Source organism: Campylobacter sp. CFSAN093227, assembly GCF_012897855.1.
Classification (GTDB): Bacteria; Campylobacterota; Campylobacteria; order Campylobacterales; family Campylobacteraceae; genus Campylobacter_D; species Campylobacter_D jejuni.
The window spans coordinates 459,977-513,449 of sequence record NZ_CP040610.1; the positions used below are offsets into that span (position 1 = coordinate 459,977).

Here is a 53,473-nt window from a genome sequence, read left to right on the forward strand (position 1 = left end):
GTAGTAGGACATGAATTATCAAGCAATGAAAATATAGGTATGGTAAGTCTTACTGGAAGTGTTGAAGCAGGGATTAGAGTAATGGAAGCTGCGGCTAAAAATATCATTAAAGTTTCTTTGGAGCTTGGTGGAAAAGCACCGGCTATAGTGTGCAAAGATGCGGATATTGATTTGGCAGTAGAGGCGATTAAGGCAAGTAGAATTTGCAATAACGGACAAGTTTGCAATTGTGCTGAAAGAGCTTATGTGCATACAAGTGTTTATGATGAATTTGTAGATAAATTTGTAAAAGCCATGAGTAAGGTAAGCGTTGGAAATACTTTAAAGGGTGATTTTGATATGGGACCGCTTGTCAATCAAACAGGGGTTGATAATGCTTTAGCAATGCTTCAAAGAGCCACGGATAAAGGAGCAGTTGTAGAATGTGGTGGAAAAATCACCGATACAAGTGGATATTATTTTCCTGCAAGCGTTCTTACTAATGTTAAACACGAAGATGAGATCATGCAAAAAGAAATTTTTGCTCCGATTTTACCTATTGCTAAATTTGATACACTTGATGAAGCTATTGATATGGCAAATGATTGTGAATATGGTCTTACAAGTTCTATTTATACACAAAATTTAGATATAGCAATGAGAGCTAGCAGAGAAATTAAATTTGGTGAAACTTATATTAATCGTGAAAATTTTGAGGCTATGCAAGGTTTTCATGCAGGCTTTAGAAAAAGTGGCATAGGCGGAGCTGATGGAAAACATGGTCTTGAAGAATATTTAGCTACCCATGTGGTATATTTGCAGTATAATACTAATAAACAATGATTTTTATCCTATCTAAATTTTTAGATAGGAGTTATTATAATCTTGGAATCAAGCATGATGCTTTATAACTATGGATTAAACACTTTTTTAGTAATTTCTTAAAATCAATTTTGGAATTTTTCATTTTATCTAAAATGAGTAAGATTATTTTTATAAGTAAAACAATAATTAAAAATTAGTTTATGTTTTATAAATATTAATGTAAATTATGTAGGTTTATTTTATAAAAATTTTTAAAAGCATTTAAATTATTTCTAGTTTATATTTTTGTAAGTAAATTTTAGATATCATCCAAAGTTTATTACATTTTTAAAGAAAGGAATTATTGTGCCTACCATAAATCAATTGGTTAGAAAAGAGCGCAAAAAAGTTTTAGAAAAATCTAAATCTCCAGCGCTTAAAAATTGTCCACAAAGAAGGGGAGTTTGCACTAGGGTTTATACTACAACACCTAAAAAACCAAACTCAGCGTTAAGAAAAGTTGCCAAAGTAAGACTTACTAGTGGCTTTGAAGTGATCAGCTATATCGGCGGTGAAGGTCATAACTTGCAAGAACACAGCATTGTTTTAGTGCGTGGTGGTAGGGTAAAAGACTTACCAGGGGTTAAATATCACATCGTTCGTGGTGCTCTTGATACAGCAGGTGTTGCAAAAAGAACAGTTTCTCGTTCTAAATATGGTGCTAAACGTCCTAAAGCAGGCGCTGCAAAATAATCATTCATACAGACAAATCCGTTAGATTTGATTTTGTTTGAGTAAAATTTAAAATTTGAAGGAAAAATAATGAGAAGAAGAAAAGCTCCGGTAAGAGAAGTCTTGCCTGATCCGATTTATGGTAATAAAGTAATCACAAAATTTATTAATTCTTTAATGTATGATGGTAAAAAAAGCACAGCTACAACAATTATGTATGGTGCTTTGGAAGCTATCGATAAAAAAGGTGGCGAGAAAAAAGGTATTGATATTTTTAATGATGCGATTGAAAATATTAAGCCTTTATTAGAAGTAAAATCTCGTCGTGTAGGTGGTGCAACTTATCAAGTTCCAGTTGAAGTTCGTCCTGCTAGACAACAAGCTTTGGCGATTCGTTGGATTATTTCTTTTGCAAGAAAAAGAAGCGAAAGAACTATGATTGATAAACTTGCAGCTGAGCTTTTAGATGCAGCAAATAGCAAAGGTGCTTCATTTAAGAAGAAAGAAGATACTTATAAAATGGCTGAAGCAAATAAAGCATTTGCTCACTATCGTTGGTAAGAAGGAGTGTGTATGTCAAGAAGTACTCCTTTAAAAAAAGTTAGAAATATCGGTATTGCTGCTCACATTGATGCGGGTAAAACGACTACATCTGAAAGAATTCTTTTCTTTACAGGTATGAGTCATAAAATCGGTGAAGTTCATGATGGTGCTGCAACTATGGACTGGATGGAACAAGAGAAAGAGCGCGGGATTACTATCACTTCTGCGGCTACAACTTGTTTTTGGAAAGATCATCAAATCAATCTTATTGACACTCCAGGCCACGTGGATTTTACAATTGAAGTTGAAAGATCTATGCGTGTTCTTGATGGTGCTGTTGCGGTATTTTGTTCAGTGGGTGGGGTGCAGCCTCAAAGTGAAACAGTTTGGAGACAAGCAAATAAATATGGTGTTCCAAGAATAGTATTTGTAAACAAAATGGATAGAATCGGTGCAAATTTCTACAATGTAGAAGATCAAATTCGCAACCGTTTAAAAGCTAATCCAGTTCCACTTCAAATTCCAATCGGTGCTGAGGATAATTTTAAAGGTGTAATCGATCTTGTAACTATGAAAGCTTTAGTTTGGGAAGATGATACTAAGCCAACGGATTATGTAGAAAAAGAAATTCCAGCTGAACTTAAAGAAAAGGCAGAAGAATATCGCACAAAAATGATAGAAGCAGTTTCTGAAACTTCAGATGAGTTGATGGAAAAATATTTAGGCGGAGAAGAATTAAGCCTTGAAGAGATTAAAACAGGGATTAAAGCAGGATGTTTAAGTCTTTCTATCGTTCCTATGCTTTGCGGTACAGCGTTTAAAAATAAAGGGGTTCAACCTTTACTTGATGCTGTTGTGGCTTATTTACCAGCTCCTGATGAAGTGGCAAATATCAAGGGTGAATATGAAGATGGCACAGAAGTTTCTGTAAAATCAACTGATGATGGCGAGTTTGCAGGACTTGCATTTAAAATTATGACAGATCCATTTGTAGGACAACTTACTTTCGTGCGTGTTTATCGCGGTTGTTTAGAAAGTGGTTCTTATGCTTATAACTCAACTAAAGATAAAAAAGAAAGAATTGGTCGTTTGTTAAAAATGCACTCTAATAAAAGAGAAGAGATTAAAGTGCTTTACGCAGGCGAAATTGGTGCTGTTGTAGGACTTAAAGATACTTTAACAGGGGATACTCTTGCAAGTGAAAAAGATAAGGTAATCCTTGAAAGAATGGATTTTCCAGATCCCGTTATTTCTGTTGCAGTTGAGCCAAAAACTAAAGCTGATCAAGAAAAAATGTCTATTGCTTTAAATAAATTAGCACAAGAAGATCCAAGTTTTAGAGTTTCAACTGATGAAGAAAGTGGCCAAACTATCATTTCAGGTATGGGTGAGTTACACCTTGAAATTATCGTTGATAGAATGCTTCGTGAATTTAAAGTTGAAGCTGAAGTAGGTCAACCACAAGTTGCTTATCGCGAAACTATTAGAAAAACTGTTGAACAAGAATACAAATACGCTAAACAATCAGGTGGTCGTGGTCAGTATGGACATGTATTCTTACGCCTTGAACCACTTGAGCCAGGTAGTGGATATGAATTTGTTAATGATATCAAAGGTGGAGTAATTCCAAAAGAATACATTCCTGCAGTTGATAAAGGTGTTCAAGAAGCATTACAAAATGGTGTTTTAGCAGGTTATCCTGTGGAAGATGTTAAAGTAACTGTTTATGATGGAAGTTATCACGAGGTGGATTCATCTGAGATGGCGTTTAAACTTGCTGCTTCTATGGGCTTTAAAGAAGGTGCTAGAAAAGCAGGTGCTGTGATCTTAGAGCCTATGATGAAAGTTGAAGTAGAAACTCCTGAAGATTACATGGGTGATGTTATTGGAGATCTTAACAAACGCCGTGGTCAAGTAAATAGCATGGATGAGCGTGGTGGAAATAAAATCATCACAGCATTTTGTCCTTTGGCTGAAATGTTTGGTTATTCTACTGATCTTAGAAGTCAAACTCAAGGTCGTGCGACTTATTCTATGGAATTTGATCACTATGATGAAGTTCCTAAAAATGTTGCGGATGAAATCATCAAAAAAAGAAACGGTTAAATTTTTAGCGGGATTTTTCCCGCTTTCTGTCCTCGTAGCTCAGCAGGATAGAGCGCAAAATTCCTAATTTTGAGGCCGTGAGTTCGAATCTCGCCGTGGACACCAAGTAGTAATTCATTAAGTAATATTAAGATACAAAATACACTATTTTAACAACTTTTCTACATTAAAATTTTTCATTATGATTGAAATTTTTTCTATTTTTTCTTATAATTCTGTAGCCATTTATGTAGCCAAAGTAAAAAAGCTAATTCTGGCTACAAAAATACTAAAAAAGGTTTTTTTAATGCTAACTCAAAAAGATATAGACAATTTAGAAATAAAAGATAAAAGGTATATGATTAGCGTAGGAGAACCAAAAGAATTATATGTCCGAGTTAATCCAACAGGTAAAAAAGTTTTTTATTTAAGAGCTTCAAAATTTAAAAATTTTATAACAATAGGGGAATGCCAAAAAGGTGTTTTAAATGTTACAAATGCAAGAGAAAAAGCAAAAGATCTTTTAAATCAATGTATGATGGAAAATTTATCGGCAAAAATGATAAGGTTATGACACTTGAAAAAGCAAATTTTCTTTATGTTGATATAAAATCTAAAAAATTAAATTCAGCTACAATCAAAAAAGAACAGTCAATTTTTAAAAAATATATTATTCCAACTTTGAGACAAAAAGATATAAATGAATTGAAAAAAGATGATTTTCTACCTATTTATGATTTAATGCAGAAAAAAGGAATATACGAAACAATAAATAAAAATATATCTTTGCTATGTAGGATATTTGAGATTAGTAGACAAAGAGGTGACTTAAAAACAGATATAATACTTCAATTGAAAGATTTAAAGAAATTTTACAATGAAGCAAATCACAATAAAGTTAAACATTTTAAAGCTATAGTAGAAGAACAAGAAATAAAAAATATGTTAGAATGTATGAAAGAATATAAAAATCATCCACGGACAAATACAACTATAATTAATGCAATTTATTTTACGCTTTTAACAGCACAAAGAAGTAAAAATATTCGATTTGCTAAATGGAGTGATATTGACTTTGAAAACAATTTTTGGATTATAAAAGCAGATGAAATGAAAGTAAGAACTAATGGTGATAATATTATCCCTTTAAATAAATATGCTTTAAAGATACTAGATATACAAAGAATTTTAAATGGAGATAAAAAGTATATTTTCGCTAATAATAATGGAACTATTAGCGAGAATTTTGCTGTAAGATTTTTTAAATTTTATAATTTAGAGCACACTATACATGGATATCGTTCTACTTTTAGAAGTGTTTATACTAATAAAAGCAATGAGTTAATTCAGCAAGGTATTAGTAAAGATATAGCAGAAATGATATTGCATCATATAAACGGCAATGAAATAGAAAGGGCTTACAACAGAGCCAAGGCAATTGATTTAAGAGTAAAACTTATGCAATGGTATGGAAATTACTTAAACTCTCTTTGTGAGTTTTGCTTTTAATGTCTCTTAGCTTTAAGCCATTTTTCTATTTCTTTTATTTCATATCTTATGGATTTTCCTATGCGAATGTAAGGTATTTTACCATCTTGTCTTAACTTAAATAATGATGTTATACTAACTCCTAAATATTCGCTCAATTCTTTTTCTCTAAAATATTTTTTAATCATTTTCAACTCCTAATCTTTTATCTATAATTTCAAAAATAGCATCCTTGTAATAATTCCAAAGCCATTTCTGTTCTTCATCTTCTAAATCATCAACGCTTAAATTACGCCATTCTTTTATTGTTTTAGTATCACAACCTAAATTCATCATAGTTTTTGTAAAAGTCATAACATAGGTATCCAAGACAACGCTAAAGATATTTTTCATATCTCCTATACAATCCCTAAGATCTACATTTTCAAATATACAATTTTCAAATTCTGTTCTTAGAAAATTACAAAAATGGAAACTTGCTCCACTAAAATCACAATCTATAAAAGATGTATTTTTGCTTGAAATATCATTTAAATTAGAATTTTTAAAACTAGCTCCATTTATAAATGCATTATTAAAATCTAATCCACTTAAATTTAGATTTTCTAAGTTTGCATCATTTAAAGAAATACCTTCTAAAATACAATACTCAACTAATTCTTTTTCACTTTTCCTATCATCTTCGATAATGATAGTTTCATCAAGTCTTTTTAAAATTCCCATTTTAACTCCTTAATTTTTTTCTCCATTTTTCTTCAAATTCATCATAATTTTTCCAATAATTAAGCTCTTTTTCAAGCTTATTTAAAACAGTTTCAAACACTAAATTTTTACCTATTTTTTCTGCAACTAAACTCATTTCCCACTCTTTTATGCAAAGCATATCATAATCCTTGGCTAAGATTTTTCTAAGTTCTAGTAATTCTTCCTTGCTAAGTTTTCTTTTAAAGCTTAGCTCCTTTTTATGTTCTAAGTCGTATTGAAGAGCTTTGATTTTATTTTCATAATGTTCCTTTTGTTGTTTAAGTTGTGATTTATAACCTAAGCTCTGTCTAAAAGCTAGTTTTTGCATTTTCTCTTGTTCAAGGTTTTTTAAGCGTTTTTCACATTCTATAAAATAACGCCTTGCCTGTCTGCCTTTTTCGTTGTTTTCAACCATACAAAGCTCTTTTGCCATATCTAAGGTTATATAGTATTCTTTTCGTGGGCGACCTTTTGTATAAACAAGTTCTATAATGTAGTCTTGATTTTCAATAAAATTGTAGTGGCTGATACGATTTTTAATCCAGTTCGCATATTCTTGCTCTGAATTTAAAAATTGGAATATTTCTCTTGCGTTAGCCGAATTTATTTCAGCACCTATTGTTTTATCATTGTAGATTTGAATTTGCATTTGATATACTCCTACTGTGTAAATGATTAGTAAAAATATATCTATAATTAACTTATAATATACTTAAAAATAATGTATTAATATATTAAAAGTAACCTGATGATATTTAAATTTAACTTTTTGACAAAATTATCAAAAAGTTAAATTTAAGGTTTGTTGTTTTCTATTTTGTTTGCTATCAAAACATAAATGTATGTAGTTAGTGGCAAACCTACTTCATCGGCTAATTTTTGCAACTCTTCTCGCATTTTATCGCTAATTCTTAATTGTATAAGATTGCTCCCCTTACTTTCTTTCTCTTCTGCCATTTTATTCCTTTCTTTAAAACTTATTCCACGTTTAATATAACAATTTCTTTGATTTTATTGTATTCTTTTACAATTCTTAGTTTTAATTTTACTTCTTGTTCTTGTATACTAGATTTAGCAAGTTTCATTCTAGCATTAACATCTATTATATCTGCATTAGCCCAATGAGTTTTACCACCTAAAATTATTTTAAATTTTTTTCTGTCATTTGTTTTTTCAAAACCTAAAATTTTAAAATCTCCTTCAGTATCTTCTGTTTGCGTGGTATCTTCTATTTCTTTAAAATTATAATCTTCTTTATTTTGATTAGTAATAACATCATTTCCTAAACTAAAGCTAGCTTTTTCATCATCTTTTAGTATTTTAACTAATGTTGTCTTGGGAGCATTGCAAGCATTTTGTAATTCTTTATTTTTGGCGATTTCGGCTATAATTTTTGCGTTTTCATTTTGAGATTTTATTTTTTCTATATTTTCATTATGAATTAAAAAATTTCCAAATGACCAACAACCTCCAATAATTAATGCTATTGCTATAAAAAGAATGAGCTTATCTCTACTTTCCATATCTTTAATCACTCCTAATAAATTTGTTAAAAGCTCGTCTGTTTTGATTTCTAAACTACCTTCTCCTAAATAAAAACGAATTAATTTATTTTTATCAATACCATCAATTCCAAAATCCTTTTTTAATATATCGGCAACTCTATAAAAACTATCTTGATAAGAATCAATAACTCTTGCGATTTCAGCGTCTATATATCCTATATTATAGTTCTCAAATCTCCCACCCTGCAACTTAATAGTATGTTGTATTGTGCCAACTTCTGTTACTTTAATATTTTCCCCATTTGAAAGTTTTTCAAAAATTACAAGCAAGTCATCAACTGAATTTATTGATAGGCTCATTTTCTCTCCATAATTTAAGTTTTTTAATTTTACCAAAACTTTTTTTATCTAAATATGAAATTCGGCTGATCTGAGTTTTAAGTTCCGAAGAAATCAGCGGTTGGAGATTTTTTGCATCCATAAAAGCGGGTATTTGATCTAGCCTTGCATTTCCTCTTGGTTCTCTTCCTAAGGCTCTAAATACTCCGCTATGGGTAATAATTCTTACTCCATTTTCTAAAACTGCCACATCAATAGAGCTTTCATTTATTTTTAAAACACCATCTGCCAAAGATTTTAGTAGTTTCTCTTCTGTCATATTACTCCTTTCTTTTAATTTCTTAATTTTATCAAAAAGTTTATAAACACCTTCTAAAGTCCATTTGATTACTCTTTGTCTTCCGCCTTTTGTTTGCGCATAATCGTAGAAATAGTGTATATTTTCTATGAGTTCATCAGAGTGTAAATTTTTGTGAGACATTATTGTAGTGTTATCTACTGCGTAGTTATATGCAACTTCTGTATTTAAAAAACTTCTAGTGATTTGACAAATTTCACATTGTAATAAATTCATCTTAAACCTTTCATTTTTGAAAATATTTAAGAAAAATATATATTATTTATGAAAGTTTGTCAATATATTTCATTCATTTTTGATAAATTGTTCTAAAATATTTGCCAAAAATGAAAATAAAGGGTGTGGAAAATTTCCATATCCTTATAATTCTGATATTATTTTATGAGCTTTTTTGATTGTTTCTAGCTTTCGCTTTAATTCTATATTTTCAAGCATTGTTTTTAAAAAAAGTTCTGTAAGTCGTGGCAAATCTCCGCTTTTCCAACGTGCTATAGTACTTTCTGGGATTTCTAACATTTCGCTTAGCTGTCGTTGAGTAATGTTTAACTCTTTGCAAACCTTTTTAACAATGTTTTCTTCTGCATTTATCGCAAAATGCCATTCTATACAATAAAGATTTTCATCTGTTTTTGGATTTTTAAAAATTATATGATTTCCTCCTTCGTGACAAAAGGGTTGGAAACCTAATATATTTGTTATTTGTGGTAAAATTTCATTAATAATTTTTTTTTCATTACCTCTTTTTATTTCAGTGCTTAGCAAAATTTTATCTTTAAGTGTTCCATTTATGACTATTCTTTCGTTTGTTGTGCTATCTAATTTATAAACATCTAGTTTCATTAATTTTCCTTTATCTCATTAATTTCTTTTTTTATAGACCCAATAAACATACCGCTGTCAAGATAATAATTTGGATAAGCTTTTTTAAGGAGATTAAACTCATCTAAAGAAACTAAAACCACATCAGTATCTCCTTTTTCTTTGGATATTTGTTCTAATAAATCATAATCCCATTGTGCTTTTTGAAAGCTATTCTTTTTATATCCACGAATCATTAAAGTGCTTTCTGTAATATTGAGTTCCACAATAAAATAATAATTTTTCCTATCTGTTTGTTTTTCTATATTTTTGCCTAAAATTGCCAAACCTGATAAAGTTTGTAAAATATTAAACTCGCTATCAAGTTTTTGTATTTTTTTACATATTTCAGGCTTTGTAAATTTGCTATACTCTTCCAAGATATTAGTTTTTTCTATTATTGAAAATAAAGCGCTGCATAGTTTAAAAAATTCTTTATAATGTTCTTCACCTTCTCCTTGCTTTATTTTTGATTTTGTTTTCATTCCTAAAACTTCTACTGCTGTTGCCCAATTATGTTGCAACTGTGTTCTTATTTGTAGTTCTAAACATTTTTTTGAACCATCTTTGTATTCAAAAATTTGATGAATTGAACGATAACCATCTGATTTTGGTTGTTCAATATAATTACTTGTTTTTTCAAGCTTAAATTTCCTACTACCTTTTAAATAGGTATCATCCATTATTGTTTTAAACTCATTGACTTGCTCCATAGTTTTGAAAACAATTCTAACACCTGCTATATCTTGCATTCTATCTAAATTCATACTGCTAAAACGCTTTAACTTTAATTTCTATAGAATTAAGTCTTTTAAGTCTTCTTGCTACAATTAAAGCTTTTAATTTATGTTTTTTTAGTTTTTTGTTAATAGAATTAACCATACTAGTCATAATAGAAATATGAATGCTACGCCAATTTGATATTATTTCATAATCTTTAAGAGTTGCTATGTTATTTCTAATATTTTCTCCAGCTTTTCTAACTTGCTGTTTTGTAACTTCAGTATCGCCCATAATATCTCCTATAATTCATTAATCCATTGTGTTATATTTATCCTTTAAAACCCCATTTATTGCAAATTAAATTTAAATCCGTATTTGTCTTTAAAAGTTCATCAAAATAAAGCTCTAGTTTATCAATATAAAGTTTAGCGCCTTTTAAATCATCATTTTGTATATTTTTAATTACTAGATTTTTACTATCTTTGATAAGTCTTTGAAGCTCATCTTTTTTATCTTTAAGCTCAGTTAAACGACCTCTTGCGTAAGTAATTGTTTCTTCTTGCATTTTAATCCTTTATCTCATACAAAATTCGATTAAATCATCAATATCATTAAAATCATTTTTAGAAAAGTATAAATAAGCTTTAGGACTGATTAAAACTCCTGAAAAATCACCATTGTTTTCTTTATCGTATTTTAAAACTTTGCATTCTTTTAGAAAATGAATACAAGAGCTAAAGTCTATTTTATATTCTTTACAATCTTTGTTAAAATCATCTGAAAAAAGTATGCTTTGATTTGGAAAATCATTTAAAAGTGTTTTTATAATACGTTTTGAAATAAGCTTAAAAGCTTTTAAGTTTTCCATTATTTCTCCTTTATTTAAATAAACTTTTTTCTTGTGTATAACTTGGCTCAATAATGCCTTTGATATCTTCTAAAAAATATTCATTTTCTAAAACTTCCAAATCTTTGCTAATATAGGTTTTAGAAATTAAAACGCCTTTTATCTTATCCCCGTAAGATAGTTTTATACTTCTGTCTTTGAGTTTGTTTTTAAAATTTTCATCATTGATTTTAACTTTTATAACCTTGTCGTTAATAATTTCCCATTTACTTTCTCCGGTTAAATCTGGCTTTTTTATTATAAACGCACCTTGCATTTACTTATTTGCTCCTTAACTCCATCAGCTGTTTTTGGGTTATAATCAAATGTTTCACTTATTCCATATACTTTTTCTTCAAATATTATCATAGGTTTATGTTTAAACTCCTTTGCTTTATGTGTTAGATCTGATACACAGGTTAATAGATTGGTTTCATTATTGTTGTATCCAAAATCTTTTAAGTCGCTTTTTTCTATAATGTTTTTATATTCTTTTGGAATATCTTGGCATTTTTTATCTTGTATTTTCTCTAAAATCATTTTTTTAGATTTTATAAGCAAATCAGCAAGTAATTCTCTCGGATTGCTAATATAATGTTTTATATCATTATCGCTTATTTTGTTAAGTTTTTCAGCAATCCATATTCTTATAGAGCCTTTTTCTATAGATTTAATTTGAATATTTATATCAATTTCTATACCAAAAACAGATACTAATGAATTATTCAACTTATCAATACTTAGTAAAAAATCTGTAATTTTTTGGAAAAATAATGTAGCATTTTCTTCATTAAAATATTCAAATCTTAACTCATAAGTTTGTTCTGACATGTATTTCTTTCTTTATTAATAATTATTCTTTTATTATTTTATCAAAATTTTACTTAAGCAAATAGACTTCTTTCTATATGTTTAAACATAATTTCATTTATAATTTATGAAATTGCGTAAAGCATATATTATCTGTATTCATCTGCTCTGTTATAGTTTTTGAAGCATATTTGTGGATACTAATAATATCTACTTTTTGCCAAAAAGGTCTTATATCTGTAATAATTCTATTTCCACTAATAGTTTTATCATTAACTATGCATTTAAAAGAAACAAACCAATAGGTGTTAATCTTTAAAAGATCAAACATTTTTACTCCCTTTCAATAAAAAATCCCCCTAATCATTTTTTCACTCCTTAAAAATTTTTCAACATCTTCAAAAGCTTTAACAATAAGCTTTTTTTCATGAAAGTAATTTCTTCCGCTTGGCTTACTTTTGTAAATTTTGTAAGCCTTTCTGAGTTCTTTTTTACTTATGTGATTTTTATAATTTATTTTTTCAATTGCAATCCCATTGCTTCTTAAAAAATGACAAAAGCAACTTCTCCTCTCGCTAAATGGAACGATTTTTACAATTTCAAGATAATTAGAACGGCAAACTTTCATCATCATCTCCTATTTCGATATATTTTTCATTGTTATTGTTTTTTACTTCATTTCCATAAGGATTATAGCTTTGATTTTCTTTTGGAATAAATGATTTATTATTGTCGTTATTTAAAGATTTATGCCTTGCTTTAAAAGATTTTATAGATAAAGGCTCTTTATTATTTTGAAACTCATCCATGCTTTGCATTTTCTCATTAAAAATTCTATCAAGAAAGATTTTGTTAGCAAGTTCTCCATTTTTACTTAAATATTCTTCTGTCCCAAAACCTAAAACTAAAAGTTTATTAACTAAAGAATTTAGATAAATAACTTCAGTTTGCACCCCAAAAACATTCTCATTTCCCTTTTCGCTAAAATCAAGTTCATCAATTCCAAAGAATTTCATAATGGCATTTAATTGTCTAAATCCTAAATAATTTTCTTTTTCTCCATTTTTATTGATATAGCTAAAATCGTTATTTTTAGCTACAAAAAGATTAAAAATAGCTAGTTTTTGCTCTTTTGAAGTTAAAAATTCAAAACAAATAAAAGTATTATTGCTTCCATCGCTTGCCAATTTATCATATAAAAAGGCTTTGCGGAAAACTCCGCTATAAAGCCCACCTTCACTTAAATACTCTACGCTTGGCGAATAATTTGCCACTTCAAAACTTGCCTTAAATGCTGGTAACATTATAATTCTCCTTTTAATTGTGTTAAAAATTCATCTTTATTACTTAGAACTTCTCGTATTTTTTCACTTGTAAATAAAGAATGTTTTTTTATAAAATTGTTTTGCTCCCCAGTGTTTAAACCATTATCACTCATAAATTTTCTAAGTTCAGCACCTAAAGCTTTTATCTCTTTTGCTTTATTTTCTATAGCTTTTTCATCACTACCCCAAACTTTTAAATCTTCATTTGGATTTAAAAATCGCTTTTCCTTTATTGTTTCTAATTCACTCTCATCAAGCATTCCAAGTCCGCAAATACTTAAGGTTACACGCCTTTTTGCTTTTGTGATAGCTTTCATTATTGCGTTTGCTAAATTATCGCCACCTAAATTTTTAATATTTAAAGCACCTGTATCGCAATCCGTTCTTCCATCGGGTGTTGCTGCGTAGGCTGTAACCATATAAATATCGCCAACTTGTGCCACTTCTGTTTTTGTAATACTTACTTTTCTTATTTGTCTTAGCTGATCTGTGGCTGATTTATTTGCATATAAAGTAAGTTTGCCATTTAATGCTATGTATTCAAAAGGCTTTGTAAGCATGTTTAAGCCTAAACTTTCACAAAGATTTTTAACATAACTCGCTCGTTCTGCATCACTAAGCTTTGATAAATCACCTTTTACCAAAGCCAACTCATAAGGATTAAAATTTATTTCTAATTTATTTTCTTCTTTTAATACAACTTCATTACTCATTTTTCATCTCCTTAATATTTTTTTCCATTTTTCTTCGTATTCTTCATAATTTTGCCAATAATCAAGACTTTGTTTTAGCTTCTTAACAACAGCATCCCAAGTTGTCATTTTTGTACTTTCTAATGCTATTTTTTCAGCTAAAAATTAGTGTATATTTTCTATGAGTTCATCGGCGTTTCTTAAAAAATGTTTTGCGATTGAATTTTTGGTAACTTCATAAAATGAAGCAACTTGTATTGAGGTATTATTTTGTATTTGTGATAGCATATTAACCCTTTCATTTTATGCTTTGAAAGGGTTGTTTTGATTTTAGTGCTTACTTTCTTTCGTTTTGTCTTTTAGAGACTTATTTTGCTTATAAAATAGATAGCAAGTATAAGCAAAGAGTATAACGCTTACCCCTGCGATAATGTTTAAACCTATCTCATTCATCCTTTTGCCTCCTTTGCATAAGAATACATATAGCCATAATCCCGACGCTAAAAGCAGTTATGATAAAGCTTTGCGGTTTAAAGTCAAAATTCATTAATGCGAAACTCCCATTAACAAATAAGCCAAGCCCTATGTTTTTAATTAATTCTAACATAGCCAAATTTTAACACAAAAATCTTAAACAACCCTAATTCAAAGAACATAAATTACTAATTTTAGTAATTATGCAAGAATTATATACTATTTTTAGAAAATAGTCAAGTAAATAAAACTAATTTTAGTAAAATAATTTAAAATAAATTCTAAAATTAGTATTTAAAGGTATGGATAAAATGTCTATACCTTATAACTCACTTGCTATTTTATGGGCTTTTTTAAAAATCTCTAATTTTTCCTTTAAAGTCTTATTTTCAATCAAAAGATTTAAAGCAAGTTCTGCCATTTTTGGAATTTTTGTAGTAGCCCAACCTGATATAGTCGTTTGTGGCACCCCCAAAATCTCGCTTAACTCCTTTTGCGTGATATTTAACTCTTTACAAACTTCTTTAACGATGTTTTCTTTCTCCATTTTATTCCTTTTCATCTGTGATAAATCTAAACTCTGCTTTTTTATGCTCTTTTAAGCTTTGCAATATATTTCCTAGTTTAGAAAGTGGAGCTTCATCATAAGAATTATAAAAAGCATTATTGCAAAGTGGGCATACAATGACAGTTTTACCTATATCTAAAGTGATTTTAGTTTTACATTGTTTGCAGGTGATTTCTAAACTTTTTAAATTTAACATTTTAACCTTTCCTTTATTTTTGTAATTTTATCAAAAAGTGCTTTATTTTTATGCTCCTTTTTTGATTTTTAAACACATTGAAGTACTTTCCTTATAAAATTCTTTAGGCACAGTAATATTTTTTTGCTCTAAAAAGCCCTTATAATCAATTGTAGTTCTACTTTGCGGATAAATTGTAATATCCAAACATCTTGCTTTTTCTCCATTTGCTAAGGCTATGAGTTCTTTTTTAAGACTTTCTAGCTTTTCTTTAATAGGTTTAATCGTGTTTTCAAGCCTTATAATTTCAATCGTTAGATTTTTTGCTTTAGTATCTTCAAGCTCTTTATATTCACTTTTTTGATCTATGATATAATCTAATATAAATTGCTTTATATTTTTAACCAACCATTCTTGATAAGCTTCATCTTTTGAAACTTCGCACTCTACAATCTCTTCTTCTTTATTCATGGCTACAAATATACATTTTTCTTTACCGCTGATATAAAGTTGAAATTGCACTTGAGTGTAGTATTTATCACTTGGCTTTTTATTTCTTTTGATAAAATCATACTCATCTTGCGAATATTTAAACTCATAAACAACCCCATTTTCATCAATACCATCTAAACTTGCTATAAACATTTCATTTTCTAGACTTTGCAAAACTACAGGAGTGATACTCACAGAATGTAAAAACTCAACTCTAGCTCTAATCAAAGCTTCATAGTTATTGCCTTTTTTCATAGCTTCATTTTGATAAACTTCTTTAAGTCCCAAGATGATATCTCTTGCCTCTTCTTTAGAGTTAAAAGCACCTTTAATACCTACACAAGATGCTACCATCGATGCACCTATTTTTCCTTTTCTAAAATTTAACCATTCATGGCTACCTTGTTCTAAGTCGATTATTTTATACTGCATGATTAATTCCTTCTAATAGTAAATTTGCGATTTTAATTTGTCCTTTGCCTGTGATTTTCGTTGTGCTTACTAATCTATCTCCATTTATTGTGCTGATAGTTGTTTCACTTACTTTAAAAAGCCCTTGTTCTATGCATTTTTGATAAGGCTTATTATCACTCATTAAAAAGCCATTATCCCTTAAAAAAGCAAAAAGTCTTTTTTCTCCGATTTCAATTTTATTTTTTTCATAAAGTATTTTTGCGAAATCTCTTATTAAAATAGCATCATTAGTATCTTTTATACGATTTGCAAAATGAATTAAAGGTGCATTTTGTTCGGCTTCGTTTTTTAGGCTTTGATTTTCTATTTGAAGTTTTTCATTTTTTTCTAAAAGCTCTAATTGCATTTGCAAACTTTCTTTTAATGAAAGTGGTTTATAACTTTGTTTTTTAAGCTCATTTTCTAAATATTCTAATCTATCGATTATCTTTGCTCTTAGCTCCACACTATATCCACTCACTAAAATCAATACTTCTCTTTTTGGTAAGCGGTAACACTTGTAAAACTGCTTATTTTGTGGGTTTTGGTAGGTATGCTCAAATTTGAAGACACCCCCTTCAACCACTTTTTCTAAGTAAGTTTCTATATCTCTTGTAACATTTCTGTGTTCTTTTCCTGTAAGCTCTGCTATCTCTAAAGAAGTTAAGCTTATTTCTTTATTTTCATCTTTTTTAAAAAGTTCTAAATTCACTTTTCATCTCCTTTTAATAATTTTAAAATTTTTTTATCTCTAGCCTTGTTATTTTGAATATAATTATCAAGGCAACAAAATATACTGAAAGCAAATTCCAATACTTCAAAATTGCTTAAATCCTTTTTTCCTTTAGTCGCTTTTGCTAAACATTCTAAAAACTTTTCTTCTTGGCTCATTGGTATCCTTTTGTAATTTTTTGTATTCTTAAGAATTACAAAATTATATAAAATTATTTTTGTATTGTCAAGTAATACAATGTATGCTTTACAAAAAATAACTTTTTTAGTAAAATTACAATAAAATACAAAAAAGGGAAACATTGGAAGAGAAACAAAAGACCAATAAATCAGAAATAATATCGATAAGGCTTGATACTGTAACAAAAAACAAACTCGCCTATATATGCGAACTTGAGTATCGCCCTATGGCTTTACAAATAAGAAAAATCATTGAAGATTATATTAATACCTATGAAAGCGAAAATTCATTATGGCAAAAAGGTGATTACCCTAATTAGTTTTATTTTTATTCTTAACATAATCGCTTAAAATTTTAACTATTTGAGTTGCTAAAGGGCGGTATTCTTTATCTGCTATTTTTTGCAACTCTTCTTTTAATTCTAATGGAATTCTTATACTTAGCGGTTTTGTTTGTCTTTTCATAATTCTTTATCCTTTAATCTTTTTACTTCTTTAATAGCTTTATCATCATTTTTAAAAACGCCTATAAGCCCTAAAGCATCAAGTATTTTTATACGAAAATTACTAAGTTTTACATTGATTTTAATTTCTTCTTCTAGCTTCAATGAAATTTCATTTATAGCAGTATCTTTTAATGCTATTACACCTTTTAGCCTTTGAATTTCTTTTTCTAAATATCTTATTTTTTCATTTTTTTTACTATTTAGGAACATAGTTTCGACCTTTCTTTTGCATAAAGAAGCTCATAAATTTTATTTTGCAAAGAGCTAATTTCTTTTATATTTTTCATATTTGCTTCTATTTGGTCTTTTAACTCTTTTAAAAGTTCTATTTTTTCATTTTCAAGATTAGAAATTTCAGTTTTTAAAGATTTATTTTCATCTTTTAAAGACTTATTTAGCTTCATTTCTTTTCTATATTCATCTTTGCTAAGTTTAATGATGACTTGTTCTTTTGTGTGATAAGCTTTCATTTTTTTCTCCTTTTAGATTAATGCTTAAAAGGGACAACTGAGTTCCTTAGAATAGGAAATAAAACAAAAAGGTAAATTCTCAAGTAGTTAATTTGTAAAAGTTGCCCCATTTAAGCATTAAAGGAGCTTAAGAAAAGCCGAGTAAATCCGCAAGTCTCGGCATTGTATAATCGTTTAAGTTTATGCTAAGCGGATTTAGTTAAAATTTATCTGTGTTAAAAAATATTAAGTTTTATAAGCTCTCTAATTAGCTCTAAGATTAAGATTAAAATTGTTAAAATTTTATCCCACATTTTAGAGCCTCCTTTCTCAACACCGAGACAAGTTAGCCACTTAAACTTTATAATTATACTTTCTTTTTCTTAAACCCTTAGTTTTCTGTCGTTTTTAAAGTGCAAGAAAACCTTTGAAAAATAGCACTATAAACAATAATAACGAGCCAAGTTTATGGATAACTCGCTAACCCTTCCGCTATTCAAAACCATCAACACGATAGCAAAGCTTAATTTCCAAGCGGTCAAAAGCTTAAGAAAGTTCTTTAATAAAAAGAACTTGTTAAACTTTTAATAAAGCTTTTCGTATTTCTTCTCAAATTTCCTCACTTTTTCCAATAAATCATAGGTATCGTTAATAAACTCATCTCCATAGGCTTGCAAAGAAGCTGCAATATCTTCATCATCTTCCAAGCTTACTTCTAAAATATTTTTAAATTCTTGCAAAGAGTTAAAAATATCCGCAAAGTTTTCTCTGCTCTCTAATTCATCTTTAACTAATTCTCTTGCGTAGTTAGAAATTCTTTTTTCTTCTCTATCAAAATAAAAATCTGTAAAACTCATTTTTTCTCCTTTTTGTTTTATTGATAAAAGTATATAATAAAGAAACTTAATTAAAATTTAATTTAGTATATTAATTAGAAACTTTTTTAAAAATATTTTTGTGGTATAATTTTTTAATAGAAAATAATTAAAAGGATTGAATTTGTTTATTAGAGCATTAAGAGTTCTTTTCATCTTATCTTTTATTGCGGATTTGACTATCATAGGACTGTTTGTTGGTATTCCTTGTTTTTGATTTTATGGGGAATTCAATATATTATTTACGGTGAAAAAAAATCCTTTTTTTGTATTTGCAAAACACAATCCTAAGCCTTACCAAGAAGAAGATATTATAGATATTGAAGTTGAAGATGAAAAACCAAAAAAATCCTTAAAAACATTTTTAGAAAATTGGAAGGATTAATGCGATGGATATAAGAAAAGAATTTTTTAGAGTTAGCATTGAAGAGATAGAACAAGCCCTTGATGAAATTCTTGGGAAAAACAATTATGATTTAAAAAAAGATATTAAAGCAGAAGAATATTATCAAACGCAGAGAATGCTTTAGTTACAAGTTAAAAAATTATAAATTTTAACAAAAACAAGAGCTAAAGCTACTCCATTTTATTTTTAGAATGATAAAAATATTTTTACAAAATTCTTTTTGCTCTTCCTTATTAATTAAACCTATACAAATGAAATAATTTTCATCTATGTTATTTAATGCTTCAAAGCATTTATTTGAATCAAATTTTTCATTTTCTCCTAAATGAGACAAATATTTTAACAATTCATGTTGATTTTCAATCAAAATTTCTTTTTTTATTTCGGACATTAAAGAAAGCAAGTCTAAAAAATACATAAAATTAATTATCGCCATAATGAATTAATTTCTTCATCGTTTTTTTGTAATGCTTTTAGTCTTAATGCTTCTTTTTTGTTTTCTTTTTTGAAAAAATCAGCTATTGCGTCTTGTGTTATTTCATTTGCAAGACTTTCAATAAAAGAATTTTTCCAAGGATCTTCCATATGTGTTTTGTCTCTAAGTTTCCATGCTCCTATGGAACCATATTTATTAAAAATAAAAATTAAAAGTTCATGTATATCTTTATTACTAGCAATACAATCTGTATCAAAGTCATCAAGCTCATTAAAGGATATAGAATTTGAACCATACTGCTTAAATTGTTCATATATTTTTTTTACTACAGGACCATGCTTCCATGCTTCTATCCTATCGTCAAAAAGTGGCTTATTAAATAAGGCAAGAGAATATCCTTGTGCATAATAAAGCATTTTTTGAATTTTTAAATTACTAATAGTATCTCCAGCTTCTCTATTTCTAGCCAAAAATAAAAAATATTTTGCAACATCTAGTGCTTTCATACGTTTTTACCTTGCTTTTTTTAAGATATATAATATAATATCATATAATATCTAAATAATATCTAATAATTAAACTAAAAAATTATTTAAGCTAATAATTAGTTAAAATATCACAATCAACCTTATATTTTTTTATATTCTCATCTTCTTTATTATTTTAAAGTCTCTAAACCTAATCATCCCACCACTTCTATAAAATTTTTAAAGGTTTCAATCGCCATTTTTGATACTACAGCGCCTAAGATCTCGCATTGTTCAAATTCGCTATTATCTACTTTTTTATCCTCGTATTTTTTATTTTCAGAAACTAAAAAAATATAATCTTCAAAAGGTTCTTTTTTAATTTTTTTACAAAATAAATCATCATTTTTTCTAAAAATAACAATATCTGCATTTGAAATAGTTTGAAGTGAATTTTTGCTTCTATCTACAATAATAAAATCACCATTAGATAAAATAGGTTCCATACTGTCGCCATTAATCTTTATAATATCGTAACTCTTCTTTATAGGTATGTCTAAAATTTCTTTTAGAAAATTTTCATCAACTGAAACTATTTTAACTTCTTCACTTTGAGATGATGTTCCAAGTCCTGCACTTGCATAAATATCTGGAAAATATCTGAAGTTAATTTGATTATCATTTCTAAAAACATCTTGCAATATCACTTCGTTAAAAGGAATATCTAATGCATTGCATAAAATTTTTATATATTGTGGTTTAGGTTTTGTTTTATTATCTTCTTTAGACATCAACCATTTTTTTATTGTTGCTTCTGAGCTTTCTATGCCATTTTTATATAAAATTTCCATCAAATCTTGATATGTAACTTTTTTATCTCTATTTTTTAAATAAAATTTAAATTTTTCAGTATCAAAATGAAAATCGAATATATCTCCATTTCTTCCCATATTCTCTCCTTTTTTAGTATAAAAATTATACACTTTTTTCAAGCAAATAATGTTCCATAATTAGAAACATAATTAAATATTTATTAAGTTTCTTTATTTTATACTTTCGTTATGAAAAAAATAGATTTTTTTGATTTTACAAAAATATTGAGTAATCACTATACGGTTATTAGTGTTAAAAAGATTAGAACAAATAAATCACGCCCAAGCTTTAAAAAACAAATAGAGTTTAAAAAACTCTATGGAATACCTCATGAATTTTGGGTGGATGTTCGTAGCAATCTTATAAACATACCTAAGCGTGGGAGAAAGCGAAAGGATAGAGAATGAAGGCGATTAAACTAAAGGTTAAAAAATGGCTTTTATAGCGGGATTTTCAATAGGTTTTTTAGTTTATTTTTTAATTTGGAAAATCTTTTAGGATGATTAATGCTTGATAGGGTATTTGAAATAATAGGATTATTTATTTTTACTTTGATGATGTTGCATTTTAGACTGTTTCTAGTGGCTGGTATTTCGGCTGGGATTTTAATATCTTGCATTTATCATTATCTAAAACGCATTTTTTATCACGGTAGTGAGGACAAATAATGTATTTAAATTTATCTTTTTTAAAAACCATTTCAAAAGGAGTTTTTTTTGTAACTAATTTATATCCTAAGTTAGGATATAGTCTTTTTGTCAAATCGTTTTCTAGCTTCATATCTTTAATACAAACTCTTTTTAGTTTTTGTTTTTTAGTTAAATATAAAAACAAAGGACGGATACTTAAACCAAATAAAACACCTATTAAAAAATATAACAAATTTTCTAAAGTGGCGGTTTTTAGCATTTCGGATAAGAAAGAATTAAACATAAAAAACCTTTTTAATTTAAATTATAACATAAAGGAGAGTTGGTGATACTAAATTTTATAGCAAGTTTTGATGTAGCTTTGGGGCGTAAAAGCCTAAGAGAGAGAAAAGGCTATTTGAAATTATCAAACACTATAGCTTATGGAGGACTTAGTGTTGATGCTCTGGCATTATATATACAACTAGCTAAACTTAGTGAAAAAACGATTATAAGCGAGATCTATCTAAGAGAGTTTATAAAAGTTAAAAATAATCAAAGAATGAGTTTAAATAGATTAAGAATTGCTAAAAAAGAATTAATTGAACTCAGACTTTTAGAAATTAAAAAGGTTAGAAATGGCTCTTTAAATTTTTATGAGTGGATTTTAAAAGATGAAAATTATCAAATTAAAAAACATTTTAACAAAGCTTTATCTTTGCTTAAAAGCAGTGATGAAAAGCTAAGCAAAACTCTTAAAAATAACACTTCATCAATCGACAGAAAATCAACTACTGAAAACGAAAAAAAAGAGAATTTACATTATATAGAAACACGCACGCACGCACACGATAATAAATTTATAAATAATATAAATATTAATAATAATAAATTTATAAAAAAAGAGAATTTAGAAAATTTAAAAAATAATCAAGAAAAGAAAGAATGCGTTTCTAATCAAAACGCCTCTTTTGTGACGAGCTTTATTGATTTTAGCAAAAAGGAGTTAGAGAAAATGGCAAAAAAAGAGTTTAAAGTCCCAAATGCAAATGAACTCATGAGACAAATAATAGCTTTTAATGAGAAAAATGGCACAAACTTTGGTGAAGAGTTGGCTAATGATTTTATAGGCTATTGGGATGCTAGGGAATGGAAAAGAAATGGAAAAAGAATGTCAAGTGTGGCAGGAAGTCTTTATACATGGCTTAAATACGCTAAAGAAAATGAAGCAAGAAAAAATCAGCGTTTTAACAGAAAAAAAGAAGCCAATCCTAGTGTGGTTGATAGCTTGATGGAGTATTACGGAATGAAAGATGAGAACAAAAACAAGCTCTTAGGATGCTTTTAAGGAGTAAAAAATGCAAGAAAAAATACAAATTTTAATGGACTTATTGGAAATTAATAAGGCTCAAGCAACTGATATTGTAGGTAGATATCTCAAAAGCGTTAAGGATATTCATGCTTTCTTAGATTTTTATTTCGAAACTTTAGAAAGAGAGAATATCGTAGGGACAACCTATGAGAAATTAAGAAGAGTTTGCAAAAGAGCTGAAATCGAGTTTAAAAAGCGTTTTGAAGACAAAGAATTTTTTTTAGAATGGTTAAAAAATAAATATAAAAATAGTCCATTTTTTAGATTGCTTGAAAGTGATTTTAAATACTCATATGTTTGTTATGATGGACAGGGCAACCTTTTTAAACGATTAGCAAAATCAATTAATATGTTGGTTTGTCTAAATAATTTTGGAGAATTAACCTACGAAGATGGAGAAATGCTAAAAAATAACGAATTTAAACACGCTTTAATAGATTTTATATTTAAAAATCAAGAGCGCATAGGAAAAGATATATATATAAATACTTCTTATAAGATAAAAGGATATACATCTTTAAGCCATGAAGAAGAATATAATAACTTTAAGAAGGTGCAGAAAAAATTTTTTAAGGAGAATCAAGAAGAATTTCAAAAGAAAGTAAAAGTCAAAATGGCTTTTAAAAATATAAGCTAAATTTAAGAAAGTCTGAAATGGAAAAGTATATTTTAAAAATTGATTTAAAAAGCAACCCAGTTCCTTATAAAAGAACCACGCAAAGATCTAAATTTGCATGTAAAGATTATCTTAAATATTTAGATTTTAAAAAACTCTTGCAAATGGAGTTTAGAAGACAAAATAATATTAGCTGTTTTCAAGCCTTTGATAAGCAAAAGAAATATGAGTTTTCTTTAAAAATAGGATTTAACAGCAAAAGGCATGGCGATGGGGACAATATCGTAAAATGCGTGTTAGATGCGTTATTTGAAAACGATAAGAATGTTTTAAAAGGCGATTATGAGATTATTAGTTTTAAAAAATCTTTTTTAGACTTAGAAATCAAAGAATTTAATTTTAAAGAAGGGGTGGCTTGATGGCTAGAATGATGACAAATGGCAAAAGTATGACAAAAGAAGAGCTTGTTTCAAAAATAGAGAGTTATTTTAATGAAAGAGTTGTCTTAAAAGAAACTAAGGAGAGTATTATTTTTGCACCTAAAACAAAAGTGGGATTAGCTGTGTATTTAGGAATTACAATACAAACTTTAGGCGAGTGGGAGAAGGATAAGGATTTTGGAGAAATTGTATCTCAAGCTAAGCAAAAATGTGAAATGGATATTTTAAACCATTCCTTAATCGGCACTTATACTCCTAGCGTTAGTATGTTCTTGCTAAAAAATCAACATGGATATGTGGATAAACAAGAAGTTGTCAGCGATAACGTTCAAAAAATTGAAATTATAAGAAGTGAAATCAAATGAAATTAAAGCTTGACTTTTCTTACACTCCTGCACAACTTAAAGTTTTTGATGATAAAAATCCACGCTTTATAACCGTAGCAAAAGGCAGAAGACTTGGTTTTACAAGGGGAAGCGCTAAGTTTGTCATAGAAAACTTGCTTTTAGGACAAAATGTATTATGGGTAGATACCATACAAGCAAACTTACAAAACTATTACGAGTTATATTTTACACCTGAGTTAAAAAACTTGCCAAAAGATTTTTACTCATGGAGTGTGCAAGATAAGAAACTAATCATTAATGGAGCAGTGCTTCATATGAGAAGTGCTGAAAGAAGTGAAAATATCGAAGGTTTTGGATATGACCTTGTTATTTTAAACGAAGCAGGAATTATTTTAAAAGGCAGCAAAGGAGAATATCTTTGGTATAACGCCATACGCCCTATGTTGCTTGATAATCCTAAATCAAGAGCGATTATCGGTGGAGTTCCTAAAGGAAAAAATCTATTTTATGAACTTTGCAGAAAAGAACTCAGCGATAAAAATTGGAAACATTTTCAATTCTCAAGTTATGATAATCCATTTTTAAAAGAAGAGCAAATTAAAGAATTAATTGAAGAAGTGGGTGGCGAAGATAGCGAAGTAGTCAAACAAGAAATTTATGGAGAGTTTATAGATAGCTCGAGTGCGGAGCTTTTTGCATTAACTGAAATTGAAAATGCGATGAGCAAAAACTCTTTTAGTATTGAAAAAATGCAAGGTGAGAATATTTGGGGAATTGATGTAGCAAGATATGGAGATGATAAAAGTGTTTTAGCAAAAAGAAAAGGTTTTGTAGTTGATGAAATAAAAAAATACTCACAACTTGGAACCATGGAGTTAGCAAATAAAATATTAGCTGAATATAACCAAAGCGAAGACAAACCAAAAGGTATTTTCATAGATACTTGCGGTCTTGGCGTTGGCGTGTATGATGTCTTGTTAAATTATGGCTTGCCCGTATTTGAGGCAAATTCTGCAAATTCTGCAACTAGCAATGAATACTTAAATAAAAGAGCGCAGATGTATTTCACCTTTGCGAAAAATTTAAAACACATGGAGATTATTAAAGATGAAGAATTAAAAAAAGATATGAGAATGATTGAATATGAGTATAGCGATAAAGGGTTGTTAAAGATAGTTTCAAAAGAACAATTAAAAAAGAACTATGGCAAAAGTCCTGATGTTAGCGATGCGGTGGCTCTAACTTTTTTTGAAAAACTATACAGCAGAAACAATACTAATGAAGATTGGAGCTATGATGGCTGGTGAATTTTTAATGATTTATGATGCAATTGATGTAAACAAAATAAAAAAGCTTTCAAATTTAAGCGATGAGGCTATAAAGTCAAGTCTTGCAAATGAATTTTTAGAGCTTGTATCAGGATTTAATAATATTTCTAAAAAGAAATTTAAAAGAGAATTTGCGGAGTTTTTATTTGAAAAAGGAGTGAATGAAAAAGATATTTTAAAAATAACAAATTTAAGCAAAACAACAATATGGAGAATTATGAATGAAAACAAAAAGAACTAATGATGAGAGAGTATCGTTTTTAACACAACTCATTAGCGAAAGTAAAAGTGGATATGAAAATTACAAACCACACTTTAAAGAGTTGCAAGATGCTTATTTGCTTGAAAATAAGGTAATGCAAAAATTGAGAAAAAGAAATAAATCAAGTATCTATATACCAAAAATAAACGCTAAGGTAAAATACCTAATCACTAGCCTAAACGAAGTTTATTTTAATAGCGAAAGAATGGCAGATATTGAAACATATATCAATAGCGATGATACTATTATAGAGCTTTGGCAAAATGCCATAGATTTTTATAGCGGTAAAATCAATATGTTTAAGATTTTTCAACCGCTTTTCTTAGATGTTTTACTTGTGGGAACAAGTATAGCTAAGGTTACTTGGCATAAAGGAATGCCACGCATTGAAAGAGTAGATATTGATAGTATATTCTTTGATCCAAATGCATTAAATAGCGAGGATGTAGGCTATATAGTCAATGAAATTTACCTAACTTATAATCAAATCCATGAAAGACAAAAGCTAGGTTTTTATAAAAAAATAGAAATTGAAAAGCTTTTTGATGAAGATGATGAATATAAAAAAGTGAAGCTTTATGATATTTATGAAAGAAAAAACGATGATGAGTGGGTGGTTTCTACCTTATTTGAAAATAATTTACTTAGAAATGAAGTTACTTTGCAAGATGGACAGCCTTTTATCTGGGGTTCAATGCTACCACAACTTAAAAAGATAGATAATGAAAACTATGTAAGTGCTTATGGCGAGCCTATAATGGCTTCAGCTATGCCTTTGCAAGATGAAATTAACATCACAAGAAATCTTTTAATCGATGCTGTAAGATCTCATATTATGCCAAAAATAATAGTACCAAAATCAATGGGAATAAGCAGAGAAGATATAGAAACCCTAGGAAAGCCTATATATACAGATGACCCCAAAGGAATTCAAATACTGCCTCCTCCAAATATAAATAGTTCTGGAATAAATTTGCAATTATTAGAAAGTGAGCTAACAGAGGTAACAGGAATTAGTCCACAAAATAATGGCGCGCAAACAGCAAATAATGAAACAGCAACAGAAATAAGCATAAAAGCACAAGAAGGTGGAAGAAGAAGTGCTGACTATATAAGACAGTATAACGAAACCTTTATAGAGCCTTTATTTGATAGATTTGCAATGCTTGTTTTTAAGTATGGAGAAGATAGTTTTTTTAATGGTTTTCAAAGAGAGGATATTCCTAGTTTTAGATTTAAAATTCAAACCGGCACAGGTGCCATGAATAAAGAAATTAGACGTGCAGGAATTCAAGCTAGCATGCAAGTATTTTCACAACTATATCAAATGTATATGAGCATAGGAGATGCAGATTCTGCTTATGGGATTATAAATGCTAGCAAAGAACTTACTAAAGAATTATTACCAATTTTAGGTGTAAAGAATGTAAATAGTTTATTTGCTTTTGAAAATAATGAAGATATTAATCCGCAAATGCGAGGAGAAACTAATGCTTAATATTGAAATTAAAAGCGATATATCTAAAACCAAAGGAGGAAAGAAATTAATAGATTTTATCAAAGCAAAATATAGTGAATGTTTTTATATAGCAAAAAATAACGATGAGAAAGAAGTGAGGTTAAAAGCTTTAGATACTATGGCTTTTTTAGACATAATAATCAATAAAATAAAGGATGAAGAAGATGGAAAATGATGCTTTAAAAGATTTAATAAATGTCATAACAGATGATGATAAAGGACAAGTTGCTAATAATGGCGATGAACCTACGCAAGTAGAAGATAATGAATCTATGCAGGTTGCTAATGAGAACGAGCCTGATTATAAGGCGATGTTTGAAGCTTATAAAAGTGAAAATGACAACAAATTAAATGCTTTAATGAGTGAGCTTGAAGCTTTAAAAAATCCAAAAAAAGAGCCAAGCGAACAAGAATTGCAAAGAGAGCAGTATTTAAAAGAATTAGGACTTGATGGACTTGATGAGAAATTAAAAAGGCTTGAAGAGCTTGATAAAAAGCAAAAAGACAAAGAAGAGCAAGATGCACTAATCGCTAAATACGCACAAGTAGAAAGCGAGTTAAGAAAAGCCTATCCTGATGCGGATTTAAAGGCTATGGCAGAACTTGCAACAAAATTAAATGGTTTAGGCGAAGGTAATATTGACAGCTGGAAAACCTTGCTTAATTTGGTCGGAAAATCAAATAATGCCAAAAAAGCTGAAGATTTATCAAGTGCAAATAATAATGTAAGAACTAGTGATTTTAACGATAAGTTAAAAAAAGGCGAAGTTAGCGAGATAGATCTAGGCAAAGAATTATTAAGTTTAGTATAAAGGAGAAATCATGGATTTTATAACAGCTTTAAAAGGTGGTACAGGACTAGGCTCTAGCTTTGCAGATACTTTGATGAAAACAAGCAATTTTACTCCAAATTTAGCAAGTAGCAGTGGTGGTTTTTTAAATGGATTAAAAAATTCTTTTAGTAATTTTGGAGATTGGTTATTTAAAAGTAGCGATACAAACAAAATAACTAATTTTGATAGATTGGGAAATGTTTTAGGCGGTGCTGGTGCTTTATATGGTGCTTATAATCAGCAAAAAATGGCAAAGAAAAATTTTGATTTACAAAAAGATGCCTATAACTTCAATAAGTATCTAGCCAATGAAGAGTTAAACAGAAGAAAGAATATGGAAAATAAACTTCAAAACGTTTGGAGTAATTAAATAGATTTGGATTTAAGGAAGCCAAAGGGAAATTATAGCTCCCCTTAAAAAAGGGGAAATCAAGTATTAATAAGCCTTGACTATAATTATACAAAGTAGTATAATTATAACTATAATTTTGGTTAGCAATTTAATCACCTCCCAACTGGGCGGTAAATTAACGCTAAAGGGCGGCAACCCTTTGGCGTTGCACCCTTTTAAAATTATACACAAACTTCCTTAAATCCTTTATTTTAAAAGAAAGAATAAAGGAAACAAAATGGCTTTTATAACCCACAAAGAGTAGTATTTAATCCTGATACAGGCGTTATACAAAACGCAGGAAAAGTCGGTGGTGTCTTATATGACATCATGAGCAAAAGTTTTGATGATAAAGTTAAAGCTAATGAGTTTCAGCAAGAGCAAGATTTAAGAAAGCAACAAATGGAATTTAATCAGGCTATGCAAAATAATCAGCTTTTGCAAAATGAGAGAAACTTTGATTATCAAAAAGAAAGAGCAAATATAGCAGATCAGCAATGGCTAATGAATTATAATCAAAGAGCTAGACAATATGCCATGCAAAATGCTTTAAGACAGCAAGCGATAAATGCTAATAAGGCTTACAAGGATTTAAATTACCAAAAAAGGATTATTAGAACTCCAAAAATTGCAAAATGAGATAAATACAAAACAAAAAGAGCAAGATTTATTAAATGGAGTTCTTAGTAATACTCAAGGTTTTGAGGGTCAAAGCAATACAAATTTACCAATTAATACAAGATATAAAGCAGATGCTCAGTTTTTAGATTTAGCAAGTAAACAAGGTAAAACATATGATACAACCCATGGTTTTTGGAATGGAGCTAAAGAGCGTGCTTTTGGTGGATGGGGAAGTCAAAGTACGGATTTAAATGATGCAAGTGATTTATTCTTAAAAAGAATGTTAAGCGATTTATTAAGAGGCGGAAAAAATGCTAAATGGAATTTGGAAAATATACAAGCCAATTTCCCTATTAATGGTTATATCATGGAAGCAAATAATCAAAGGGTAGCTCAAGCATTAGCAGGAGAATGGTTAGCAGAAGCTCCAAACTCTTATAAAATGGAATTAGCAGAAAGACTAGGAAACGCAAAAACAAATATGGAGAAACAAAGTGCTATAGAAGACTATCAAAAGAATATGGATTTTTATAACAATTATGCTCCAAAGGTAAAAGCTTTTTATTGGGATGAAAAATACTCAAAACCTAGTAAAAATGCAGTAATTATAAATAATTCAACAACTAATCAAAATATACAAAACGATTTAGCTAAAAATACACTAGCGGTGCAAAATCAAAATACTCCAAAATTACATAGTGTTAGCTTTAATGGAATTAATGCTCAAATATCAGAACCTGATGCTAATGGTAATGTAATATTGGTCAATCAGGCGGGTAAAAAAATGCAAGTTAGTGTAGAAGAATTAAAAAAACAAGGATTGATACAATGAATATAAGAGAATTTTTATTAGAAAAACCGCAAGAAAATAACATTATTTCTTTTTTGCAAGATGAAGTAAGTCAAAATGAAAGTCAAAATACAAATGAATATTTAGCAAGTTTAAAAAATGAAGCAATCAATGATTTTTATAAGAATAAAGACAAATATGCTAAAGAATATGAAAAACACAATATTAAAGACCAAATTTTAACAAATCCACTAGGATATATTGGCGAATACAAAAGAGATTTGTATGATTACAATAAAAATCCTTCTATGAATGCTGATGATTTGAGTGATTATATTTTAGATAAGCAGTCTAAATTTAATGCCTCTAAACCTATTTTTACAGATAATAATGAAGTAGCAAGAAAAAATAATCAATTTATGAGAGATTTAGGCGATGAGCTACAAAAATCAGGGCGCGGAAAATTATTACAAGATGATGATGGCTCTTATTGGGTGCAAGATAATAACGGAAATTATTCCAAAGTGCAAGGTAGCACAATGGGTAATTTATATCGCGGAATAAGAGATAATGGTGCTAGTGTAGCTCTAGGAACAGCAGGTGCAATTGGTGGTAGCATGCTAGGCGGTGGAGTTGGTATGGTTGCAGGTGGTGCATTAGGTGCATCTTTGGGAGCAGGATACGATTACTACGGAAATACAAAAGATACAAATCAAGATGCAAATTTAAAAGAAGCTCTTATGCTTATGGGTGAAAATGCGGGACTTTCTTTAATAGGTGATGCAGCTTTTGCAGGAGTTGTCAAAGGAGCAAGAGCTTTAAAAAATACCTATAATATGGCAAAAACAGGAGCACAAGCCGGTAAAGATATGATAGATGGCATGGCAGTAAAAGGTGGTAATTTAGGTAATAGGGTTATAGATAAAATCACCCAAAAAGATATTCCTATGATAGGAAAATTTACAGATGGTGGCTTGCAAAATGCAGAAACAATTTTTAATAATCTTACAAAAAATGTAGAGAATAAAAAACAAATAGATGAACTTATAGCAAAAGAAAATCCAACATACTTAGAAAATGGAAAGCCTACAATAGAAATATTAAAAAACATTGTCGAGCAAGGACTTAACAAGAATAATCCACAATTTATACAAGATAGCGCTAAAAGAACAAGTGCTATTTTAAAAAATATTTCAAATACTTTACAAGGAGTTCCAACTACTCAAAGAAGAGAAATATTATTAAAATCAGCTCAAGCTTATCCCGAAATAGGAAGTTTTTTAGATGATGTTTTGAAGGCTGATAAGGATGCTAGTATTTCTTTTTTAATATAATTAAAGAACAAGATGAAGTATTTAAAAATAAAACAGGTTTAAATGGTGAGTTTGATGTTAAGGCTTGGCAAAAAGATAATAGCTCTTATAAAAAAAGAATTAATAATGAATATGCTCAAGCTATAAAAAGTATAGATGAGCTTAACAACGGCTCAATAAGGTTAAGCAAAGAAGATTTAGCAAAGATTGAAGAGTTTAAAAACAACAATTTTTTAGAGCAAGATATAAAAACAAATATTAGTAGCTTTCTAGAAGATACTATTGATAAAGACTTAAGTGCTGAGCAAATATTTAACTTAAGAAGTGCTATAAATAAGCAATTAGCCACAGGAAATAAGACATATAATACTAAAGAAGCTTATAGGCTAGTAAAAGATACTTTAGATGAAACTATGATAAAAAATGCAAGTGATAAAGAACTAGCAAAGAAGATTTTAGAAGATGCTAATAAAAACTATGCGTTAAAAGAAAATTTTAATAATAGTTATCTAGGAAAAATCAAAGACCAAGAAACACCCGAAGCACTCGCGCAAAGAATAGCTAATGGTGCTAGAAATATCAATGAAGACAAAGATTTAAAAAGAGCTTTTGAAGGTATGAATGAAGCAGAGCGAAAAGCAAATGAAAAACATGCTTTTAATGCATTACTAGCAAAACATAGAATTGAAGATATAGGATATGATTTTAAGAACCTAGCAAAAGATATGGATAATGTAGAATTTGTAAGCAAAGATTTAAAATATGCAAAAGAAGTAGTAAATGTTTATGCAAAAATTTATCAAAACAATAAAGACTTAATAATGACGGCTTTAGCTAGTAGTGGCAAAAAAACAAATTCTTCAATAGCCACAACAATAAGCGGTGTTTTTGATAGAATACATGCTTTAGTTCCTTTTATGAAAAGTGCTAAAGAGCAAGCGTTAAGAAATCAAATATTAGATGCATTAAAACTTGCTAAAACCAATAAAGAAGTTATATCTAATCTTAAAAACATAAAAATAGCGGATAAAGAACAAAGTAGAATTTTTAAAGATGCTTTAGATAATTATATTAAAGTAGACAAAGAACAAAATAAGATATTAAAAGATGCACTAATAAAAGAAGGTGTCATTAAAGGCGACAACTTCTTCATGGATAAAGCTGATCCGAGCAAAGCAAAGAGTGATTTAAATGTAAAAATAAGCGTTTCTCCAAATGTTAGAAATTTAGCAAAGCTTACAAATGATGAGATTATAGCCGACTTAGAATATTTAGCCAATAAACATAAAGAGATGTTTAAAAAGCCTAGTGATGTGTTTAAACTTATAAAAGAAATTAAAGAAAATCCTACATTTTTTTATAAAAATAATAGAATGGATATAGCTTTAATAGCAAAAAGATTAAATGATAATAAATTAGGAAAACTTGGTGTAAATAAAGATACTGGAGAAGTTAGGCATATTACTAAATCTAGAAATGCTGACAAAGAAAATGAAAGAATTATAAAAAGAGATGGCAAAAACCCTTTGGTAGAGTCGCCATACTCTACACAGCCCGTATTGTCAAAAGACGCAGAGCCAACGGCGAATGGTGCTAATGCACTTTCAAAGGGTAATAATCCTAATTCTACCCAAGCTAAGCCTAAAAAAAACTTAATGGAAGATATAAAAGAAAATATTGAGGCTAAAGAAGTAGAGAAAAAGAATAAAAAAAGCGTAAAACAAAGTCTTGATGAAAAAATACAAAATGATAAAAAAGCTAGTGAAGAAAGAATTGAGAAAATAAAACAAGTTATAGCTAGAAAGCAAAAAATAGATAAGGTTACAGATAAAAAAATAGCAGGAAAAATAGGCACTTATGCGCTAAAAAATCTTATTAAATTAAAAGAAAGGAGCGAAGATAAATAAAAATTAAGGGTTTTATCCCTTAATTTTATTACAATTGCTTCAATCTTCAAACTATTTCTTAATATTAATAGGAAAAGATAAAGAAAATGTAAATTAATTTTTAGGTTTGTTTTTTATAGAATCAATTATTTTAGGTAAAAGTGTCAATGCTCCTAATATAAAAGCAAAATAAGCACCTTCATTATGCCCATTAAGAATAAGATATAATCCAACACATATGCTAGTAATAGTTATAAGTAGAAAAGATACCATTCCAAAACCATTCCAAAAATGATAAGATTTTATATCTTTTTTTCTAATTTCTATATTTTTATTCTCTAAATCTAGTATTTTATTATCGTTATCTTTTTTATACTCTAAAGATTTCTCTAGCATTGTCACAATTCTATCTGCTAAATCTTTAGGCAATTTTCCTATAGCATTAAGTTCATTCTCCATAAGAAAATTAAGCTGAGTATTGAAAGTTTGAGATGGATTTTCTTTATTTTGATTTTCTTGTTTAATAGTATTAGGTGTTTTTTGTTTTTGTGATTTTTTCAATTTGTTTCTCTCTAAATTCAATATTCTCTTTATATAATTTTGCTTGTTTTTCTCTTATAATAGCATTTAAATCCCATAAATTAAAGCATTCGTTTTTTATAGGCTTACCTACAAAACCATCTACAAAAGCTTGTGTTTTTGTCATTTTGGTTTTCCTTATTTTTGTTTTGTGATTTTTTCGAATTTGGCGTTATACTCTTCATTGCTATGTTTTCTTAATTCTTCTGATTTTTTATAAAAATCATTTATTAAAGTTTTTCTATCTTTTAAAGATGTAGCTTTAAGGATATCTGCATTAAACATATTTGTAAAGCCAAATAAAAAAGCATTTATGTTTGACATTTTTACTCCTTAAAATTCTTAGCATATTTAGCATATACTGATTTTAATTAGATTATACTTTTTTTATAATTAATTTATACTTATTTTATATGTTTTATATACTTAACTTATAGGTTTTTTATAGTCTTATTTTAAAAAAAATATATCTAATTTATTTCAAAACACACTATTTTTGAAATAGCTATTTTTGGAAAAATCCTTAAAACTAAACTAAGGAGAATTCAAAAATGGCTTTACCTTCAATGGGACATACCTCACCCGCAACAGAAAATGTTAAGTTAAAACAATCAATATACGAAACGATTATTAAAATCGGAGCTACTGAAACACCAATTTTAAATAAAATAGGTACTTCAAAGGTTACAAATCCTTTAACTCATAGTTGGATTACTGATACTTTTGAAGAACCAAAAAAGAATGCAAATTTAGAGTTAAGTAAATTTGTAGGCGAAACAAAAAACACAGCCCAAAAAACTACAAATGCTACTCAAATATTCATTACTGAAGCCATGGTATCAAAAGCTTTATTAAAAGCAAATCAATATGGTGGAAATGAAATGGAGTATCAAATAGGCAAAAAAACCAAAGAACATAAAATGGATATGGAATATGCTTTATTTGGTCTAGGCAGAGATAGTGATGTAAAAAAATCAGTTTTCAAAGATTATGTTCAAGCACAAGAAGCAACAAGTGGAGAAATGGCTGGACTTTTTCATTATATCGCTAAAGGAAAAGATAGCTTTTCTGATGGAAAGCGTGGAAATGTATTAGCTTTTGATGAAACAGGAGATTGGAGTGGAACTGCAACAGAACTAACAGAAGATAAACTTAATCAAATCTTACAAACCATTTGGAATAGCGGAGTTACACCTAAAGATGTCTTTTTAGGAGCTGACTTAAAAGGAGCTATCAATAAATTCGCTACAAGAATTTTAGGCAATGAAACAAAACTAGCAGGACAAGTAGTAAGCCTTGAAACAGATTTTGGAACGGTAAATTTCCATATGCATAGATTATTAAGCCCTAAATATGGTTTGGGTGATGTTTTAATTGCTGGGGATTTTGAGTATATGAAACATGGGCTTTATATTCCTACTATGATTGAAGATGTTCCAACTGATATTACTGCAAAAGCAAAAAGATTTTATACGCAAAGCACTTTAGAAGTAAGAAATGCTGATGCTTTTGCTATAGGCGTGGGATTAACTAGTGGAAATAATGCAAAGGCTAAAGCGGTTTTAAAAGCAGCAAAAGGTGCATAATGCTTTGTGCTACGGCTAAAAAACTCATTATCGCTAAAGTTAAAAATTCTTACAAAATGATAGAAGATGATGAAGTTTTGAAAGCCTATTTTATGGAAGCATTTTATTGTATTTTATCAAAATGTGTTCCTAGCGTTCTTTTAAAAAATGTAGAGCAAGGCGAAAAAGTTTTTAGGCAAGTTAGAAATAATCATTTTTTGATTATTCCTGATGAGCCTGATTTTGACAATGAAAAAGAACATTTAATGATAGATGAAACACTTAGTTTTGCTGTGATTAATTATGTTTGTTATTTGATTACAAGATGCGAAGAAAAAGACTTTCTGGCATTATGTGACAAGATAATTTATGAGTATATAGCTAATGATGGCAAGGAGCTTGATGATGAAAGAACATGGTTGTAATTGTAATTTCACAAAAAAAATTAATAGAGCTTTGAGTTATAAAGACTATGTGCAAAGTATAAATAGTGCTGATTTTATAGCTTATTTAGATGATAAAAAATGGCTTTTAGCCATGGATGATCTGCTTTTCTTTTGCGAAAAGAGAATTAAAGATAGTGATTATTATGAAGGTTAAAAATGGGAACAAGCTTAAATGAATTAAAAACAGGTAGAGAAAAACTTGAAATCATAAATCAAGTTTTAGCTAGAATAAACAGCATTTCAGAAGCAATAGACAATACAAGACTTGATGAAGTTGTAGGCTTAAAACAAGCTTGCGAATCTTTAAAAAATGAATGTTTAAAATTTAAAAATGATATTGTAGATAAAAATGATGATATTTTAAGCAAATATGATGATATTAATAAAAAATATTCAAATATAAGTGAAAAATACAACAATGTAAATGCAAAATTTGATTATATTAAAGAAGCGTATGAAGATTTTTCTTTAAATAAACAAGAAATACAAAACATTAAAGATTTTTTAGAAAATAATACAGAAGAGTTTGAGAATTTAAAAAAAGATATACAGAAATATGAAGAAATAAAATTTAATTTAGATAATTATATTAATGAAATTAAACAAAATAAAGATTTTGTAAAAGAATATTTTGATTTGAACACAAAAATTAAAGATGAAATTTTAAGTGAACTTAATCATGCTTTAGAAATTGTAGATAGCTTACATTTAAATGTTGATGAATTAAAAGAAATAAAACCTGAATTAATAAGTATTAAAAAAGAAGTAAAAGATTTAGCAAATGAAGCAAAATTAGTAGTAAGTAAAGCAAGCGAAATTATAAAAAATAAAATTAACACTATATTCTTTGAAAACCAAAGATTAAATCAAGAAATGATAGATAGTGTTAAAAAGCTAGAAGAAATTAAATTTGATATTGGAGTTAAATATAAAGAAATAGCTAGTGCATATGAACTACTTTTAGAAAGCAAGCAAAATATAGAAGATTTAAGAGAAGTTATAGCTTTATATAAAGAATTTGAAAATGATATAACATCTTATTCCCAAATTATAAAAGATTTTAAAAGTAAAATAGAAAATTTAGAACGAGATTTAAAATCACAGTCTGAAAGTATCTACTCTTCTTTAAATGATAAACAAAATGAAATATTAAAAAAATTAAATGAAGTAAAAAATGAAGCTTTAGTTAAATTTGATGAACTTACAGCAAAATGTGAAGGGTATAAAATACATTTTGAGCAAAGTTATGATAGGTTTAATCAAAGAGCTTTGATAGCTAATGAAGATTTAGGTAGGTTAGCTGAAGTTGCTAAAAAAGAACTAGGTAATGATAAGTTAATTTATGAAACAGAATTAAAAGTTTTAGCTGAAGAAACAATAAAACAAATGGAAGAAATGCTCAAAGGTTTAAGTGATGAAAGAAATGAAGTCGCAGAGGTTTTTGAAACTCAAAAGAAAGAATTTACTACTCTTGTAGATACTTCTAAAGTTATGATTGACAACTTAAATCATATTTTTAATGCGAATTATCAAGCAAAGAAAAATGAGTTTAGTATTATTTTTAATGAAAAATTACATAGTTTAAACGAGAATAAGCAAGATTTTTTAAATGAGCTTGTGAGCGCAAAAGAAAACGGACTCAATAAAATAAATGAAACAAAAGAGCAAAGCCTTAATGAAATAATCCAAACAAAAGAACAAGGACTTAATGAGCTTGAAACTAAAAAAGGTGAGTGCATAGATGAGATTGACAATCAAGCAAGAATCTATGATATAAGTGGTGTTAAGGCTAATGTTGAATATCTTCTTTCTTTGCTTAATGAGAAAGATGATGGTAAAGATGATGGAATTAAAGATGAAATTGCAAATATAGAGCAAGGTATAAAAGATAAAGAACAAGAGCTTGAAGAGATAAAAAAGCAAATTGAAGAAGCTTTAAATAATAATGATGAATTAAAGCAAAAAAATGAGGAATTAAAGGAAATTAAAAATCAAATCTATGAGGCTTTAAGTCAAGAACCACCTGCTGATACAAGCGAACTTGAAGAGAGAAAAGAAGAACTTGAAAATCAAATTGCTGAGCTTGAAAAAGAGATTGCTGGTGAATTAATTAACAAAAAAGAGGAAATTGAAAAAGAACTTGAAGAAGCTAATCAAAACTTAGAGGACAAAAACAATGAGTTAGAGCAAAATGAAAAAGATAAAAAGCTAATTACACAAAAAGTATTAGATATAACTATTAAAACTTTAGAAGCACTTATAGATATAAAAGTAAGTTTAAATGGCGATGAAGAGATAAATGGAAATAAAACTTTTGCTAATCCTATTTTAGTAAAAGTAGATCCAACTAATGATAACCATTTAACAAATAAAATCTATGTAGATACCGCTTTAAATACAAAAGCAAATTTAAATGGAGATAATATATTTAATGGCACAAATACTTTTAATCAGGCATTAACTTCTCGGGCCGATCCAACAAATGATAATCACTTAACTAGAAAATGGTATGTAGATTATGGTGGTGGAATTAAAAATCTTGGCACAACTGGCAGTATAAATCTAGATTTAAGACAAGCTCAACATTTTATTTTAACAGCAAATGCAGGAACAAGCATAGGAATAGCTAATTTTGGAGGAGTAGGAAAAAGCGGAACAATAACTATAAATAATTGTCAAAATGTAGTAGCTTTTAATGCCCCTTTTAAATTTAGAATAGCTCAAAGTGGATTTAGTGGCACTGAAACTTTTGCTTATTTTTGCATAGCTTCGAATAATGTAAGATTAGTAAGGACTTAAAATGAACTGCCTCCTTCTTTCTAATAATGGCATAGCACTAAATTTACCTCCATCTTTAGGAGGCTCGGTTGCAAATTATAATTATATGTTAAAGCTAGACATGATTTATAAACAAGCAGTGGTATTGCCATCAAATATTAATAATAAAGAAGTGGTTATGTTAGGCGAAGTTTGGACGACTGGAAATATGTCTAATAAAACTTCTGCAAATACTTTGCATATCACATGGAACAATTTTAACTCTAGTGTAGAATTGCATGCTTTAAGTAAATATTACACTGCTAATGCAAAAATCAAAGTAGAGAAAAAATTCAATTTTGGAAATATAAATAACTTACAAATAATGCTAAGTTCTTATCAAAGTGGTAGTGCAAATGCAAGTGCTGGTTGGAACTTAAATGATGGGAATAGATTAAACCCAAGAGCAAATTTAACATTATACTGGAATTAAGAAAGGATAAATATGTTTTATGATTTAAAAAATAAAAGTTTAAAATATGATGATATTTTTTTAAAAGATGTAAAAATACAAAACGAAGAAGGTGAAATTGATGCACAAGATACTTATTTTTTAAGTGCTTGCGATGATAAGCTTTTAAAAGAGCTTGGTTTTGCTAAAGTTAAAGAAGAAATCCCAAGTTTTAATGAAAAAATTGAAGAACTTCGCCAAATTCAAACTTATGATGAAGAAAATAATCTTTATATTATTTCTTATAAGATTAAAGAAAAAGCATTAGAAGAGTTAAAAGAATTAAAATTAGAAGAACTAAAAGCTATAAAAGAAGAAAAGCTTTTGTTTATGCCTTTTAAAAATACTATATTTCAAATTGACACGGAAGCAAAAATTAATATTAGCGGAAAAGTTAGCGAGATAATGTTAGCAAATCTCAATAATACTCCTTTGGAAAATATTGCTTGGATTGATAAAGATAATAAAATCACTACATTTAACAAAGAAGAATTTTTGGAATTTGGGGTTGGTATCGCTAAATATACTGAAAGTATTATTTTTAAAAATGATGAACTAAGAAATAAAGTGAAAAATGCGACATCTTTAGAAGAATTAAATTTAATTGCATGGGAGAGTGAAAAATGAGTACTGAAAATATAATAAAAGAAGGTGCTATACTCGGTTCTTTAAGTGGATCTGCATTATTAGGATTGATGGTTTTTGTCTTAGCTGGGATTGCATGGCATTTATATAAAACTTTACATAAAGAAGCTGGGGAAAGAACAAAAGAACTTATAAGTGAAACCAAAAATACTAATGTTCTTATTAGAGAACAAATTGCAGTATCCAGAGTAAGTAGCGATAGTTTGGTTAAATTTATAGAAACACATTGCTCAAAAACCAATGACAAGCTAGAAGCTATAGAAACAGATCTTATGAGAATGGATGAAAGGCTTGTTAAGCTTACTCAAATAAGAAATGATGAATTAAGAAGTATTTTTAAAAAAAAGGAAAACAATGACTAAAACAGAATTAAAAAGGGTTTGTGTAAAGCCATACGATAAGGACAGGTTTGAAGTGATACAAGATTATGAGTTTATTTTGCCAAATTACAAAGGCATTGTACCACAAGGTTTTAAAACTGATGGAGCGAGTATTCCACGCCTTTTTTTGGTCTTTGTTTCCACCTTTTAAAAGTGAGTATTTTAGCGCTTGTGTTGTCCATGACTATTTGTGTATAAATGCAAAATCAAGAGATGATTATAGGCTAGCTGATCTTGTTTTAAAAGAAGCAATGCAAGCTTTAGAAATAAATAAATTTAAGATTTTTGTTTTTTATTACTCTTGTAATTTATTTCATCAGATCAAATGTTTAATAAAGGGGATAAGATGAGCGTGGATTTAAGAGAAATTGCCATAAAAACAGAAGAAATCAATAAAGATTTTAGTGAAGCTTTAGAAATTTTAAAAGAACTTTTTAAAAATGGAGTAAAACCAAGCGATGAAAGTATTAAAAATGCTATAAATGAAGTTTTAACAAGTTTTAACTTTATAAAACAAAGTGAATTAAAAGAAAAACTAGAAGCCTTGCTAGAAGAGCTTGGCATCAATGCAAATATCAATGAAGAGAGTTTAAAAGAAGTTGTATTAAAAGTTGTTTTAGAAAATCAAGAAAGTTTAAAAGGTGATAAAGGAGATCCTTTTACTTATGAAGATTTTACAGAAGAACAGCTTGAAAATTTAAAAGGGTAAGATGGAGCTAAAGGAGCTGATGGTAAAAGTGCTTATGAACTTTGGCTTGAAAATGAAGAAAACACGGGAAAAAGTCAAGATGAATTTTTAGAAAGTTTAAAGGCTCAAACACCAACAAAAGAAGAAATTAAACCTATTATAGAAGAGATGCTCGAAGATATGAAATTAAATTTAGGCATTAATGGAATAAAAGTATCTAATTCTATTCCCACTCCAAAAACAAAAGCTAATGTTAATGATTTAATTATAACTTATAATGAAAATGTAAAACAACTTTGGCTTTGTGTGGCAAGTGATGATAAATACACAAGTTGGATTAATTTGCTTGGAAATGAAAATATTACAGCACAAGAGTTGATTATTATTAGTTTTGATACAAATTTAAATAGTGGTCAATATGGCGGATGTTTAAGTGATTTGCGTTTTGGTTTTGAAAATTCTTTAGCAAGCACTACGCAAATTATAAAAGGACTTAATGAAGGCAGTTTTTTAATCACTAAAGATGGAATGGGTTTAAAATCTAAAAATTATACTGAAGTTAGCGTTCTTTCAAAACCAAGTAAAAATCAAATAGAAGGAAATATCAAAACGAGCGGAATTTATAATGATCCTGCTTGGCATAATATTACCAATGCTTTAAAAAAATATGATGGCAATGCAAATGAATGCTGTCTTTGGGCTTCTAATATAAAAAATAGTGTAAGTATAGAGCTTTTTACAAATGAAATTCCTATGAGTCTTTTTTATAGGCAAGCTGGATATTATGGAAATGTCAATCTTTCAAATATAAAAATGCAAAAAGCCCTTAGAGTTCAAAATGAAATTATAGTCGAGAGAAGCTTTATAGGAATAAAAAAAGAAATTGATAAAACTACCTATGGTGATAATGCTTTTTTATTTGAATTTGAAGAAGAAAAATGAGTTTAAATCTAAAAATAAAATACAAAAAATAAAAAGAAAGGAATTATAATGAAAGTAACAATTAATAGAAGATACACAGGTAAAACTTGTGTTATTGGTAAATTTAAGGTTTTAGATGATGAAGAAAAAATTCTTTTTGAATGTTTTTCTTTGGAAGAAGACAAAGAAGGTTTAGAAAGTGGCAAAGATTTAAGAATACCTGAAGGAAATTATAATTTAAAAAGACATAGTCCTTCACGATTTGAAAATACTTTAAGAAGTATTACAAAAAAAGATGATACAATGATAAATGTTTATAATGATGAAGTTCCTTCAAGTCGTGCAATTTTAATACACTGGGGAAACACTGACAAAGACACACAAGGTTGTATCTTGCTGGGGCTTACTAAAGATAATAATAATGAAAGTGTCGGTCAAAGCAGACAAGCTTGTAAAGAATTTTATGATTTGGTGTATGGTAAAAATCTTGAAGACATTAAATTAGAAATAACAAATGAGTTAGCATGAAAGGAGATAAAGTTTAAGTAGGTTAAAGTTTACACCCCACACTTAAACTTCTAAACAAAATATGATAAATCTTTTATTTGGAAATGCAAAGCTTTATATAGCCTTAGCTTTAATGGCAATCTTAACAGGATATTTTTATCTAAGACTTGATAGCACAAAGGCCAAATTAGAAAAAAGTCAAAGTGATTTAGCTTTGGCTTTAAAAATAAATGAAAATAATCAAGAAAAATTAAAAGAATTAAATCAAATTCATAAAACAGAATTAAAGGCTTTAAATGAAGCAAACAATCAAAAAAATCAAGTACAAGAAAGGGTGCAATATGTTAAAGAATATATTTATAAAAGCAATGAAAATAATATTACCAAGCTTTTTAACGATGTCGTTGATAGGTTGTGGGATGCAAACTCAACAAGTAGTAACCAAAATAGAAATTCAAAAAGTAAGAATTTCGCAAGAACTACTAACATTAAGTCCTCTTGAAAAGCCAATAGCAAAAAATGAACTAGATATTTTAAATGCTTATTCTATGCTTTTTTACAAATACAAACAGTGTGAAATTCAGATAAGCAAAATAAAGGAGCTAAATAATGAGTAATACAAATGTTGATTACAACAAAAGACTTGAAGCATTTAAAGAAATTTATCCGCAAATTTTAGAAATGAGTTTAGCGGAAAAATCTCCATTTGGAGAATTTAAAAAGCTTTTAGAACAATTTGGAAACGATAATGTTATAAGAAATGACCAACAATTTCAAAGCTTGGCACAAGCGTTGGTAAGTGTTGGACAAACCATAGTGGCTCAAAGTCAAAATACAGCTTTATCCATGATTTTACAAGGCGATGAAAACGAGCTTAATGCTGAAAAAGCTTTACTTTTAAGAGCTCAAACAGAAACAGAAAAAGCAAAACCTGCATTAATAGCTAGACAAACTTCACAGATAGATGATAATTTAAGAATAGAAGCTGCAAAAGTTACACAGAGTGTTCAATTTGGATATTGTACCGGTGGTCTTGATATACCACAAGAAATTATGAAGCTTGTTAAAGAAAAGATAGAAAATATAGAAAAGTCTTCATAATGCTTATAGATGAAAAAAGGCTTATGAGAAATTATACTCTTAAGCCTGCTTATCTATCAAACATAGGAGAATTGGATACACAAGAAGTATATAAACAATGGTTTACCTATGCTATGATAGGGGTAAATAAATATGTTGAGCTTTTACATAAACAACTTGTAAGAAAAGGTAGAAGTCAAATTCAAAATATAAACCATCCGCTATTTAAAAATTCGTATATAGTGAAAAAATATAACATTAAAAGTTCTAGCACTGCACCTTATAACAAGGAAAACTATAATGATTTAGGACTTAACCAATTTTTCGTAGGGCAAGATCCATACAAACCTTATCAGGGAGATCCTAGTAGTGAAAATGGAATATATCATGATATTTGCGAAATAAGAACTAATTATAATTTAGGAAGTATGCAGTATTATTATGGTTTTCCAAATAATTTAGCTCTTTTATTTGAAAAAGAAAAAGCTTGGAAATATAATGGAAAAGGATTTTTTTATATTGATGAAAAAATAAATTTCAAAGATATATTAAATAAGGCATTGGAAAATATAAATTATGAAATGCTTATAAATGATATAGAAGTAGTTATTTTTTCTCAAACCATCCAAAAAAATAATGAATGGATATATCCTAGTATTGATGATATTAAAATACCAGAAATTAAAGTAGAAAATGTTGAATTTAAACCAACTTTTGGAAAACCTTATAAAAAATTATGCATTGATGTTGAAAAATTTTATAATGATTTTAAAGAATTAAATAAAAATATATTTAGAATCGAAAAAGTAGAAATAGCCTATAATGTATATAAGAAAGCACAAAAAACTAGAGAGAGTGATCCGAGTAAAATATATTATACTTTAACAAGCAAAAAGATATCTTTTTTTGAAGTATTTAACTCAATAAAAGAAAATTATAAATGCAAATATGCAACTCCTTTATGTTTTTATAATGGGTTTAATTTAGTTTGTTATGAAGAGCCTTATGTTGCTTATTCTTACCTCAATAATCAAAGCTTTGGAAAAAAAGATACAAGTGTTACGCCAAGCGTATATCCGCTATATAGAAAAAGTTCAAATTTGCCTTATGGGCGTAGAGATAGATGGTTTGCATTATGGGATAGTTTTTATTATCTTTATGTATACGAAAAATCAAGCAAAGGAATTTTAAGCTTTTTGGCACCTATTGTTACTATTATTTTGGCTGTAGCTACTTGGTGGATTGGTGGACAAGGTGCATGGCTAGGAACATTGATAGGAGTGAGTGAGAATGTAGCTGCGGGTATCACACTAGGAATTAGCTTAGGTTTAGCCGTGGGTTCACTTACTGGAAATAAATTATTTTCAATTCTTAATGCTGTTTGGGGTTTGGTTAATTTTTTAGGTGCTTGGGGTGCTAATAATTGGAATTTAGCTGCAGATTTTACAAAAAATACAGCACAAGCAGCACAAGAAATGTCAACTTTTGAATCAACTTTAAATATTATTGGAAATTTACTAAGTGGAGCTAGTAAGATTTTTGATGTTGTTCAAAGCATTACAGCAGATACTCCTGATATGATAAATGAGCAAAGCGATGATTCTGATAATGAAGGTGGAAATGGAAGTGAAGCTGAAGAATTAGCAAAAGATGCAATTAATCCAACTTTATGGTATAATTTTGAAACTGCAGATATATTAAATGAAAAATAGAAAAGAAAGAAAAACCTATTTTTATATTTTAATTTTTGTAGCCATTTTGTAGCCAAATTAAATTTGAAATATTTAAAATTTATATTTTATGGTATTTTATAGTTATTGTTAGGTGTTCGCCGTGGACACCATTTTATGGGGTGTTATTATGATAAAAATTGCTTTTTTTATAACTTTTGTAATTTCTTTTTTGGCAGCACAAAGCCCAGTAAATTTTAAAGAAGATAATAATATAACAAAAGAACGAAATATATTTAAAGAACAATCTCCAAAACGCATTAAAATTCCAACGCATTAAAATATATGTCAGATCTGATTACGCTAGCACAATTATCACAAGGGTATCGTTACAATAGTGATTCTTTAATTTTAGCTGATTTTATTTTAAAACAAGGAATTAAAGGCGCTGTTTTTGATGTAGGTGCGGGCTGTGGTATCATAGGTATTTTACTTAAAAAAAATATTGCAAATTTAAGTTTATCTTTGATTGATATTCAAAAAGAAAATATAAAATTGATTGAAAAAAATTTAAAATCCAACAAAATACAAGGCGATATTTTTCATGATGATTTTAATCAATTTCAAATCATAAAAAAATTTGACTTCATAGTCTGCAATCCTCCATTTTATAGACAAGGAGCTTACAAGAGTGAAGATCAGCATAAAGCTATAAGTAAATTTCAGGAATTTTTACCCTTGCATAGCTTTTTAGCTAAAACAAATTCTATGCTTAAGCCAAATGGTGCTTTGTATTTTTGCTATGAAGCTTTAGCTTTAGATGAAATTTGTTTTATTTTAAAAGATATGAAAATGAAAATAACAAAGCTTTGCTTTGTACATACACATCAAAACAAAAAAGCAAGACTTGTTTTGATACAGGTAAAAAAAGGTTCAAAATCGCCTTGTGAGATTTTACCTCCTTTTTTTGTATATGAAAATGAAATTTTAAGCAAACAAATGCAAGAAATTCACTTAAGATTTAGGTTAAAAAGTTATGATATTTGATAAAAATTTTTCTTATGCTTTTGATGAAAATGCTTGTGAGAAATGCGGTGGAAAGTGTTGCACTGGAGAAAGTGGCAATATTTTTGCGAGCAAGGAAGAATTAGAAGCATTAAGAAAGCATTTAAATTTAGAAAGCAAAGAATTTGCTGAAAAATACTTGAGAAAAGTGGGCTTTAAAATGAGTTTTAAGGAAGTCGAATGTGAAGATGGTTTTGCTTGCATTTTTTTTGATACTCAAAAAAGAAATTGTAGTATCTACGATTTTCGTCCAAAACAATGCAGAACTTTTCCATTTTGGGAATATTTTAAAACACATCAAAAGGAATTAGAAAAAGAATGTATAGGTATTTGTTATTTGTCTTAGCAGCCTTTTTTTTGGCAGCTTGTGGAAGTTCAAAAATCAATGTTGTTTATCCTGATTATACAAAATATAAAAGCAATGATTTTGATTTAAGGGTTATGAAGGCTTATAATTATGAGTATTATAAACAATACAAAGAAGCCAGAGATGAATTTTTAAGTCTTTATCAAGATTATAATAATACTAATTTTTTAGAAAATGCATTTTTACTTACTTTAGCAAACAATCTTGACAAGCAAGCAGAGTTAGATAATCTAGCAAAGCCTTATTTAAATCAAAATGACAATCTTAAGCGACTTAGTGCTCTTTATGCTTTAAATTCAAATGATATCAACAATGCTCAAAAACTTATGAAAGAGCTTTTAACAAAAAAGGATAGTGATCCTAGAAATTTAGAGCTTTATGGTGATATTTTGGTTAAAAAAAATGATTTAAAAAATGCTACAAAATACTATAGATCTGCTTATAATCAAGTGCAAAATGAAGAAATTTTATTTAAACTCATAGGAATTTATGCGATTTTGAATGATACTTTAAATATTAAAAATGTTTTAGAATTTTCAAGAAAAACCAATGGTTGCACTCTCAAAACTTGCGTCTTGCTTGCTAAAATTTATTTTGATGAAAAAAATATCGAAGCTTTAAAAAGTATATATAAAGAGCTTTATCAACTTACCAAAAATAAAAGTTTTGTATTGGCTTTAGTTGAGCTTTTAAATTCTCAAGGCAAAACAGAAGAAGCTTTAAAAATTTCTTTGCAGTATGATTTAGATGATGACATTAAACTCGCTTTGTATCAGAATTTAAAACGCTTTGATGATGCTAAAAAAATGAGTTTAGCTCTTTATCATAAAACAAAAAATAAAGAATATCTTCTACGAGCGGCAGTTTTTGAATTTGAAGCTGCAAATGAAGCTAAAAAAATCACTCCAAAAGTAATTGATTCTGTAAAAGAAAAATTCGAACAGGCTATCGATAAAGATAGCAATGCTTTGTATTTAAACTACTATGGATATTTGCTTATAGATTATGATTTAGATGTTAAAAAAGGTATAGAGCTTGTGAAACTTGCCTTAGAAAAAGATCCACAGAATTTGTATTATTTAGATTCTTTAGCTTGGGGGTATTATAAACTAGGCGATTGTAAGCAAGCATGGGAAATTTTAAAACAAACATTAGATGATAAAGAATTTGCAAATTCTGATGAGAGCAAAGCTCATATAAAAGCGATAAAGGCGTGTATAAAACCATGATATTGGATAAAATTTTTGAAAAAACAAAAGAAGATTTAAAAGAACGCAAACTAAAACTTCCTTATGATATGTTAGGGCGTTCTTTAGCTTCAAATCCTTTCTTTCCAAAAGATGTGATTAAGGCTTTAAAAAGAGTAGAAAAAGAAGTTAAAATCATAGCAGAAGTAAAAAAAGCAAGCCCTAGCAAGGGAGTCATTAGAGAAGACTTTGATCCTTTGAGTATCGCTTTAAATTATGAGAAGAACAAAGCTGCGGCGATTTCTGTTTTAACTGAGCCGCATTTTTTTAAAGGTTCTTTAGAATACTTAAGTCTTATACGCCGTTATACGCAAATTCCTTTACTTAGAAAAGATTTTATCTTTGATGAGTATCAAATTTTAGAAGCTTTGGTTTATGGGGCGGATTTTGTATTATTAATCGCTAAAATGCTAAGCATGAAAGAGCTTAAAAAACTGCTTGAGTTTGCAAGACATTTAGGTCTTGAGGCTTTGGTTGAAATTCATGATAAAGAGGATTTGAGTAAGGCTATTTTTGCTGGAGCGGATATCATTGGTATCAATCATCGTAATTTAGAGGATTTTACTATGGATATGAGTTTGTGCGAAAAACTTATCTCACAAATCCCAAATTCAAAAATCATCATCGCAGAAAGTGGTTTAGAAAATAAAGAATTTTTAGAGCATTTGCAAAATTTAGGCGTTGATGCTTTTTTAATCGGCGAATATTTTATGCGCGAAAAAGATGAAGGAAAGGCTTTAAAAGCTTTGCTTTAAGGAGGGAAAATGCAGTATTTGTATGCACCATGGCGGAGTGAGTATTTTGAAAAAGAAAAAAGCATTTGTCCATTTTGTGATTGTGCTAATAAGATCAAAAGCGATGAAGAATTAGGCGTGATTTTTAGAGCAAAGCATTGTTTTGGAGTGATGAACCGCTATCCTTATTCTGCAGGGCATTTTATGGTGATTCCTTATATACATGAAGAGCATATAGAAAATTTAAGTGATGAAATTTGGCAAGAAATGAGTTATTTTGTGCGTTTGGGGGTAAAAATTTTAAAAGAGCAAATTCATGCAAATGGAGTGAATATCGGTATGAATTTAAGCAAGGATGCAGGAGCTGGCATAGCTTTTCATTGTCATTATCATCTAGTGCCACGCTGGTCAGGAGATACAAATTTTATCACAACCATAGGAGAAACTAGGGTTTGTGGCACTAATATAGAGCAAGTTTATCAAAAACTTGTTTTGGCTTTTAAAAATGCTCAGTGAAGTTGAATTTGTAGAGTTTCAAAAAGAAAATTTCTCTTTTTTAATCGATGCAAGAAGCCCTAGAGAATTTTTGCATTCTCACTTGATAGGAGCTTTAAATTTTTATGCACTCAATGATGAAGAATATCAAGAAATAGGAACAATTTATAAGAAAAATCAAGCTTTAGCTAAGGCTATGGGTGCGAGTTATATTTGTCAAAATACCGCTAAGCATATATTAGAAATCACTCAAAATTTTCGCATAGGAGAAAAGGTGGGGATTTATTGTTCTCGTGGGGGTTTGCGTTCAAAGTCTATCGCAGTGATTTTAAGTGAGCTTGGCTTTAGGGTGGTGCGTTTAAAAGGTGGGTTTAAAGCTTATAGAACTTTTGTAACGCATTATTTCGAAAATGAAATAAATTTTGATTTTTTTGCTCTTTGTGGTAATACAGGTTGTGGAAAAACAGAGCTTTTAGAACAACTCCCACAAGCTATAAATTTAGAAAAAATGGCAAATCATTTAGGCTCGTCTTTTGGTGATATTTTAGGAAAACAACCTACGCAAAAAGCTTTTGAAGCAGAACTTTTTCACAATATTCAAAATTTAGAAAATTTTGCTTTCATAGAAAGCGAAAGTCGCAAAATAGGGGATATTATCTTACCTTTGAAATTTTATGAAAAAATGCAAAAGGCTTTTAAAATTTATTGTTTTTGTTCTTTGGAAAATCGCGTTAGAAGAATACAAAAAATTTATCAAGAAAAAATGACTCCTTTGAAATTTCAACAATGTGTGCAAAAAATCAGTCCTTATATCAGCTTAAATTTACGCCAAGATTTGCTTCAAAGTTATGAGAGAAAAGAATGGCAAAAGCTTATTGTTATGCTTTTGGAGTATTATGATAAAACTTATAAAAAACCAGATAAGATTGATCTTGAGTTAAATACTGATGATATTTTAAAAGCTAAAGAAGAGCTTTTAGGCTATTTTAAAACGCAATTACTTTTTTAATATCAGATAATTTTATTAAATAATCAAATTTTTTCTTCATTATCTTGTAATAATCCTTTTTATCTTTGTTGTTTTTTAACTTGGCTCAAATTTTTATTTTAATGCTAGTAATTTTGAATTATAGAGAAGTAAAATATTTTTTAAAATACCTATTTATAGTAATTTAAGATAAAAAAATAAATTTTGATAAAAAAAATATATAAAATATTTCTTAAATTTATATTTTTTTAAATCATTTTAAATATAATTATCTCGCAATTAAATTTTTGTAAGAAAGGACAGGTAAATGAATGCGATAAATTCAAGTTTTATTGTGTTGTGTACTTTGCTAGTTTTGCTTATGACTCCAGCTTTGGCAATGTTTTATTCAGGTATGGTAAGAAGTAAAAATACTCTTAATACTATAATGAATTGCTTTATTGTTTTTGGTGTTATTACTTTACAATGGGTAGTGCTTGGATTTAGTCTTTCTTTTGGTAAAGATGAAGGACTTGGGCTTGTAGGAAATTTCGAGAATTTCCTCTTAGAGGGTATTAGCGGATACAACGCTTCAGGCGTTCCAAATATTCTTTTTGTGATTTTTCAAATGATGTTTGCACTTATTGCATCTGCCATCATAACAGGCTCTTTGGTGGGAAGAATTAAACTGGGTGTTTTGGTGATATTTCTACTTTTTTGGAGTACTTTAGTTTATGATGTGTTAGCACATATGATTTGGAGCAGTGAGGGATTTTTGCTTAAAAGAGGAAGTCTTGATTTTGCTGGGGGCGGTGTTGTGCATATTAGCTCTGGGGTTGCTGGACTTGTAGGAGCTTTGATGGTAGGCGCTAGAAAAAGTGATGATGAGGATAAAAACGCGCATTCTATTCCTTATGCTTTCTTAGGTGCGATTTTGCTTTTTATAGGATGGTTAGGTTTTAATGCTGGAAGTGCTGGCGAAATGAATGATATTGCTATCAATGCTTTTATAGTAAGTATTATATCAGCAGCTTGCGGCTTTTTATCTTGGGTGGTACTTGAGTGGCTCATCCATAAAAAACCGACTATTTTAGGTGGACTTAGTGGGCTTGTAGCAGGGCTTGTGGGAATTACTCCAGCTTGCGGTTATGTAGATATTTATGCTTCTCTTGTTATAGGGACTTTGTCTTGTGTGTTTTGTTATTTTGGTTTAAGTTTTATTAAATACAAACTCAAATGGGATGATTCTTTAGATGCCTTTTCTTTACATGGAATCGGAGGTATTTGGGGAGGAATTGCCACAGGGTTTTTTGCAAGTGCTAAAGTAAATCCTAATGTGATTTCCCAAAATGCACTTGGCGAGGGATTTTTTATCAGCGGAAGTTTGGAACTTTTAAAAGAGCAAATTTTTGCTATTGTGATTTGTGTGGTTTTGTCAGCTCTTATAAGCTTTGTTATTTTTAAGATTATCTCTTGTTTTACAGACTTAAGAGTAAAAGAAGAAGTAGAGCAAAAAGGCTTAGATGTGAGTTTGCACGGAGAAAAAGCTTATACTTTAGCTTAGTTGGCTAAATTTTTACTAAAAAGTCCTTGTAATCATAAACAAGGACTTCAAAATCATTCTTAATTAAAATCAGACAAATACTTTAAAATAAAGTGGATAAATTCATCACTATCATTTGGGCAAGTGATTAAATCATAATCGCACTTTGCTAAATGTTTATACTCCATACCTAGCTCAAAAATCGTTTCAGAACAATCAATGCAAAAAGAAATAGGGTAAATCAGAGCTTTATCGTTTAAATTTGCCAAAACATCGCTTGTATTTGGTTCAAGCCATTTTACAGGGCCTAGTTTAGACTGATAAGCTAAAATAAATTCATCAAAATGATCTTTTAGCTTTTCTTTTAAAATTTCTACATGATCATTTACATGCTTTTCATATAAATCACCTTTATCAATAATGCTTTGTGGTAAAGAATGCGCTGAAAAAATCAAAATTTTGGCATCAAATTTACTTTTTTTAGCCAAAATGTGCGAAACTATCATCTCGTTATAAAGCTCATTTTTGTAAAAAATATCTATAGTTTTTACTTTTGCTTGAATTTTTTGCTTTGAAATTTCATTTTGCAGAACTTCTAAAGATGAAGTTACTGTGGTGCAAGAATGGTGCGGATAAAGTGGAAAAAGAATGATTTCATCACTTGCATTTAAAGTGTATTTTTGCAAAATTTCTGTGGCAAAAGGAGGAACATAAAGATTTACAAAATCAAATTTAAATTCATCTTGTTTTAAATTAAGCTTGTCACACAGGCTTTGAGTAAGTTCGTTTAAAGGGGATTTTCCGCCAATTTTTTTATAGTTTTCTTGCATGGCTTTAACGCGAGCCTTTGTTATGATCCATGCTACAAATTTTCTTAAAAATCGATTTTTGATTCCTAAAATATAAGGATCATTAAACATATTTTTTAAAAAAACTTCACAATCTTGTAAATTCGTAGCTCCGCCCATATTTAAAAATAAAACTAATTTCACGCAAACCTTTCTAAAATTTCTTGAACTTTGTAAGCATCGCTCGTGCTGGCTAAATGATTGGGTTGATTATCGATAAGTTTTAACAAAGCTTCGTGTTCTGAAAAAAGTGGACTTTGTTGAGTAAGTTCTATAAAATTTCCATCTTTTAATAAAGAAAAGTCATTTAAATTGGCTTCATAAAAATGATTTTTAGTAATAAGATGAATTTTTCTTAGTTTTTGTGTGCTATTCCAACTTTGATGTATGCTAGCAATACATTTTTCAAGCTCACATAGAATAATGCTTTCACTTTCTCTTGTTTGATCTTGGGTGTATTTTTTAAGCAAATTGGTTTTTGTTATTTCTTGTTTGCTTAAAAAACAAAGCAAATCAAGATCATGCACAGCCAAATCTTGCAAAATCCCTACATCGCTGATTCTTTGTGGGTAGGGTGAAAATCTTTGTATGTTAATGCTGATAATTTCTTCATTTTCAAGCTCTTTTTTTAGGGCTAAAACCGCAGGATTAAATCTTTCGCAAAAACCTACACCTACTTTTATGCTGTATTCTTTAGCTAAATTTGAAATTTCGTCTATTTCTTTTAAATTTAGAGCTAAAGGCTTTTCGATTAAAACGCATTTGCATTGTTTAAAAACTTTTTTTGCTATTGTTAAATGTGAATTTGTAGGTGTTGCTATGATGATAATATCATTATTTTGATTTAAAAATTTATCCAAATCATCATAAAAAATATCATCAAAAATATTTAGGTTTGGATTTTTGCAAAGATCAAAAAGTGCATTAAGTTTAAAATGAGAATTTTTACTAAGTTCATTTAAGTGGTTTTGCCCCATTTTTCCAAGGCCTATGATACCTATTTTCATGGAATCAATCTTTAAAAATACAAATAACTTGCTCTTGCTCTTCTTCACTTAAAAAAGGTGAAAAAGGCAAAGATAAGATGTGTTCGCTTGCGTATTCTGAATTTTTAAGTTCTAAATTTGAAAACTCACTAAAGCAAGGTTGTTTAT

The 53,473-nt window shown here is 28.7% G+C and carries 78 protein-coding genes, 1 tRNA gene and 4 pseudogenes (2 of these 83 cut by a window edge); 45 read left to right on the top strand and 38 right to left on the bottom strand.

Annotation, left to right across the window (positions count from 1 at the left end; all coding sequences use genetic code 11):
• The 7 genes from aldA to FBF06_RS02455 form a co-directional block, all read left to right on the top strand.
• A protein-coding gene (gene aldA / locus FBF06_RS02430; protein ID WP_052795886.1) for an aldehyde dehydrogenase crosses the window boundary here: on the top strand, positions 1-822 show its 3' portion. It extends 618 nt beyond the left edge of the window; the window shows 822 of its 1,440 coding nt (coding positions 619-1,440); its start codon lies beyond the left edge, outside the window; the stop codon is at positions 820-822.
• Positions 823-1,149: 327 nt separating this feature from the next.
• Positions 1,150-1,536: a 30S ribosomal protein S12 gene (gene rpsL, locus FBF06_RS02435; protein ID WP_002782934.1), complete on the top strand. Its 387-nt coding sequence runs from the start codon at positions 1,150-1,152 to the stop codon at positions 1,534-1,536.
• Positions 1,537-1,605: 69 nt separating this feature from the next.
• Complete coding sequence (gene rpsG, locus FBF06_RS02440) at positions 1,606-2,076, top strand: 30S ribosomal protein S7 (RefSeq protein ID WP_002779471.1); 471 nt, start codon at positions 1,606-1,608, stop codon at positions 2,074-2,076.
• Positions 2,077-2,088: 12 nt separating this feature from the next.
• Entirely contained in the window at positions 2,089-4,164 is a 2,076-nt protein-coding gene (fusA, locus tag FBF06_RS02445) for an elongation factor G (RefSeq protein WP_002779472.1), read from the top strand.
• Between the two features lie 28 nt (positions 4,165-4,192).
• Positions 4,193-4,269, top strand: a tRNA-Arg gene (locus FBF06_RS02450).
• A 181-nt stretch (positions 4,270-4,450) separates the two neighbouring features.
• The gene (locus tag FBF06_RS09660) at positions 4,451-4,717 is read left to right on the top strand and encodes an Arm DNA-binding domain-containing protein (protein ID WP_224374495.1); all 267 of its coding nucleotides are present in this window, start codon (positions 4,451-4,453) and stop codon (positions 4,715-4,717) included.
• The gene (locus tag FBF06_RS02455; protein WP_224374493.1) at positions 4,675-5,652 is read left to right on the top strand and encodes a site-specific integrase; all 978 of its coding nucleotides are present in this window, start codon (positions 4,675-4,677) and stop codon (positions 5,650-5,652) included. The genes FBF06_RS09660 and FBF06_RS02455 overlap by 43 nt, the downstream gene beginning before the upstream one ends.
• Here the strand turns inward: FBF06_RS02455 and FBF06_RS02460 are convergent.
• The 24 genes from FBF06_RS02460 to FBF06_RS02570 all read right to left on the bottom strand — a co-directional run bounded on the left by FBF06_RS02460 (position 5,649) and on the right by FBF06_RS02570 (position 16,924).
• Positions 5,649-5,819 carry a helix-turn-helix domain-containing protein gene (locus FBF06_RS02460; protein ID WP_002873564.1) on the bottom strand — a complete coding sequence of 57 codons (171 nt, stop codon included), beginning with the start codon at positions 5,817-5,819 and terminating at the stop codon, positions 5,649-5,651. The two genes, FBF06_RS02455 and FBF06_RS02460, sit on opposite strands and share 4 nt — an antisense overlap.
• A complete protein-coding gene (locus FBF06_RS02465) occupies positions 5,812-6,354 on the bottom strand; it encodes a pentapeptide repeat-containing protein (protein WP_052795885.1) in 543 nt (180 codons plus the stop codon). Before FBF06_RS02465 ends, FBF06_RS02460 begins: the two co-directional genes overlap by 8 nt.
• 1 nt (position 6,355) lies before the next feature.
• Positions 6,356-7,024 carry an antA/AntB antirepressor family protein gene (locus tag FBF06_RS02470; RefSeq protein WP_052795884.1) on the bottom strand — a complete coding sequence of 223 codons (669 nt, stop codon included), beginning with the start codon at positions 7,022-7,024 and terminating at the stop codon, positions 6,356-6,358.
• 146 nt (positions 7,025-7,170) lie between these two features.
• Positions 7,171-7,332 carry a hypothetical protein gene (locus tag FBF06_RS02475; RefSeq protein WP_002900937.1) on the bottom strand — a complete coding sequence of 54 codons (162 nt, stop codon included), beginning with the start codon at positions 7,330-7,332 and terminating at the stop codon, positions 7,171-7,173.
• A gap of 20 nt (positions 7,333-7,352) precedes the next feature.
• The gene (locus FBF06_RS02480) at positions 7,353-8,276 is read right to left on the bottom strand and encodes a hypothetical protein (RefSeq protein WP_172669410.1); all 924 of its coding nucleotides are present in this window, start codon (positions 8,274-8,276) and stop codon (positions 7,353-7,355) included.
• Positions 8,215-8,793 (bottom strand): hypothetical protein, encoded by a 579-nt coding sequence (locus FBF06_RS09665; protein WP_224374474.1) that lies wholly within the window; start codon positions 8,791-8,793, stop codon positions 8,215-8,217. Before FBF06_RS09665 ends, FBF06_RS02480 begins: the two co-directional genes overlap by 62 nt.
• 144 nt (positions 8,794-8,937) lie before the next feature.
• On the bottom strand, positions 8,938-9,417 hold the full coding sequence (locus FBF06_RS09670) for a helix-turn-helix transcriptional regulator (protein WP_002873569.1): 480 nt from the start codon (positions 9,415-9,417) through the stop codon (positions 8,938-8,940).
• Positions 9,417-10,202, bottom strand: a complete 786-nt coding sequence (locus tag FBF06_RS02500; protein WP_168977516.1) for a RelA/SpoT domain-containing protein — start codon at positions 10,200-10,202, stop codon at positions 9,417-9,419. Before FBF06_RS02500 ends, FBF06_RS09670 begins: the two co-directional genes overlap by 1 nt.
• A 4-nt stretch (positions 10,203-10,206) precedes the next feature.
• Positions 10,207-10,449: a hypothetical protein gene (locus FBF06_RS02505; RefSeq protein WP_168977517.1), complete on the bottom strand. Its 243-nt coding sequence runs from the start codon at positions 10,447-10,449 to the stop codon at positions 10,207-10,209.
• A gap of 37 nt (positions 10,450-10,486) precedes the next feature.
• Positions 10,487-10,723, bottom strand: a complete 237-nt coding sequence (locus FBF06_RS02510) for a hypothetical protein (RefSeq protein ID WP_002873571.1) — start codon at positions 10,721-10,723, stop codon at positions 10,487-10,489.
• Between the two features lie 9 nt (positions 10,724-10,732).
• On the bottom strand, positions 10,733-11,026 hold the full coding sequence (locus tag FBF06_RS02515; protein ID WP_038401075.1) for a hypothetical protein: 294 nt from the start codon (positions 11,024-11,026) through the stop codon (positions 10,733-10,735).
• A gap of 10 nt (positions 11,027-11,036) precedes the next feature.
• Positions 11,037-11,321 (bottom strand): hypothetical protein, encoded by a 285-nt coding sequence (locus tag FBF06_RS02520; protein WP_168977518.1) that lies wholly within the window; start codon positions 11,319-11,321, stop codon positions 11,037-11,039.
• Positions 11,303-11,875, bottom strand: a complete 573-nt coding sequence (locus tag FBF06_RS02525) for a hypothetical protein (RefSeq protein WP_168977519.1) — start codon at positions 11,873-11,875, stop codon at positions 11,303-11,305. Before FBF06_RS02525 ends, FBF06_RS02520 begins: the two co-directional genes overlap by 19 nt.
• A 97-nt stretch (positions 11,876-11,972) precedes the next feature.
• On the bottom strand, positions 11,973-12,185 hold the full coding sequence (locus tag FBF06_RS02530) for a hypothetical protein (RefSeq protein ID WP_052795882.1): 213 nt from the start codon (positions 12,183-12,185) through the stop codon (positions 11,973-11,975).
• A 12-nt stretch (positions 12,186-12,197) separates the two neighbouring features.
• The gene (locus FBF06_RS02535; protein ID WP_168977639.1) at positions 12,198-12,482 is read right to left on the bottom strand and encodes a hypothetical protein; all 285 of its coding nucleotides are present in this window, start codon (positions 12,480-12,482) and stop codon (positions 12,198-12,200) included.
• On the bottom strand, positions 12,463-13,158 hold the full coding sequence (locus tag FBF06_RS02540; protein WP_168977520.1) for a hypothetical protein: 696 nt from the start codon (positions 13,156-13,158) through the stop codon (positions 12,463-12,465). Before FBF06_RS02540 ends, FBF06_RS02535 begins: the two co-directional genes overlap by 20 nt.
• Positions 13,158-13,892 (bottom strand): hypothetical protein, encoded by a 735-nt coding sequence (locus FBF06_RS02545; RefSeq protein WP_168977521.1) that lies wholly within the window; start codon positions 13,890-13,892, stop codon positions 13,158-13,160. The genes FBF06_RS02540 and FBF06_RS02545 overlap by 1 nt, the downstream gene beginning before the upstream one ends.
• A 144-nt stretch (positions 13,893-14,036) precedes the next feature.
• Positions 14,037-14,159 (bottom strand): hypothetical protein, encoded by a 123-nt coding sequence (locus FBF06_RS09955; RefSeq protein ID WP_257076304.1) that lies wholly within the window; start codon positions 14,157-14,159, stop codon positions 14,037-14,039.
• A gap of 42 nt (positions 14,160-14,201) precedes the next feature.
• Complete coding sequence (locus tag FBF06_RS09960) at positions 14,202-14,324, bottom strand: hypothetical protein (RefSeq protein ID WP_002783964.1); 123 nt, start codon at positions 14,322-14,324, stop codon at positions 14,202-14,204.
• A gap of 343 nt (positions 14,325-14,667) precedes the next feature.
• Positions 14,668-14,892, bottom strand: coding sequence for a helix-turn-helix transcriptional regulator (locus FBF06_RS02550; protein ID WP_052795878.1), 225 nt, complete (start codon positions 14,890-14,892; stop codon positions 14,668-14,670).
• Position 14,893: 1 nt separating this feature from the next.
• Positions 14,894-15,109: a hypothetical protein gene (locus tag FBF06_RS02555; protein ID WP_002783970.1), complete on the bottom strand. Its 216-nt coding sequence runs from the start codon at positions 15,107-15,109 to the stop codon at positions 14,894-14,896.
• A gap of 48 nt (positions 15,110-15,157) precedes the next feature.
• On the bottom strand, positions 15,158-16,012 hold the full coding sequence (locus FBF06_RS02560; RefSeq protein WP_070318201.1) for a lambda-exonuclease family protein: 855 nt from the start codon (positions 16,010-16,012) through the stop codon (positions 15,158-15,160).
• A complete protein-coding gene (locus FBF06_RS02565; RefSeq protein WP_002795992.1) occupies positions 16,002-16,745 on the bottom strand; it encodes a phage regulatory protein/antirepressor Ant in 744 nt (247 codons plus the stop codon). Before FBF06_RS02565 ends, FBF06_RS02560 begins: the two co-directional genes overlap by 11 nt.
• Entirely contained in the window at positions 16,742-16,924 is a 183-nt protein-coding gene (locus FBF06_RS02570; RefSeq protein ID WP_002795990.1) for a hypothetical protein, read from the bottom strand. The genes FBF06_RS02565 and FBF06_RS02570 overlap by 4 nt, the downstream gene beginning before the upstream one ends.
• 143 nt (positions 16,925-17,067) lie before the next feature.
• On the opposite strand from FBF06_RS02570, the gene FBF06_RS02575 reads away from it, so the two are divergent.
• The gene (locus FBF06_RS02575; protein ID WP_002795988.1) at positions 17,068-17,265 is read left to right on the top strand and encodes a hypothetical protein; all 198 of its coding nucleotides are present in this window, start codon (positions 17,068-17,070) and stop codon (positions 17,263-17,265) included.
• Here FBF06_RS02575 and FBF06_RS02580 read toward each other — a convergent pair.
• The 4 genes from FBF06_RS02580 to FBF06_RS02595 form a co-directional block, all read right to left on the bottom strand.
• Positions 17,258-17,410, bottom strand: a complete 153-nt coding sequence (locus tag FBF06_RS02580) for a hypothetical protein (RefSeq protein WP_002795985.1) — start codon at positions 17,408-17,410, stop codon at positions 17,258-17,260. The genes FBF06_RS02575 and FBF06_RS02580 overlap by 8 nt on opposite strands.
• A complete protein-coding gene (locus tag FBF06_RS02585; RefSeq protein ID WP_002795984.1) occupies positions 17,407-17,661 on the bottom strand; it encodes a hypothetical protein in 255 nt (84 codons plus the stop codon). Before FBF06_RS02585 ends, FBF06_RS02580 begins: the two co-directional genes overlap by 4 nt.
• Positions 17,652-17,921, bottom strand: coding sequence for a hypothetical protein (locus FBF06_RS02590; RefSeq protein ID WP_002783984.1), 270 nt, complete (start codon positions 17,919-17,921; stop codon positions 17,652-17,654). The genes FBF06_RS02585 and FBF06_RS02590 overlap by 10 nt, the downstream gene beginning before the upstream one ends.
• Positions 17,922-18,484: 563 nt before the next feature.
• A complete protein-coding gene (locus FBF06_RS02595; RefSeq protein ID WP_002783985.1) occupies positions 18,485-18,757 on the bottom strand; it encodes a hypothetical protein in 273 nt (90 codons plus the stop codon).
• 265 nt (positions 18,758-19,022) lie between these two features.
• On the opposite strand from FBF06_RS02595, the gene FBF06_RS09675 reads away from it, so the two are divergent.
• Together FBF06_RS09675 and FBF06_RS02605 are read left to right on the top strand one after the other, a co-directional pair.
• Complete coding sequence (locus tag FBF06_RS09675; RefSeq protein WP_234764020.1) at positions 19,023-19,160, top strand: hypothetical protein; 138 nt, start codon at positions 19,023-19,025, stop codon at positions 19,158-19,160.
• 4 nt (positions 19,161-19,164) lie between these two features.
• Positions 19,165-19,305 (top strand): hypothetical protein, encoded by a 141-nt coding sequence (locus tag FBF06_RS02605; protein WP_002900948.1) that lies wholly within the window; start codon positions 19,165-19,167, stop codon positions 19,303-19,305.
• Between the two features lie 24 nt (positions 19,306-19,329).
• Here FBF06_RS02605 and FBF06_RS02610 read toward each other — a convergent pair whose 3' ends face one another.
• From FBF06_RS02610 to FBF06_RS02620, 3 genes are all read right to left on the bottom strand, one after another.
• Complete coding sequence (locus FBF06_RS02610) at positions 19,330-19,617, bottom strand: hypothetical protein (RefSeq protein ID WP_168977522.1); 288 nt, start codon at positions 19,615-19,617, stop codon at positions 19,330-19,332.
• Positions 19,608-20,123, bottom strand: a complete 516-nt coding sequence (locus FBF06_RS02615; RefSeq protein WP_002900952.1) for a type II toxin-antitoxin system antitoxin SocA domain-containing protein — start codon at positions 20,121-20,123, stop codon at positions 19,608-19,610. Before FBF06_RS02615 ends, FBF06_RS02610 begins: the two co-directional genes overlap by 10 nt.
• 176 nt (positions 20,124-20,299) lie before the next feature.
• Complete coding sequence (locus FBF06_RS02620; RefSeq protein WP_052783899.1) at positions 20,300-21,034, bottom strand: S24 family peptidase; 735 nt, start codon at positions 21,032-21,034, stop codon at positions 20,300-20,302.
• Positions 21,035-21,145: 111 nt separating this feature from the next.
• Here FBF06_RS02620 and FBF06_RS02625 point away from each other — a divergent pair, with 111 nt between their 5' ends.
• Complete coding sequence (locus tag FBF06_RS02625) at positions 21,146-21,364, top strand: hypothetical protein (protein WP_002826741.1); 219 nt, start codon at positions 21,146-21,148, stop codon at positions 21,362-21,364.
• Between the two features lie 160 nt (positions 21,365-21,524).
• Here the strand turns inward: FBF06_RS02625 and FBF06_RS02630 are convergent, their stop codons facing one another.
• Positions 21,525-21,890: a hypothetical protein gene (locus tag FBF06_RS02630; RefSeq protein WP_002874369.1), complete on the bottom strand. Its 366-nt coding sequence runs from the start codon at positions 21,888-21,890 to the stop codon at positions 21,525-21,527.
• A 42-nt stretch (positions 21,891-21,932) separates the two neighbouring features.
• On the opposite strand from FBF06_RS02630, the gene FBF06_RS02635 reads away from it, so the two are divergent.
• From FBF06_RS02635 to FBF06_RS02690, 12 genes and pseudogenes are all read left to right on the top strand, one after another.
• Positions 21,933-22,934, top strand: a complete 1,002-nt coding sequence (locus tag FBF06_RS02635; RefSeq protein WP_052795875.1) for a hypothetical protein — start codon at positions 21,933-21,935, stop codon at positions 22,932-22,934.
• A 10-nt stretch (positions 22,935-22,944) separates the two neighbouring features.
• Complete coding sequence (locus FBF06_RS02640; RefSeq protein ID WP_052799105.1) at positions 22,945-23,595, top strand: hypothetical protein; 651 nt, start codon at positions 22,945-22,947, stop codon at positions 23,593-23,595.
• 17 nt (positions 23,596-23,612) lie between these two features.
• Positions 23,613-23,993: a hypothetical protein gene (locus FBF06_RS02645; RefSeq protein WP_002788333.1), complete on the top strand. Its 381-nt coding sequence runs from the start codon at positions 23,613-23,615 to the stop codon at positions 23,991-23,993.
• On the top strand, positions 23,993-24,379 hold the full coding sequence (locus FBF06_RS02650; RefSeq protein ID WP_002861661.1) for a terminase small subunit: 387 nt from the start codon (positions 23,993-23,995) through the stop codon (positions 24,377-24,379). The genes FBF06_RS02645 and FBF06_RS02650 overlap by 1 nt, the downstream gene beginning before the upstream one ends.
• On the top strand, positions 24,376-25,668 hold the full coding sequence (locus FBF06_RS02655; protein WP_052795874.1) for a terminase family protein: 1,293 nt from the start codon (positions 24,376-24,378) through the stop codon (positions 25,666-25,668). The genes FBF06_RS02650 and FBF06_RS02655 overlap by 4 nt, the downstream gene beginning before the upstream one ends.
• Positions 25,658-25,930 (top strand): hypothetical protein, encoded by a 273-nt coding sequence (locus tag FBF06_RS02660; protein WP_002781524.1) that lies wholly within the window; start codon positions 25,658-25,660, stop codon positions 25,928-25,930. The genes FBF06_RS02655 and FBF06_RS02660 overlap by 11 nt, the downstream gene beginning before the upstream one ends.
• Positions 25,911-27,449, top strand: coding sequence for a hypothetical protein (locus FBF06_RS02665; RefSeq protein ID WP_052795873.1), 1,539 nt, complete (start codon positions 25,911-25,913; stop codon positions 27,447-27,449). The genes FBF06_RS02660 and FBF06_RS02665 overlap by 20 nt, the downstream gene beginning before the upstream one ends.
• Positions 27,442-27,645, top strand: a complete 204-nt coding sequence (locus tag FBF06_RS02670) for a hypothetical protein (RefSeq protein ID WP_052795872.1) — start codon at positions 27,442-27,444, stop codon at positions 27,643-27,645. The genes FBF06_RS02665 and FBF06_RS02670 overlap by 8 nt, the downstream gene beginning before the upstream one ends.
• Positions 27,635-28,282, top strand: coding sequence for a hypothetical protein (locus FBF06_RS02675; RefSeq protein WP_002784021.1), 648 nt, complete (start codon positions 27,635-27,637; stop codon positions 28,280-28,282). The genes FBF06_RS02670 and FBF06_RS02675 overlap by 11 nt, the downstream gene beginning before the upstream one ends.
• 10 nt (positions 28,283-28,292) lie before the next feature.
• Positions 28,293-28,673, top strand: a complete 381-nt coding sequence (locus FBF06_RS02680; protein WP_032582824.1) for a hypothetical protein — start codon at positions 28,293-28,295, stop codon at positions 28,671-28,673.
• A 309-nt stretch (positions 28,674-28,982) separates the two neighbouring features.
• Positions 28,983-30,147: pseudogene (locus FBF06_RS02685) on the top strand (hypothetical protein).
• Positions 30,144-33,325 (top strand): annotated as a pseudogene (locus FBF06_RS02690) (hypothetical protein). Before FBF06_RS02685 ends, FBF06_RS02690 begins: the two co-directional pseudogenes overlap by 4 nt.
• Positions 33,326-33,418: 93 nt before the next feature.
• On the opposite strand, the gene FBF06_RS02695 reads toward FBF06_RS02690, so the two are convergent.
• From FBF06_RS02695 to FBF06_RS02705, 3 genes are read right to left on the bottom strand one after another with little or no spacing between them, the layout of a single operon-like run.
• The gene (locus FBF06_RS02695; RefSeq protein WP_002846375.1) at positions 33,419-33,865 is read right to left on the bottom strand and encodes a hypothetical protein; all 447 of its coding nucleotides are present in this window, start codon (positions 33,863-33,865) and stop codon (positions 33,419-33,421) included.
• Complete coding sequence (locus FBF06_RS02700; RefSeq protein WP_002846376.1) at positions 33,834-34,010, bottom strand: hypothetical protein; 177 nt, start codon at positions 34,008-34,010, stop codon at positions 33,834-33,836. Before FBF06_RS02700 ends, FBF06_RS02695 begins: the two co-directional genes overlap by 32 nt.
• A gap of 11 nt (positions 34,011-34,021) precedes the next feature.
• The gene (locus FBF06_RS02705) at positions 34,022-34,207 is read right to left on the bottom strand and encodes a hypothetical protein (RefSeq protein ID WP_002901436.1); all 186 of its coding nucleotides are present in this window, start codon (positions 34,205-34,207) and stop codon (positions 34,022-34,024) included.
• 227 nt (positions 34,208-34,434) lie between these two features.
• On the opposite strand from FBF06_RS02705, the gene FBF06_RS02710 reads away from it, so the two are divergent.
• The 22 genes and pseudogenes from FBF06_RS02710 (at position 34,435) to FBF06_RS02815 (ending at position 51,492) form a co-directional block, all read left to right on the top strand.
• A complete protein-coding gene (locus FBF06_RS02710; protein WP_011049719.1) occupies positions 34,435-35,469 on the top strand; it encodes a DUF5309 family protein in 1,035 nt (344 codons plus the stop codon).
• The gene (locus tag FBF06_RS02715) at positions 35,469-35,873 is read left to right on the top strand and encodes a hypothetical protein (protein WP_168977523.1); all 405 of its coding nucleotides are present in this window, start codon (positions 35,469-35,471) and stop codon (positions 35,871-35,873) included. The genes FBF06_RS02710 and FBF06_RS02715 overlap by 1 nt, the downstream gene beginning before the upstream one ends.
• Complete coding sequence (locus FBF06_RS02720) at positions 35,854-36,048, top strand: hypothetical protein (RefSeq protein ID WP_002874379.1); 195 nt, start codon at positions 35,854-35,856, stop codon at positions 36,046-36,048. Before FBF06_RS02715 ends, FBF06_RS02720 begins: the two co-directional genes overlap by 20 nt.
• A 2-nt stretch (positions 36,049-36,050) precedes the next feature.
• Positions 36,051-38,693, top strand: coding sequence for a hypothetical protein (locus FBF06_RS02725; protein WP_168977524.1), 2,643 nt, complete (start codon positions 36,051-36,053; stop codon positions 38,691-38,693).
• A gap of 1 nt (position 38,694) precedes the next feature.
• On the top strand, positions 38,695-39,144 hold the full coding sequence (locus FBF06_RS02730) for a hypothetical protein (protein ID WP_002875080.1): 450 nt from the start codon (positions 38,695-38,697) through the stop codon (positions 39,142-39,144).
• Between the two features lie 12 nt (positions 39,145-39,156).
• Positions 39,157-39,789, top strand: coding sequence for a DUF4376 domain-containing protein (locus FBF06_RS02735; protein WP_043020466.1), 633 nt, complete (start codon positions 39,157-39,159; stop codon positions 39,787-39,789).
• A complete protein-coding gene (locus FBF06_RS02740) occupies positions 39,786-40,169 on the top strand; it encodes a hypothetical protein (protein WP_002874384.1) in 384 nt (127 codons plus the stop codon). Before FBF06_RS02735 ends, FBF06_RS02740 begins: the two co-directional genes overlap by 4 nt.
• Positions 40,162-40,537, top strand: a pseudogene (locus FBF06_RS02745) (DUF1353 domain-containing protein). Before FBF06_RS02740 ends, FBF06_RS02745 begins: the two are co-directional and overlap by 8 nt.
• Positions 40,534-41,817: pseudogene (locus tag FBF06_RS10090) on the top strand (hypothetical protein). The pseudogenes FBF06_RS02745 and FBF06_RS10090 overlap by 4 nt, the downstream one beginning before the upstream one ends.
• 48 nt (positions 41,818-41,865) lie before the next feature.
• Positions 41,866-42,324, top strand: coding sequence for a DUF5675 family protein (locus FBF06_RS02755; RefSeq protein ID WP_002858146.1), 459 nt, complete (start codon positions 41,866-41,868; stop codon positions 42,322-42,324).
• A gap of 61 nt (positions 42,325-42,385) precedes the next feature.
• Complete coding sequence (locus FBF06_RS02760; RefSeq protein WP_168977525.1) at positions 42,386-42,805, top strand: hypothetical protein; 420 nt, start codon at positions 42,386-42,388, stop codon at positions 42,803-42,805.
• Complete coding sequence (locus FBF06_RS02765; protein ID WP_168977526.1) at positions 42,723-42,920, top strand: hypothetical protein; 198 nt, start codon at positions 42,723-42,725, stop codon at positions 42,918-42,920. The genes FBF06_RS02760 and FBF06_RS02765 overlap by 83 nt, the downstream gene beginning before the upstream one ends.
• Positions 42,913-43,404, top strand: a complete 492-nt coding sequence (locus FBF06_RS02770) for a hypothetical protein (protein ID WP_002861686.1) — start codon at positions 42,913-42,915, stop codon at positions 43,402-43,404. Before FBF06_RS02765 ends, FBF06_RS02770 begins: the two co-directional genes overlap by 8 nt.
• A complete protein-coding gene (locus FBF06_RS02775; protein ID WP_168977527.1) occupies positions 43,404-45,095 on the top strand; it encodes a hypothetical protein in 1,692 nt (563 codons plus the stop codon). The genes FBF06_RS02770 and FBF06_RS02775 overlap by 1 nt, the downstream gene beginning before the upstream one ends.
• Before the next feature lie 148 nt (positions 45,096-45,243).
• Entirely contained in the window at positions 45,244-45,393 is a 150-nt protein-coding gene (locus FBF06_RS02780; protein WP_002854981.1) for a hypothetical protein, read from the top strand.
• A 5-nt stretch (positions 45,394-45,398) separates the two neighbouring features.
• A complete protein-coding gene (locus FBF06_RS02785; protein ID WP_002854777.1) occupies positions 45,399-46,100 on the top strand; it encodes a tRNA1(Val) (adenine(37)-N6)-methyltransferase in 702 nt (233 codons plus the stop codon).
• A complete protein-coding gene (locus FBF06_RS02790; RefSeq protein WP_002855009.1) occupies positions 46,090-46,464 on the top strand; it encodes a YkgJ family cysteine cluster protein in 375 nt (124 codons plus the stop codon). Before FBF06_RS02785 ends, FBF06_RS02790 begins: the two co-directional genes overlap by 11 nt.
• Positions 46,437-47,714 (top strand): lipoprotein, encoded by a 1,278-nt coding sequence (locus tag FBF06_RS02795; protein WP_002855132.1) that lies wholly within the window; start codon positions 46,437-46,439, stop codon positions 47,712-47,714. The genes FBF06_RS02790 and FBF06_RS02795 overlap by 28 nt, the downstream gene beginning before the upstream one ends.
• On the top strand, positions 47,711-48,487 hold the full coding sequence (gene trpC, locus FBF06_RS02800) for an indole-3-glycerol phosphate synthase TrpC (protein WP_168977528.1): 777 nt from the start codon (positions 47,711-47,713) through the stop codon (positions 48,485-48,487). The genes FBF06_RS02795 and trpC overlap by 4 nt, the downstream gene beginning before the upstream one ends.
• A gap of 9 nt (positions 48,488-48,496) precedes the next feature.
• Positions 48,497-48,982, top strand: a complete 486-nt coding sequence (locus FBF06_RS02805; RefSeq protein WP_002854919.1) for an HIT domain-containing protein — start codon at positions 48,497-48,499, stop codon at positions 48,980-48,982.
• On the top strand, positions 48,972-49,970 hold the full coding sequence (gene mnmH / locus FBF06_RS02810; RefSeq protein WP_024266087.1) for a tRNA 2-selenouridine(34) synthase MnmH: 999 nt from the start codon (positions 48,972-48,974) through the stop codon (positions 49,968-49,970). The genes FBF06_RS02805 and mnmH overlap by 11 nt, the downstream gene beginning before the upstream one ends.
• A 286-nt stretch (positions 49,971-50,256) precedes the next feature.
• Entirely contained in the window at positions 50,257-51,492 is a 1,236-nt protein-coding gene (locus FBF06_RS02815) for an ammonium transporter (RefSeq protein ID WP_168977529.1), read from the top strand.
• A 59-nt stretch (positions 51,493-51,551) separates the two neighbouring features.
• Here FBF06_RS02815 and hemH read toward each other — a convergent pair whose 3' ends face one another.
• The 3 genes in view from hemH to FBF06_RS02830 are tightly spaced (at most 4 nt apart) and all read right to left on the bottom strand, a layout consistent with a single transcriptional unit that may run on beyond the window.
• The gene (gene hemH / locus FBF06_RS02820) at positions 51,552-52,463 is read right to left on the bottom strand and encodes a ferrochelatase (RefSeq protein WP_052795869.1); all 912 of its coding nucleotides are present in this window, start codon (positions 52,461-52,463) and stop codon (positions 51,552-51,554) included.
• On the bottom strand, positions 52,460-53,326 hold the full coding sequence (locus FBF06_RS02825; RefSeq protein ID WP_002859910.1) for a Gfo/Idh/MocA family oxidoreductase: 867 nt from the start codon (positions 53,324-53,326) through the stop codon (positions 52,460-52,462). The genes hemH and FBF06_RS02825 overlap by 4 nt, the downstream gene beginning before the upstream one ends.
• 4 nt (positions 53,327-53,330) lie before the next feature.
• On the bottom strand, positions 53,331-53,473 hold the 3' portion of the coding sequence (locus FBF06_RS02830) for a DegT/DnrJ/EryC1/StrS aminotransferase family protein (protein ID WP_002868051.1). It continues 931 nt past the right edge of the window; only the last 143 of its 1,074 coding nucleotides appear in the window; the start codon falls outside the window, past its right edge; it ends in the stop codon at positions 53,331-53,333.

Bases quoted from the DNA above. Each gene is read 5' to 3' on its own strand.
- rpsG (WP_002779471.1), top strand. From the start codon at position 1,606: ATGAGAAGAAGAAAAGCTCCGGTAAGAGAAGTCTTGCCTGATCCGATT.
- fusA (WP_002779472.1), top strand. From the start codon at position 2,089: ATGTCAAGAAGTACTCCTTTAAAAAAAGTTAGAAATATCGGTATTGCT.
- FBF06_RS09660 (WP_224374495.1), top strand. From the start codon at position 4,451: ATGCTAACTCAAAAAGATATAGACAATTTAGAAATAAAAGATAAAAGG.
- FBF06_RS02455 (WP_224374493.1), top strand. From the start codon at position 4,675: ATGTATGATGGAAAATTTATCGGCAAAAATGATAAGGTTATGACACTT.
- FBF06_RS02460 (WP_002873564.1), bottom strand. From the start codon at position 5,819: ATGATTAAAAAATATTTTAGAGAAAAAGAATTGAGCGAATATTTAGGA.
- FBF06_RS02465 (WP_052795885.1), bottom strand. From the start codon at position 6,354: ATGGGAATTTTAAAAAGACTTGATGAAACTATCATTATCGAAGATGAT.
- FBF06_RS02470 (WP_052795884.1), bottom strand. From the start codon at position 7,024: ATGCAAATTCAAATCTACAATGATAAAACAATAGGTGCTGAAATAAAT.
- FBF06_RS02475 (WP_002900937.1), bottom strand. From the start codon at position 7,332: ATGGCAGAAGAGAAAGAAAGTAAGGGGAGCAATCTTATACAATTAAGA.
- FBF06_RS09665 (WP_224374474.1), bottom strand. From the start codon at position 8,793: ATGAATTTATTACAATGTGAAATTTGTCAAATCACTAGAAGTTTTTTA.
- FBF06_RS09670 (WP_002873569.1), bottom strand. From the start codon at position 9,417: ATGAAACTAGATGTTTATAAATTAGATAGCACAACAAACGAAAGAATA.
- FBF06_RS02500 (WP_168977516.1), bottom strand. From the start codon at position 10,202: ATGAATTTAGATAGAATGCAAGATATAGCAGGTGTTAGAATTGTTTTC.
- FBF06_RS02505 (WP_168977517.1), bottom strand. From the start codon at position 10,449: ATGGGCGATACTGAAGTTACAAAACAGCAAGTTAGAAAAGCTGGAGAA.
- FBF06_RS02510 (WP_002873571.1), bottom strand. From the start codon at position 10,723: ATGCAAGAAGAAACAATTACTTACGCAAGAGGTCGTTTAACTGAGCTT.
- FBF06_RS02515 (WP_038401075.1), bottom strand. From the start codon at position 11,026: ATGGAAAACTTAAAAGCTTTTAAGCTTATTTCAAAACGTATTATAAAA.
- FBF06_RS02520 (WP_168977518.1), bottom strand. From the start codon at position 11,321: ATGCAAGGTGCGTTTATAATAAAAAAGCCAGATTTAACCGGAGAAAGT.
- FBF06_RS02525 (WP_168977519.1), bottom strand. From the start codon at position 11,875: ATGTCAGAACAAACTTATGAGTTAAGATTTGAATATTTTAATGAAGAA.
- FBF06_RS02530 (WP_052795882.1), bottom strand. From the start codon at position 12,185: ATGTTTGATCTTTTAAAGATTAACACCTATTGGTTTGTTTCTTTTAAA.
- FBF06_RS02535 (WP_168977639.1), bottom strand. From the start codon at position 12,482: ATGAAAGTTTGCCGTTCTAATTATCTTGAAATTGTAAAAATCGTTCCA.
- FBF06_RS02540 (WP_168977520.1), bottom strand. From the start codon at position 13,158: ATGTTACCAGCATTTAAGGCAAGTTTTGAAGTGGCAAATTATTCGCCA.
- FBF06_RS02545 (WP_168977521.1), bottom strand. From the start codon at position 13,892: ATGAGTAATGAAGTTGTATTAAAAGAAGAAAATAAATTAGAAATAAAT.
- FBF06_RS09955 (WP_257076304.1), bottom strand. From the start codon at position 14,159: ATGCTATCACAAATACAAAATAATACCTCAATACAAGTTGCTTCATTT.
- FBF06_RS09960 (WP_002783964.1), bottom strand. From the start codon at position 14,324: ATGAATGAGATAGGTTTAAACATTATCGCAGGGGTAAGCGTTATACTC.
- FBF06_RS02550 (WP_052795878.1), bottom strand. From the start codon at position 14,892: ATGGAGAAAGAAAACATCGTTAAAGAAGTTTGTAAAGAGTTAAATATC.
- FBF06_RS02555 (WP_002783970.1), bottom strand. From the start codon at position 15,109: ATGTTAAATTTAAAAAGTTTAGAAATCACCTGCAAACAATGTAAAACT.
- FBF06_RS02560 (WP_070318201.1), bottom strand. From the start codon at position 16,012: ATGCAGTATAAAATAATCGACTTAGAACAAGGTAGCCATGAATGGTTA.
- FBF06_RS02570 (WP_002795990.1), bottom strand. From the start codon at position 16,924: ATGAGCCAAGAAGAAAAGTTTTTAGAATGTTTAGCAAAAGCGACTAAA.
- FBF06_RS02580 (WP_002795985.1), bottom strand. From the start codon at position 17,410: ATGAAAAGACAAACAAAACCGCTAAGTATAAGAATTCCATTAGAATTA.
- FBF06_RS02585 (WP_002795984.1), bottom strand. From the start codon at position 17,661: ATGTTCCTAAATAGTAAAAAAAATGAAAAAATAAGATATTTAGAAAAA.
- FBF06_RS02590 (WP_002783984.1), bottom strand. From the start codon at position 17,921: ATGAAAGCTTATCACACAAAAGAACAAGTCATCATTAAACTTAGCAAA.
- FBF06_RS02595 (WP_002783985.1), bottom strand. From the start codon at position 18,757: ATGAGTTTTACAGATTTTTATTTTGATAGAGAAGAAAAAAGAATTTCT.
- FBF06_RS02605 (WP_002900948.1), top strand. From the start codon at position 19,165: ATGGATATAAGAAAAGAATTTTTTAGAGTTAGCATTGAAGAGATAGAA.
- FBF06_RS02610 (WP_168977522.1), bottom strand. From the start codon at position 19,617: ATGGCGATAATTAATTTTATGTATTTTTTAGACTTGCTTTCTTTAATG.
- FBF06_RS02615 (WP_002900952.1), bottom strand. From the start codon at position 20,123: ATGAAAGCACTAGATGTTGCAAAATATTTTTTATTTTTGGCTAGAAAT.
- FBF06_RS02620 (WP_052783899.1), bottom strand. From the start codon at position 21,034: ATGGGAAGAAATGGAGATATATTCGATTTTCATTTTGATACTGAAAAA.
- FBF06_RS02625 (WP_002826741.1), top strand. From the start codon at position 21,146: ATGAAAAAAATAGATTTTTTTGATTTTACAAAAATATTGAGTAATCAC.
- FBF06_RS02630 (WP_002874369.1), bottom strand. From the start codon at position 21,890: ATGTTTAATTCTTTCTTATCCGAAATGCTAAAAACCGCCACTTTAGAA.
- FBF06_RS02640 (WP_052799105.1), top strand. From the start codon at position 22,945: ATGCAAGAAAAAATACAAATTTTAATGGACTTATTGGAAATTAATAAG.
- FBF06_RS02645 (WP_002788333.1), top strand. From the start codon at position 23,613: ATGGAAAAGTATATTTTAAAAATTGATTTAAAAAGCAACCCAGTTCCT.
- FBF06_RS02650 (WP_002861661.1), top strand. From the start codon at position 23,993: ATGGCTAGAATGATGACAAATGGCAAAAGTATGACAAAAGAAGAGCTT.
- FBF06_RS02655 (WP_052795874.1), top strand. From the start codon at position 24,376: ATGAAATTAAAGCTTGACTTTTCTTACACTCCTGCACAACTTAAAGTT.
- FBF06_RS02660 (WP_002781524.1), top strand. From the start codon at position 25,658: ATGGCTGGTGAATTTTTAATGATTTATGATGCAATTGATGTAAACAAA.
- FBF06_RS02665 (WP_052795873.1), top strand. From the start codon at position 25,911: ATGAAAACAAAAAGAACTAATGATGAGAGAGTATCGTTTTTAACACAA.
- FBF06_RS02670 (WP_052795872.1), top strand. From the start codon at position 27,442: ATGCTTAATATTGAAATTAAAAGCGATATATCTAAAACCAAAGGAGGA.
- FBF06_RS02675 (WP_002784021.1), top strand. From the start codon at position 27,635: ATGGAAAATGATGCTTTAAAAGATTTAATAAATGTCATAACAGATGAT.
- FBF06_RS02680 (WP_032582824.1), top strand. From the start codon at position 28,293: ATGGATTTTATAACAGCTTTAAAAGGTGGTACAGGACTAGGCTCTAGC.
- FBF06_RS02700 (WP_002846376.1), bottom strand. From the start codon at position 34,010: ATGACAAAAACACAAGCTTTTGTAGATGGTTTTGTAGGTAAGCCTATA.
- FBF06_RS02705 (WP_002901436.1), bottom strand. From the start codon at position 34,207: ATGTCAAACATAAATGCTTTTTTATTTGGCTTTACAAATATGTTTAAT.
- FBF06_RS02710 (WP_011049719.1), top strand. From the start codon at position 34,435: ATGGCTTTACCTTCAATGGGACATACCTCACCCGCAACAGAAAATGTT.
- FBF06_RS02715 (WP_168977523.1), top strand. From the start codon at position 35,469: ATGCTTTGTGCTACGGCTAAAAAACTCATTATCGCTAAAGTTAAAAAT.
- FBF06_RS02720 (WP_002874379.1), top strand. From the start codon at position 35,854: ATGAAAGAACATGGTTGTAATTGTAATTTCACAAAAAAAATTAATAGA.
- FBF06_RS02725 (WP_168977524.1), top strand. From the start codon at position 36,051: ATGGGAACAAGCTTAAATGAATTAAAAACAGGTAGAGAAAAACTTGAA.
- FBF06_RS02730 (WP_002875080.1), top strand. From the start codon at position 38,695: ATGAACTGCCTCCTTCTTTCTAATAATGGCATAGCACTAAATTTACCT.
- FBF06_RS02735 (WP_043020466.1), top strand. From the start codon at position 39,157: ATGTTTTATGATTTAAAAAATAAAAGTTTAAAATATGATGATATTTTT.
- FBF06_RS02740 (WP_002874384.1), top strand. From the start codon at position 39,786: ATGAGTACTGAAAATATAATAAAAGAAGGTGCTATACTCGGTTCTTTA.
- FBF06_RS02755 (WP_002858146.1), top strand. From the start codon at position 41,866: ATGAAAGTAACAATTAATAGAAGATACACAGGTAAAACTTGTGTTATT.
- FBF06_RS02760 (WP_168977525.1), top strand. From the start codon at position 42,386: ATGATAAATCTTTTATTTGGAAATGCAAAGCTTTATATAGCCTTAGCT.
- FBF06_RS02765 (WP_168977526.1), top strand. From the start codon at position 42,723: ATGCAAACTCAACAAGTAGTAACCAAAATAGAAATTCAAAAAGTAAGA.
- FBF06_RS02770 (WP_002861686.1), top strand. From the start codon at position 42,913: ATGAGTAATACAAATGTTGATTACAACAAAAGACTTGAAGCATTTAAA.
- FBF06_RS02775 (WP_168977527.1), top strand. From the start codon at position 43,404: ATGCTTATAGATGAAAAAAGGCTTATGAGAAATTATACTCTTAAGCCT.
- FBF06_RS02780 (WP_002854981.1), top strand. From the start codon at position 45,244: ATGATAAAAATTGCTTTTTTTATAACTTTTGTAATTTCTTTTTTGGCA.
- FBF06_RS02785 (WP_002854777.1), top strand. From the start codon at position 45,399: ATGTCAGATCTGATTACGCTAGCACAATTATCACAAGGGTATCGTTAC.
- FBF06_RS02790 (WP_002855009.1), top strand. From the start codon at position 46,090: ATGATATTTGATAAAAATTTTTCTTATGCTTTTGATGAAAATGCTTGT.
- FBF06_RS02795 (WP_002855132.1), top strand. From the start codon at position 46,437: ATGTATAGGTATTTGTTATTTGTCTTAGCAGCCTTTTTTTTGGCAGCT.
- trpC (WP_168977528.1), top strand. From the start codon at position 47,711: ATGATATTGGATAAAATTTTTGAAAAAACAAAAGAAGATTTAAAAGAA.
- FBF06_RS02805 (WP_002854919.1), top strand. From the start codon at position 48,497: ATGCAGTATTTGTATGCACCATGGCGGAGTGAGTATTTTGAAAAAGAA.
- mnmH (WP_024266087.1), top strand. From the start codon at position 48,972: ATGCTCAGTGAAGTTGAATTTGTAGAGTTTCAAAAAGAAAATTTCTCT.
- FBF06_RS02815 (WP_168977529.1), top strand. From the start codon at position 50,257: ATGAATGCGATAAATTCAAGTTTTATTGTGTTGTGTACTTTGCTAGTT.
- FBF06_RS02825 (WP_002859910.1), bottom strand. From the start codon at position 53,326: ATGAAAATAGGTATCATAGGCCTTGGAAAAATGGGGCAAAACCACTTA.